The following is a 56,045-nucleotide window of genomic DNA, read 5'->3' as shown; positions in this document are numbered from 1 at the left end:
GGTGCCGGAGCTGCGGGCGATCACCGGGGCGACCACCCTCGCCTTCGTCGGCATCGGCGCGCTGACCACCACCTCGGTGCTGCTGGCGACCCGGCTCGGCAGCCCGGGCGGCGGCGGGGTGCTGATGACGGCCTTCGCCGTCGGCGCCCTCACCGGCTCCCTCGGCGTCGCCCGGCTGAGCGCGGTCCGGGCTCCGCTGGATCCCGGCCGACTGGCCCGCTGGTCGCTGGCGGGGACGGGAGCGGCACTGGTCGGGGCGGCGTTCGCATCCTCGCTGCCGGTGGCGGCCGCGGCGTTCGCGGTGGCCGGGGTGTGCGACGGGCCGCTGCTGACGGCCACCCTGCGGATCCGGGCCGGGTACGCGCCCGAGGCGGTACGCACCCAGGTGTTCACCCTGGGCGCGGGCCTGAAGCTGACGGCGGCCTCGGCCGGCGCGGCCCTCGTGGGGCTCACCGCGGGCGCGCCGCCGCAGGTGCTGCTGCTCGGGATCGCGGCGCTGCAATTGGCCGCGGCCGCGCTGCACGTCTCGGTCCGCGCCACCACCCCCGGGACCGGATCGGCGGCTGCTACAGGCCCGTCGGCAGGTTCCGCCACAGCTCCGGCCGGTCGGCGGACTCCTGGAGCGCCGTGAGCACGGCCGGGTGCGGGACGGCGTACAGCACGGGGTGGTCGATCTCGCCGAGCTCCGGGCGGACCGGGAAGGCGAGCTGCTCCCGGTCGAGGCTGAACCGGGCGTCCACGCCGGGCTTGTTCCCACGCGGGTCCTGCCGCGCCCAGCGGTCCTCGCCGGGCATCCGGACGGCGATCAGGCCGTGGACGACCAGCCCGCTGCCGTCGTCCTCACCGAGCAGCTGGTAGCAGAGGGCGGTGGGGATGCCCCGGGCCCGGAGCAGGGCGGCGACGGCGTGGGCCTTCGCGTAGCAGATGCCGGTGCGCAGGCGCAGTACGTCGGAGGCGCGCCAGGTGACGCGGAGGTCGCCCGCGTCGTTCGAGTGCGGGACGGTGTCGCGGACGAATTCGAAGGCCACCTTGGCGTATGAGTATGCGTCGCCGGTGGCGGTCCAGAGGGCGTCCGCGGTCTCCTGGACCAGCGGGTGGTCGTGGTCTATGGCTTCGTCCGCGGCGAGGTATGCGGACAGGTTGGAATGCTCCTGGATCAGTTCCATGATCCAGGAGCATACCTATGCATCAGACTGCATGCCTATGGATTATCGGGCCAGCTCTTCCTTCAGCGCCTGAAGGAAGCCGTCCACGTCCTCGACCTGCGTGTCGAAGCCGCACATCCAGCGGACGTGCCCCGCCGCCTCGTCCCAGAAGTAGAACCGGTACCGCTGCTGCAGCCGCCGGGACACCTCGTGCGGCAGCTTGGCGAACACCGCGTTCGCCTGGACCGGGTAGAGGATCTCCACCCCGTCCACCTCCCGCACACCGGCCGCCAGCCGCTGCGCCATCTCGTTGGCGTGCCGGGCGTTGCGCAGCCACAGGTCCTTGGCCAGCAGGGCCTCCAGCTGCACGGAGACGAAGCGCATCTTGGACGCCAGCTGCATGGACATCTTGCGGACGTGCTTCATCTGCCGGACCGCGTCCGGGTTGAGCACCACCACGGCCTCGCCGAAGAGCATGCCGTTCTTGGTGCCGCCGTACGACAGCACGTCGACGCCCACCGCGTTGGTGAAGGTCCGCATCGGCACGTCCAGGGAGGCCGCGGCGTTGGCTATCCGGGCACCGTCGAGGTGGACCTTCATGCCGAGCGCGTGCGCGTGCTCGCAGATGGCCCGGATCTCGTCCGGGGTGTAAACCGTGCCCAGTTCGGTGTTCTGGGTGATCGAGACGACCTGCGGCATGGCCCGGTGCTCGTCCTCGAAGCCCCAGGCCTCCTGGTCGATCAGCTCGGGGGTGAGCTTGCCGTCCGGGGTCGGGACGGCAAGCAGCTTGATGCCGGCCATCCGTTCCGGGGCGCCACCCTCGTCCACGTTGATGTGGGCGGTCTTGGCGCAGATCACCGCACCCCAGCGGTCGGTCATCGCCTGGAGGGCGGTGACGTTCGCGCCGGTGCCGTTGAAGACCGGGAAGGCCTCCGCGTACGGGCCGAAGTGGCTGCGGATGACCTTCTGCAGGTGCTCGGTGTAGTCGTCCTCGCCGTAGGCGACCTGGTGGCCGCCGTTGGCGAGGGCGATGGCTTCGAGGATCTCCGGGTGGGCTCCCGCATAGTTGTCGCTCGCGAAACCGCGCACCGCCGGATCGTGGTGCCGGCGGGCGTCGGTCTTCAGGGTTGCGGGGTGAGCCACAGACGCTGTCCGTTCACTTCCGGGGCGGACCGGTCCCAGACGCCGGCAATGGCCTCGGCCAGTTCCTTGACGTCGGTGAAGCCCGCGAACTTCGCATTCGGGCGCTCGGCGCGCATGGCGTCGTGCACCAGTGCCTTGATGACCAGGATCGCAGCCGCCGCGCGCGGACCGTCCTCGCCCCCGGCCTTGCGGAAGGAATCCGCCATGGCCAGGGTCCAGGCCTCGGCCGCGGCCTTGCCCGCGTTGTAGGCGGCGTTGTTGGCGACCGGCTTGTGCGCACCGGACTGGCTGACCAGGACGAAGCGGCCGCGGTCGCTGCGCAGCAGCCCGTCGTGGAAGGCGATCGAGGTGTGCTGGACGGTGCGGATCAGGAGCTTCTCCAGGAAGTCCCAGTCCCCGAGGTCGGTCTCGGTGAAGGAGGCGCTGCCGCGCCAGCCGCCGACCAGGTGGACCAGGCCGTCGATCCGGCCGAACTCCTTCTCGGTGCGGGCCGCCCAGTCCTTGGTCGCGTCGAGGTCGAGCAGGTCGACCGTGTCACCGGTGACGGTGGCGCCGCCGTGGGCATAGCGGGCCGCGTCCACGGCTTCCGCCAGGCGGGCCGGGTCGGCGTCGGAGGCGACGACCGTGGCACCCGCCTCGGCGAGCCGGAGCAGGGCGGCGCGGCCGGCCGGGCCACCGGCTCCGGCCACCGCCACCACCGCACCGCTGAGCTTTCCGTTCCCGTTCCCGTCGCCGTTCGCGGAACCGTTCATGCTGGAAGCCTCCTGTGGGCGAGGGCTCACGCGGCGGTCCGCGCGACTTCGTCGTCGGCGTTGTGCGCGGTGATGCCCTTCGTGGAGGCGATCACTCCCTTGAGCTTCTTGGCGAGCGCCTCAAAGAACATGCTGAGCGGAAACTCGTCGGGAAGCACGTCGTCCACGAGCTTCCGCGGCGGCTGCGTCAGGTCGAGGGCGTCGGGACCCTTGGCCCACTTGGAGCCGGGGTGCGGGGCGAGGTAGGTGGAGACCAGCTCGTACGCCTTGAACCAGTGGACCAGCTTCGGGCGGTCGATGCCGTCGCGGTAGAGCTTCTCGATCTCGCCGCACAGCTGGTTGGTGATCTGCGGGGCGCGCTGCCAGTCGATCTTCAGCTTGTTGTCGGTCCAGCGGACCACGTCGTGCTTGTGCAGGTAGGCGAAGAGCAGCTGGCCGCCGAGGCCGTCGTAGTTCCGGTTGCGGTCGCCGGACAGCGGGAAGCGGAACATCCGGTCGAACAGGACGGCGTACTGCACGTCACGGCCGTGCTCGTTGCCCTCTTCTTGCAGCTTCACGGCCTCCTTGAAGGCGGTGAGGTCGCAGCGCAGCTCCTCCAGGCCGTACATCCAGAACGGCTGGCGCTGCTTGATCATGAAGGGGTCGAACGGCAGGTCGCCGTGGCTGTGGGTGCGGTCGTGGACCATGTCCCACAGGACGAACGCCTTCTCGCAGCGCTCCTGGTCGGTGATCATCGCGGCGATGTCCTCGGGCAGCTCGATGCCCAGGGTGTCGACGGCGGCCGCGGTCACCTTGCGGAAGCGGGCGGCCTCGCGGTCGCAGAAGATCCCGCCCCAGGTGAAGCGCTCGGGGGCCTCGCGGACGGCGATGGTCTCCGGGAAGAGCACGGCGGAGTTGGTGTCGTAGCCCGCGGTGAAGTCCTCGAAGGTGATGCCGAGGAACAGCGGGTTGTCGTACCGGGTGCGCTCCAGCTCGGCGAGCCACTCGGGCCACACCATCTTGAGCGCGACGGCCTCGAAGTTGCGGTCCGGGTTGCCGTTCTGCGTGTACATGGGGAACACGACGAGGTGCTGCAGGCCGTCGGCGCGCTCGGCGGCCGGCTGGAAGGCCAGCAGGGAGTCCAGGAAGTCCGGCACCACGAAGCCGCCCTCGGCCCACTTGCGCAGGTCTGAGACGAGCGCCCGGTGGTACTCCGTGGCGTGCGGCAGCAGCGGCGAGAGCTCCTCCACCGCGGCGATCATGCGCGCCACGGCGTCGTGGACGAGGGCCGGGGCGGGAGCGCCCTCCGCCTCGAAGTCGATCGAGCCGTCCTTGGACTGCCAAGGGCGGATGTCTTCCACGGCGGCCTTGAGCGCGGGCCACGCAGGGTGGTCTACCACCCGCGCACCGGCGGTTATCACGGCCCCGCCGACACCCGGCACAAGAGTTTCCGTCATGTCACTTCCTCCACAGGAGAACCTCACGTAAAGACAGCGTATGCGTGCGAGGCTCTCCTGCTCAAGGGGGGACTCCGAAAATTATCCTGCCGACCCCCCAGATCCACCGGAAGTCTTCCCGTCTTTCACGGTGGAAGCGATGGCTCCGCCCAGGCGTTCCAGGGCCTGGCGGGCCTGCGGGAGGGCCCGCGGGAGCGCGAGGAAACCGTGGAACATCCCGGGGTGGGCGTCAAGGGTCGAAGGAACTCCGGCGGCGAGCAGCAGGTGGTGCCAGGCCTGCCCGTCGTCGTGCAGCGGATCGCAGCCGGTCACCACCACGTGGGCGGGCGGCAGCCGTACGAGGTCCTCGGACCCGGCGTTCAGCGGCGAGGCCAGCGGATCCCGGCCGTCCCCGGCCGGGCCCAGGTACTGCCGCCAGAACCAGCGCAGCTGCGCGGTGGTGAGGTAGTAGCCCTCGGCGTTGCGGGTGTACGAGCCGAAGGCCATGGCGGCGGCCAGCGCCGGATAGATCAGCACCTGCAGCGCGACCGGCGGCCCGCCCCGCTCGGCGGCGAGCAGCAGCGCGGCCACCGCGAGGTTGCCGCCCGCGCTGTCGCCCGCGACGACGAGGGCGTCCGGGTCGCCGCCGAGCTCCCCGATGTGCGCCCCGGCCCAGCACAGGGCGGCGTGGACGTCCTCGGCGGGGGCGGGGAAGGGGTGCTCGGGCGCCCGCCGGTAGTCCACCGAGACCACGGCCGCGCCGGCCGCCCGGCTGATGTTGCGGGCGGTGGAGTCGTGGGTGTCGAGGTCGCACAGGACGAAGCCGCCGCCGTGGGCGAAGACCACGGTGGGCCGCGGGCCGGGCCACTCCTCGGGGTCGGGGAGGTAGATCCGCACCGGGACCGGCGGGGCGCCGGGCGGGCCGGGCACGGTCCGGTCCTCCACCGCGCCCACCCGGGGCGGGTCGCCGGGCAGCCGCGGTGCGGCGGCGAGGATGCGGCGGGCCTCGGCGGCGTCGGTGACGGTGCCGCCGACATCGGGGAAGACGGCGGTGAGGGCGTCGACGAAGGGACGGGCCCGCGGATCGAGCCGGTCGACCGCACCGGCTGGTGCACCGGCCGGGGCCCCGACTCGGGCCGAGGCTCCGGCGCCGACACCGACACCGGCTCCGGCTCCGGCTCCGGCTCCGGCTCCGGCCGGGTCTGTGCCCGGAGAGCCGTTCACGCGGCGGCGCCGCGGAAATGCGGGATGACCTTCTCGCCCCACTGGCGGATGGTCTCCATACAGGCCTCCTGCGGCACGGTGCCCATCTGGATCAGGCACATGATCTCGTCGGCGCCGGCGTCCCGGAGCCGTTCCACGTAGGCGATGGCATCGTCGGCACTGCCGTAGGCGTGGTCGGCGTTGAAGGTGGCCGTGGAGGTGGGCCGGACCGGAATGTCCTGCTCGTTCAGCCGGGCGACCACCTGTTCGGCGGCCCGGCGCATGGCGGCGGCCTCGTCGGCGCCGTCGACCACGGCCTCGTCGGGGATGCCCGCTCCCCCGTACCAGTGGCCGATGGACTGGGCGAAGAACCGCTGGCCGCGGATGCCGATCCGACGGGCCAGGGCCGGGTCGTCCAGGACGATGGTGGGGCAGAGCACCGAGAAGTGGTCGTTGACCACGGTGGAGACCCGGCGGCTGCCGTCCCGGCCGGCGATCGCCCCGTCGTACACGGCGCGCATCCCGGCGATCGACTCGGGCCCGGCGAACCCCATGACCAGGGCGCCGATGCCCAGCTCGGCGGCCTGCACCAGGGTTTCGGCGCGGCTGCAGGCCAGGAAGAGCGGCGGGTGCGGGGTCTGGGCCGGCCGGGGCAGGATCGGGTGCGGGTCGATGTCGATCAGCTCGCCGTGGTACTCGAGCTCCTCCTCCTGCCAGGCCTTGCCGATGATCCGCAGGGCCTCCTCCACCTCCTGGGCGGTGCGCTCGCGGTCGACCCCGCACAGCGAGGTCTCCTGTTCGGTCCCGCCCCGGCCGGCCCCGAGGTCGAGACGGCCGCCGGAGAGCAGGTCCAGCATGGCGGCCCGCTCGGCCACCCGGGCCGGGTGGTTGAAGTTGAAGGGCATGCACACCACCCCGTGGCCGATCCGTATGGTGTGCGTCCTGGCCGCGACGAAGCTGAGGAAGATCTCCGGGGCGCTCATGTGTGCGTACCACTTCAGCGAGTGGTGCTCGACGGCCCAGATGCGGTCGAAGCCCATGCGTTCGGCGAGTACGGCCTGCTCGACGCAGTCGCGGATGACCTGGTGCTCACGCTCTACGGTGGGGTCGGCCAGTTGTGCCTCGAAGATCACGGAGAATTTCAACGGTGCCTCCAGGGTTGCGTCCCGCGTCCGGCTTCACTTCAATTCGAAATATGACTAGTAGTCAGAAGCCAAAGAAGCAAGACCTTCCACCGACCGCGTGGGCCGTGCTCGGTCTGCTCTCCTTCCCGGGCGAGCGGACCGGCTACGAGCTGAAGAAGTGGGCCGACTCCTCGCTCCGGTTCTTCTACTGGTCGCCGGCCATCAGCCAGATCTACGCCGAGCTGCGGCGCCTGGAAGAGCTCGGGTACGCCTCCTCCGAGCGCTCCGGCCCGGAGGAGGCCCGGGCCAAGCGCCGGTACGCCATCACCGGCGCGGGCCGTGCGGCGCTGGCCGGCTGGGCCGCGGACACCGCCGAGGCCGGCCCGCCGGTCCTCAAACACGGGCTGCTGCTGCGGATCTGGCTGGGACACCTGGCCGAACCGGAGCGGCTGCGGGCCATGGTGACGGAGCACCAGGAGCACACCCGGGCGGAGCTGGCGGCCGTACGGGAGGCCATGGCGCACGCGGCCGAGGTGCCGGACTGGGCGTTCCCGGCGCTCGCGCTGCGCTGGAGCGAGCGGCAGCACCTGGCGGAGCTGGAGCTGGCGGAGGCGCTGCTGTCCGACATCGCCGTGCTGGAGGCCTCCGGGACTCACCCTGGACCTGAGGTCGAGGGTACCGGTCAAGGCGGCGGGGACGCGCCCACGGCCGGGTGACGCGGCCGGGCCGCCGGGGCCGCTCCGGTGCCGGGACGGCCCTGGCGGGAACCGGCCGGACGGCCCTGCCGGGCCGCTGCACGCACGGTCCCATCGCGCGCCGGGCGGACTAGCATGCCTCCTCCATGGGGAGGCGCGGTCGGGACACCGGGCCTCCCAGGGGGAGCCGCCGTCGACGGAAGCGAGAGAACCTTGACTTTCCTCACCATCGGTCACCGCGGGGTCATGGGTGTCGAGCCGGAGAACACCCTGCGGTCCTTCGTCCGCGCGGAACGTTCCGGCATGGACGTCATCGCCCTGGATGTGCAGCTCAGCAAGGACGGCGCCCTGGTCGTCCTGCACGATCCCGAAGTGGACCGCACCACGGACGGTTCGGGTGCCGTCGCCGATCTCACCCTCGCAGAGCTGCGCGGACTCGATGCCGGGCTCGGCGAACGGGTGCCGCTGCTCGAGGAGGTGCTGGACGCGGTGCGCGCCCCGCTGCAGGTCGGGATCGCGGACCGGACCGTCGCCCACGCCCTGGCCGCGCTGATGCTGCGGCGGGACCTGACCACCCGGGTCGAGGTCGCCTCCGTGCAGGACGCGGCGCTCGCCGAGATCGCCCGCCTGGTGCCGGGCGTACGGACCACCCTCACCGCGAGCCGCTACGGCGAGGACATCGTGGACCGGGCCCTGGCGGCCGGCGCGGAAACGGTCGCTCTGAACATCCGCCGGCTGACCCTGGAGACGGTGGAGTCCGCGCACACGGCGGGACTGCGGGTGACCGGGTGGACGGTGAACACGCAGGAGCAGCTGCGGCTGGTGCGGGCCCTCGAACTGGACGGCGCGGCCACCGACTTCCCGGAGATCCGGCTGACCGGCCGCTTCACGGCCTGAACTACAGCGACTTCACCAGCAGTTCGAAGGCGAGGTCATCGCGGCGCGGGCGGCCGAACCGCTCGTTGCCGTACGGGAAGGGGCTCAGCTCGCCGGTGCGGCGGTACCCGCGCCGCTCGTAGTAGGCGATGAGCTCGTCCCGGACGTTGATGACGGTCATCCGCATCTCCTTGGCGCCCCAATCCTCGCTCGCCCGGCGCTCGGCCTCGGCCAGGATCTCCTTGCCGAGGCCACCGCCCTGGAGTCCGGGCCGGACGGCGAACATGCCGAAGTAGACGTGGTCGCCGCGGTGTTCGAGCTGGCAGCAGGCGACCAGGGCGCCTCCGCTCTCGACCACCAGCAGCAGCGAGTCCGGCTTCTCGATGACCTCGCGGACGCCCTGCTCGTCGGTGCGCTGCCCGTCCAGGTAGTCCGCCTCGGTGGTCCAGCCGCCCCGGCTGGCCTCGCCCCGGTACGCCGACTCGACCAGCTCGACCAGGGCCGGCACGTCCGTGTCGACGGCGCTGCGGTAGGTGAGGGCGGCGGGGGTCGGCATCGGGCGCTCCGTTTCGTGTGCTGGGCTCACCGCAGCCTATCCCGCGGCGCCGTAGGGACGGCCTCGGGGCCGGCGGCGTGCGGCCGGTGCCCGGCGGGCATCTCTTCCGGTGTCACCGTCGAACCGGGAGGTTCCGCCGTGCACCATTCCGTCGCCCCCGTGCTGTCCTGGCTGCTGGTGCTGCTGTGCGCGGCGAGCGGCGGGTACTGCCTGCTGCGGGGGCGCAGAGCCGGGGGCCGGGCGGATGCCGTGATGGGGTTCGGGATGGCGGCCATGGCCCTGCCGCTCGGCGGTGCCGGGCGGGCGGTCCACCTGGCGCTGGGGGCGGTGTTCTGTGCGGCCTCCGTGCAGGCGGTGTGGCAGTTGCGGGGCGGCGGGCGACACCATGCGCACCACCTGGTGGGGTCGCTGGCCATGGTGTACATGACGCTGTGGCCGGGGGTGCCGCCGCTGACCGGGGCGCTGCTCCTCTACTACTCGGGGTACGTGCTGCTGGGCGGTTCGCGGTTGGCGGGCGGGCCGGCCGGGCTGACCCGGGCCTGCCGACTGGCCATGGGGATCGGAATGTTCGCGATGCTGCTGACGCTGTGAGGCGGGCCGCGCCGGGAGAGCTCGGGGGCGCGGGCCGGCAAACGTGTCCTGCGTCACCAATGCCGCGTGACCGTACCGGCAGGTAGTGGCCCGCTCGTAGGCTGGCGGCCATGATGGTCCCCGCCGTTCTCCTGTTGCTCGGCATCCTGACCGCTGTACTGGCTCCGCGGCTGCTGGCCCGGGCCGAGTGGCCGGAGCGAGAACCCGTGGTGGCGTTGTGGGTCTGGCAGTGCGCGGTGGCCGCGGTGCTGCTGTGTCTGGGGCTGTCCATGGTGCTGAGTGCGGCCGCGGCCTGGCAGGCGGTGCGCCGACAGCTGTTCGCCACCGCTCCGAGCGGGGTGGTCGAGGCGTACGCGCTGGGCCCCGGTGGCCCTTGGGCGGCCGGGACGGCGCTGCTGCTGGCGGGCGGGGCCCTGTGGACGGGGGCGGTGCTGACCGGCGAGGTGCTGCGGGCCCGGGCCCGGCGGCGGGCCCGGCGGACCGAGGTCGTGCTGCGGGCCCCGCTGCTGCCCGGGGAGGATCCGGGCGGGGTGCGGCTGGTGCTGCTGGAGGGTGAGCGGCCGGATGCCTGGTGGCTGCCGGGTGCGGCGCCGCAGCTGGTGGTGACCACGGCCGCGCTGCGCCGGCTCAAGGGCCGGCAGCTGGATGCCGTACTGGCCCACGAGCAGGGGCACGCAGCCGCCCGGCACGACTGGCTGCTGCACTGCTCGCGGGCACTGTCCGGAGCGTTTCCGCAGGTGCCGGTGTTCGCGGCGTTCCGGGACGGGGTGCACCACCTCGTGGAGCTGGCGGCCGACGACGTGGCCTCGCGGCGGTTCGGGCGGCTGACGGTCGCGCTGGCCCTGGTCGGACTGAACGAGGACCGCGGGGTGTTCGGGCCCTCCGCCACCCCGCAGGCCCATGTCCCGCAGCGGGTGAGCCGGTTGCTGGCTGCGGCCCCCCGGCTGCCGGCGGGCCGTCGGCTGGGCCTGACCGCGACGGCCGCCCTGGTGCCTGCGGTTCCGCTGCTGGTGGCTTTCGTCCCCGGGCTCACGGCGCTGACGTAGGGGTGCGGACGGCTGCCGATGCGATGATCCGCCCCATGGAACGGCCGACTGTGCTGCGGGGCGGAGGTCTGCGATGGGCCGGGGCGGGCTGCGCGCTGACGGCCGTCGTCCTGACGGTGCTGGTGGTGCTGGAGTGGCGCCCGTTGGTCCGGTACGACATACGGGTCGCCCGGACCCTGCACGCAGAGGCGCTCGCTCACCCGGCGCTGGCCCAGGCCAACCGGATCCTGACCGACTGGATCTGGGATCCGTGGACGATGCGGGCGCTGCTGGTCCTGGCCTGCTGGTGGCTGTGGTGGCGCGGGGAACGGGCCCTGGCGGTGCGGTTCGCGCTGGCCGGGGTCCTGGCCACGCTGTTGCAGCAGGGGCTGAAGGCAGTGGTGGGGCGGGAGCGTCCGGTGTGGCCGGACCCGGTGGACTCGGCGGACTACGCGGCCTATCCCTCCGGGCACGCCCTGACCGCGGCGGTGGTGTGCGGGTTGCTGCTGTGGCTGTTCCCGTCCTCCACGGGGGCCCGGGCGGCGGCCGTGGTGTCGGTGCTCGGGGTCGGGTTCACCCGGATCCTGCTCGGAGTTCACTGGCTGTCCGATGTGGTGGGCGGCTGGCTGCTGGGCGTCGTGGTGGTGGCTCTGGCAGTGGAGGGGACACACCGGCCGCGCCCCCTTCTCGGGCGGACGGGCAGCGAGGATCCTGACAGCGGTTCGTGAGACCGCATCCGACACCGTCCGTCTGCCGGGAGGCCGTCATGCCCATGCTGGTGATCGAGGGAAGCTACCGGGTGCTGGGCGCCCGGCCGGACGGTGACTCGGTGCGGTTCCTGCCCGCCGACCCCGCGCACTGGGATCTCGTACCGGGACCGCACCGGGTGCGCAGCAACCGTTCGGGCGCGGCCCAGGTGCGGCTGGACGGCATCGACGCCCTGGAGACGCACTACATACCGGCACACGGCAGCGAGCTGCAGCAGCCGGCCCCCTTCGGTGAGGACGCGGCGGACGAGCTGACGGCCTGGCTCGGCTTCGCCGCGGTGCTGCGTGACGGGCACGGCACGGTGACCTCCTCGGAGCCGGCGACGGTGCCCGGGTTCGTGCTGACCCGGGGTGCCGACGTCAACGGGCGGTGTGTGGCGCTGGCCGGGCGCGGTACCGCGCCGGCGCCGGGCGGCACGCAGCTGCACGTGGATGCGGCGCTGTTGCGGCAGACCGCCAACCTGCACCAGCTGCGGACCGGGCTCGCCTATCCGACCTTCTACCGGAAGCTGTTCGTGGAGCTGCGGGAGGCGATGACCGGTGCGGTGCTGCTCGCCCGGTCGGAGGGCCGGGGGCTGTGGCCGGCAGACCGGACCCTGTCCGGGGCGAAGATCGACGGGCTGGCCTCGCTGAGCGAGAGCGAGGTGCTGTTGCCGAAGCTGTTCCGGCGGCTGGCCGACTATCTGACGCTCGGCGCGGGCGACCCGTCGCTCGCCGGTTTCCGCGCGTATCTGGACCAGCGGGAGGACCGGGTGCTGGTGCTCTCGCGCAGCCAGTTCACCGGGCTGTCGACGGTGGTGGAGACGGAGGGGCAGAGCATCCGGCTGACCGTGCCGCCGGAGGACCTGGTCTTCGAGGAGCGCTGACCGCGCCGCGGCAGGCCGGAGCGGCACGCACCGGTGCTCGGCGATCCCCCGCGTCGCCGAGCACCGGTGGCCCGGTGCGCTGAGTATATTGGCTGGGAGCCAGTCAACGCAGGAGTAAGCATGTCCCCGCGCAGCGCATCGGTCAATGAAGAATTGCGGAGACGCTCACGGGAGCGGCTGCTCCAGGCCACGGTCGACCTCGTGGCCGAACGCGGGTACGAGGCGACCACCCTCGGGGACATCGCCGACCGGGCGGGCGCCGCGCGCGGCCTGGTCTCGTACTACTTTCCCGGCAAGCGGCAGCTGCTCCAGTCGGCGGTGCACCGCCTGATGCACCTCACGCTCCAGGAGGCGCTGGAGCGGGAACCCCGGACGGAGGACGGGCAGGAGCGGATGGCCCGGGCGATCGACGCGATCCTGGGGCTGGCGCGGGACAAGCCGGTGCTGATGCGCACGCACATGGCGGGCATCCTGCAGGCCGAGGGTTTCGTGCAGTGCCCGGAGCAGCAGCGGCTGGCGGAGCTGCTGCGGGAGACCGTGGCCCGGCACGGCTCGCCGGACGCGGACCGGGACTACCCGATGCTGCGGGCGCTGCTGATGGGTGCGGTGTTCGCGGTCCTGCTGCCGGGGGCGGCGATGGAGGCGGCCCGGCTGCGGGCCGAGCTGTTCCAGCGGTACGGGCTGGAGTGGGAGATGGGGGTCCCGCCGGACGGGTGCGACCCGCCCGGCGGAACGTTGCCTCAGACTCGGGAGCAGGTCTGACGGGCTACCAGCGGTAGTCGGGCTGGGTCTGGACGTTGAGCCGGTCCATCCACACCCACTTGGCGCTCTCGGTGCGCCAGTCGTCGATCCTCAGGACGTCGAGGCCCTTGACGATGTCGTTCGAGTAGATGTGCCCGTTGTAGTAGTACGCCGACCAGGACCCGCCGAGGGCCAGCGCGTTCGGGTCGACCGGGCCCCGCTCGAAGAAGGCGATCTCCTTCGGCTTGGCGGAGTCGGTGAAGTCCCACACCGACAGGCCGCCCTGGTACCAGGCCTGGACCATGATGTCGCGGCCCCCGCCGACCGGGATCAGCGAGCCGTTGTGGGCCACGCAGTTCTCGGTGTTGGCCTGGTGCCGCGGGATCTTGAAGTAGCTGCGGAAGGCGAGCTTGCGCGCGTCTCCGCGGCCGGTGATGTCGTAGATGCCGTCCGCACCCCGGTTGGGCCCGGTGGCCTCGTTGCAGGTGGCGCCGACACCGCCGCCGAGCTCGTCGGTGAACACCACCTTGTTGGCCCGCTCGTTGAAGGTGGCCGAGTGCCAGAACGCGAAGTTCACGTTGTCCTGCACCCGGTCGATGACCCGGGGCTGCTCCGGCTTGCTGATGTCGAAGAGGATGCCGTCGCCCATGCACGCGCCGGCGGCGAGGTTCTTCGAGGGCAGCACGGTGATGTCGTGGCAGCCGGTGGTCCTGGAGACGCCCGGGTTGGTGGGCGCGCCCGGGTTGCCGCCGTCCGGGAAGAGGACGGGGAAGCCGACCACGGCGGCCTGGGTCGGGGCCTTCTTCGGAACCTTGATCACGGAGATGCCGTCGTGCGGCGGCTTGCAGTCCGGGAAGGCGTCGTTGGGCGAGTACGAGGAGACGTAGACGTAGATGTCGCGGCCGCCCGGCACCAGGGTGTGGGTGTGGGAACCGCAGGCCGTCTCCACGGACTTGATGTACTTGGGGTTCTTCTTGTCGCTGATGTCGAAGATCTTGATGCCCTCCCACGAGGACTTCTCCGTGGCGGGCTGCGAGACGCTGCTGCAGGAGTCGTCGCTGCGCGAGGAGTCGGTGGAGAGGAAGAGCAGGTCGCCGGAGACCGAGATGTCGTTCTGGCCGCCCGGGCAGAGCACCTGGGTGACCGTCTTCGGGGCCTTCGGGTTGCCGATGTCGTAGATGCTGAAACCGTCGTAGCTGCCCGCGTAGGCGTACTTGCCCTGGAAGGCGATGTCGGTCTCGATGCCGTCGGGGTTGGTGCTCGGTATGTTCGCGAGGTGCTTGATGTTGGCGCTGTGGACGATCTCGTCCTGGCCGGGTGTCTCGCCTGCGGCGAGCCGCGCAGCCGGGGACCGCTGCGCATCGCCGGGATCCGGCGTGGCGGCCGCCGTTCCGGCTGCCAGGAGCGTGGCGAGGAGACCGGCCGCCGCGGCGACCGCTCCCAGCCTCCTGCGCCGCACACGGGTGTGGTGCGTCGAGGTCACTGTGCCCTCCCTTGGAGTCCCTTCAATCCGTTCCTCTTGGGAACGGAACGTGGACCACGGCAGTATCTTCCCCTTCATGGACATGGCAAAGGGGTTTCTCCGGGGTTTCGCAGGTGCGGCCGTGGCCGCGGTGTTCGTGCTCGGGCTCACCGCATGCCAGGACGAGGACCGCAAGGACGCCTCCGGGCCTGCGGTCATCGCCCCGGGCAAGCCCGGCGAGAAGTCCCGCACGCTCGCCCCCGAACAGGCTGCCGAGGAGCGTCCCGACGACAGCCCCAACGCCGCCGATTTCACCTACGTGCAACGCATGATCGAACACCACCGGCAGGCCCTGACCATGAGCGCACTCGCCCCCGAACGGGCCTCGGCGGACCCCGTCAAACGGCTCGCGGAACGGATCGCGGCCGCCCAGCAGCCCGAAATCGGAGCCATGGAAGGCTGGTTGCAGAAACACCCGGCCCCCGGCGGCGGCACCGGCGGCCATGACCACGCGGGCATGCCGGGCATGGCGACCGAGGCCCAGCTGGCCGAACTGCGAGCGGCCAAGGGCGGGGCCTTCGACCGGCTCTTCCTCACCCTGATGATCGCGCACCACGAGGGGGCGCTGAAGATGGCGGGCGAGGCGCTCTCCGGCGGCAACAACGCGGCGGTGGAGGAGATGGCCAACGACGTGGTCGCGCAGCAGAGCGCCGAGATCCACCGGATGCAGTCGATGGGCTGAGCGGCACGACGCCTCCCGAAGGCTCGGCCCGAGACTCGGCCCGAGGACTCGCGCGCACAGGGCTGACGCGCCCGCGCCGCGGTGTCATGCTGGAAGGCACCTGCGGAAAGGAGCTCCGCCGTGCTTCGTGTCGCCGTCGTCGGTTCCGGCCCGAGCGGGGTCTATGCCGCGCAGACGCTGGTCCAGCAGCGCGAGGTGCCGGGCGTGCGGGTCGACGTACTCGACCGCCTGCCGGCTCCGTACGGCCTCGTCCGGTACGGGGTGGCCCCCGACCACGAAAAGATCAAGTCGCTGCAGGGCAACCTGCGGGGCGTCCTGGAGGACGAGCGGATCCGGTTCCTCGGCAATGTCGAGGTCGGCGGGGAGCAGCTGCCCACCGCACGGCTGCTGGAGCTGTACCACGCGGTGGTGTACTGCGTGGGCGCGGCCCGGGACCGGCTGCTCGGCATCCCCGGCGAGGAGCTGGGCGGGGTGCATTCGGCGACCTCGTTCGTCAACTGGTACAGCGCCCACCCCGACGCCGAGACGGCGGACTTCCGGCTGGCCGGGGTGCGGTCGGCGGTGGTGGTCGGTGCGGGCAACGTGGCGGTGGACGTGACCCGCATCCTGGCCCGCGGCGAGGCGGAACTGCTGCCCACCGACATGCCGCAGCCGGCGCTCGGCGCGCTGGCCGGCAGCAGGGTGCGCGAGGTGCGGATGGTGGCCCGGCGCGGGCCCTCCCAGGGCAAGTTCACCACCAAGGAGCTCCGGGAACTGGGCTCCCTGCCGGGGGTCGCGGTCGCCGTGGACCCGGCCGAGCTGGCCCTCGATCCGGCGTACGCGGGGCAGGGCGCCGCCCTGCCGGCCGTGAACCGGCGCAATGTGGAGGTGCTGCGGGGCTGGGCGGAGGACCCGCCCGGCGGAGCGGACCGGCGCATCGAGCTGAGGTTCTTCCTGCGCCCGGTTGAGCTGCTCGACGACGGTGCCGGACACGTCCGCGCGGTGCGGTTCGAGCGGACCCTGCCGGACGGGCGGGGCGGGGTGACGGGCAGCGGCACCTTCGAGGAGATCGAGGCGCAGCTGGTGCTGCGCTCGGTGGGCTACAAGGGGGTCGCTCTGGCGGGCCTGCCGTTCGACCCGGCCAAGGGGACCGTGCCGCACGCGGCGGGTCGGGTCCTGCGGGACGGCCGGGCCTCGGTCGGCGAGTACGTGGCGGGCTGGATCAAGCGCGGCCCGACCGGGGTGATCGGCACGAACCGCCCGTGCGCGAAGGAGACGGCCTCCTCGCTGCTCCAGGACGCGGCCGCGCTGGCGGCTCGCGACCTGCCGGACGACCCGCTTCCGGCCTTGCGCGCGGCCGGGCTGCGGCCGGTGGAGTGGCCGGGGTGGATGGCGATCGAGCGGGCGGAGGTGGAGCTGGGCAGCTCACTGGGCCGCCGCTCGGTCAAGATCCCGGACTGGCCGGGCCTCCTGCAGGCGGCGGAGGTCTCGCCTCCGGCGTGATCGGCGGGGCGGTTCCTCGCGTCGGCGCCAAGACCCGAGACCCGAGGCGCGAGGCGCGAGGCGCGAGGCGCGAGGCCATTGCGGACAGTATCTGACCTATATAGCCGCTAGCGTCGCGCCATGACCATTCTGGTGACGGGTGCGACGGGAACTCTGGGACGGCAAGTGGTCGGGCAGCTGGCCCGGGAGGGGCGGCGGGTCCGGGCGCTGACGCGTGAGCCGGCCGGCGCGGCGGGGCTGCCTGGAGGTGTCGACGTGGTGGGCGGCGACCTGACGAGACCGGACACGTTGGCAGCGGCCCTCGAGGGGGTCACGGCGGTGCACCTGCTCGGCGCCACCGGAGCCGGCCACGTCCCGCTGCCGTCGGGGCCGGAGATCGTGGCGATGGCCCGTGCCGCGGGCGTGCGGCGGATCACGGTCCTGTCGCCCGGCGCCGAGGGCGCCCTTGAACGGGCCGTGCGGGCGAGCGGGCTGGAATGGACGTTCGTCTGGCCCATCGACCTCATGTCCAACGCGCTGGGCTGGGCCGATGCCGTCCGCGACAGGGCCGAGGTCCGCGAACCGTACGGGCGGCGCCGGACCGCTTCGGCCGACGAGCGGGACGTGGCCGATGTCATCGCGACCGTGCTCACCTCGGGCGGCCACGGGGGGCAGTGCTACACGGTGACGGGCCCCGAGGCGCTCACCCCGGCCGACAAGGTGGCCGCCATCGCGGCGGCGACCGGCCGCGACATCCGGTTCACCGAGCTCACCGAGGAGCAGGCGCGCCGGCAGTGGCGGGCCGAAGGCTGGCCCGGGGAGGGCATCGAATTCATGCTGACGATGTGGGCGACGGTCCCCGAGACGGTGGCCGAGGTGACCCAGGCGGTCGAGCAGGTGACCGGCCGCCCACCCCGCTCCTTCACCCGCTGGGCCACCGCGCACGCCGGCTTCTTCCGCCCCTGACCTGCGCCGGCCGGCTCGGGAGTCGGCGGGCCCTGAAGTCGGCCGGCCCTGGAGTCGGCCGGCCCTGGAGTCCGCGCGCTCTGGAGTCGGCGGGCCCTATTGCCGGCGGGCCGCCTCCGCCGCGGCCGCCGTCAGGACGCTGTCCAGCAGGCCCGGGAACAGCTCGTCGAGGTCGGCCCTCCGCAGGGCGTTGAGTTTGGTGGTGCCGTGGTACGTCTGCCGGACCACCCCGCTCTCCCGCAGTACGCGGAAGTGGTGCGTGGTGGTCGATTTGGTGACGGGCAGCGGGAAGTGCGAGCAGGCCAGCCCCGTCTCGGCGCCCGCCAGCTCGCGGACGATCGACAGCCGGACCGGGTCGGACAGGGCGTGCAGCACCCCTTCCAGCCGGATCCCGGCCGGCTCCGGATGGGCCAGGGTGCGGCTCGACTCACGGTCGGTCATGGCCGTTTCTCCGTTCGCTCGTCGCCGCTACCCGCCCATCGTACGAGGGTCAGGAGCGGTGGTAGGGAGCCGGGACCCGGATCTCCGCGTCCAGCTCGCGGGCCGCGCGCCGGGCCCAGTAGGGGTCGCGGAGCAGCTCGCGGCCGAGCAGGACGGCGTCCGCCTGCCCGTTGGCGAGGATCTTCTCCGCCTGCGCCGGTTCGGTGATCAGCCCCACCGCGGCCACCGGAAGCTCCGTCTCCGCCTTGACCCGGGCCGCGAACGGCACCTGGTAGCCGGGCCCGACGGGGATCCGGGCCGACGCCGCGTTGCCTCCGGTGGAGACGTCCAGCAGGTCCACGCCGTGGGCGCGGAGCAGCCCGGCCAGCCGGACCGTGTCGTCGGCCGTCCAGCCGTCCGGCTCCAGCCAGTCGGTGGCGGAGATCCGGAAGAACAGCGGGAGTTCCTCGGGCCACACCGCCCGTACCGCGTCGACGACTTCGAGGGCGAACCGGGTGCGGTTCTCGAAGGAGCCGCCGTACGCGTCGGTCCGCCGGTTGCTGTGCGGGGAGAGGAACTCCCCGATCAGGTAGCCGTGTGCGCCGTGGAGCTCGACGACCTGGTAGCCGGCGGCCAGGGCCCGCCCGGCGGCGGCCGCGAACTGCCCGGCGATCTCGCGGATCTCATCGGTGGTCAGTTCGTGCGGGACCGGGTGGCCCTCGGCGAAGGCCAGCGCGCTGGGGGCGCTGGGCAGCCAGCCGTGCCCTTCGGGCCCGACCGGCTTCCCGCCCCGCCAGGGCCGGTCGGTGGAGGCCTTGCGGCCGGCATGGCCGAGCTGGATGCCGGGGACGGTGCCCTGCTCCTTGAGGAACCCGGTGATCCGGCGCAGCGCCTCGGTCTGGGTGTCGTTCCAGAGGCCGAGGTCGTAGGGGGAGATCCGGCCTTCCGGGGAGACGGCCGTGGCCTCCTGGAGGATGAGGCCGGTGCCGCCGGCCGCGCGGGCCGCGTAGTGCGCGAAGTGCCAGTCGTGGGCCACGCCCGCGTTGGGCCCGAAGGCCTCGGCGCTGTACTGGCACATCGGGGCCATCCACACGCGGTTGGGCACGGTGATCGAACGCAGGGCGTAGGGCTCGAACAGGGCAGCGCTCACGAAGGCTCTCCAGACATCAGGTCCGAGGACGGATCCAAGTTCGAGAGTCACCGTACTACGAGACCCCTCGTAGTACGAGACTTCTCGTATAACTGCCCGTTGCTGAAGGATGCCCTTCTGGGACAAGGACGTCCGGAGGTGTACCGGCCATGACCGAGGTACTGCTGCTCGCGGGGACCCGCAAAGGACTCTTCATCGGGCGCCGCAGAGGCGGCGGCCCCTGGGAGTTCGACGGCCCCCACTTCAACGCCCAGGCCGTGTACGCGGTCGCCGTGGACCGGCGCGGCCCCGCGCCCCGGCTGCTGGTCGGCGGGGACAGCTCGCACTGGGGCCCGTCCGTGTTCACCTCCGACGACCTCGGCGCGACCTGGCAGGAGCCCGCGGTCCCGGCCGTGAAGTTCCCGCAGGACACCGGCGCCTCCCTGGAGCGGGTCTGGCAGCTGCATCCGGCCGGGCCGGAGGCACCCGACGTGGTGTACGCGGGAACGGAGCCGGCCGCACTGTTCCGCTCGGCCGACCGCGGCGAGTCCTTCGAGCTGGTGCGTCCGCTGTGGGAGCACCCCAGCCGGAAGGACTGGCAGCCGGGCGGCGGCGGCGAGGGCCTGCACACGGTGATCACCCACCCCGCCGATGCGGACACGGTCACCGTCGCCGTCTCCGCCGCCGGCGTGTTCCGCACCACCGACGGCGGGGCCAGCTGGGCCCCCTCCAACAGCGGGGTCTCCGCCGTCTTCCTGCCCGACCCGAACCCCGAGTTCGGCCAGTGCGTACACAAGATCGCCCAGGACGCCGGGGACACCCGCAGGCTCTACCTGCAGAACCACTGGGGCGTCTACCGCAGCGACGACGGCGGCCGGAAGTGGACCGACATCGGCAGCGGCCTGCCCTCGGACTTCGGTTTCGCCGTCGTCGCCCACCCGCACCGCCCCGACACGGCGTACGTCTTCCCGTTGAACGCGGACTCCGACCGGGTGCCGGCCGAGCACCGCTGCCGGGTGTTCCGCACCCGGGACGCCGGCGCCAACTGGGAGCCGCTGGCCGCCGGACTGCCCTCCGGCGACCACTACGGCACGGTGCTGCGGGACGCCCTGTGCACGGACGACGCCGACCCGGCCGGCATCTACTTCGGCAACCGCAACGGCGAGCTGTACGCCAGCGCGGACGACGGGGACAGCTGGCAGCTGCTGGCCTCGCACCTGCCCGATGTCCTGTGTGTACGGGCCGCGGTGATCGGCCAGTAGAGTGACCGTTCGTGGCAGCACGACCTCTGAACGAAATCGTCGAAGCGGGCTGGGCGAAGGCCCTTGAGCCGGTGGCAGGACAGATCGCCGCGATGGGCGACTTCCTGCGCACCGAGATCGCGGCGGGACGGACGTACGTACCGGCCGGCGCCAACGTCCTGCGCGCCTTCCAGCAGCCCTTCGAGGAGGTGAAGGTGCTGATCGTGGGGCAGGACCCCTACCCCACCCCCGGGCATGCCGTCGGGCTGTCCTTCTCGGTGGCCCCCGAGGTCAGCCCGGTGCCGCCGAGCCTGGACAACATCTTCCTGGAACTGCACCGGGACCTCGGTACGGGCCGGCCCGCGAACGGGGATCTGACCCCGTGGACCCGGCAGGGGGTGCTGCTGCTGAACCGCTCGCTGACCACCGCCCCGCGCCGGTCCAACGCGCACCAGGGCAAGGGCTGGGAGGCCGTCACGGACCAGGCCATCCGCGCCCTCGCCGCCCGCGGCAAGCCGCTGGTGTCCATTCTCTGGGGGCGGGCGGCCCGCAATCTGCGGCCCCTGCTCGGCGAACTGCCGGTCGTCGAGTCCTCGCATCCCTCCCCCAAGTCCGCGGACTACGGTTTCTTCGGCTCCCGGCCGTTCAGCAGGACGAACGACCTGCTCACCCGCCAGGGCGCTCAGCCGGTGGACTGGCGCCTGCCGTCCGTCGGTTGACCGTATCTGATATTCACCGGATAAATACGGACAGATGCCGCTCGTCTGAACCCTGCCCGAACAGCCGGTACGGGAAAGCCAGTAGCATGCGGCGCCATGAGCACCCCCACTGGGCCCGCGAACGGCCTGCCCGTACGAATGCCGCGACCCCGCCCGAGCGGACGGCACCGCCGTCCTGAGCCCGCGGTGGCGCCCGAGAACGCGCCCGCGCTGGTGCTCGCCGTGCCCGGTGCCCCGTCGGCCGCCTCGCGGGGCCTCGCCGAGGAGATCCTCAGCATCGGCCGCTCGGAGCTGCCCGGGCTGGACGCCCGCATCGGCTACGTCGACGGCGGTCTGCCGGACGAGAACGGAACCCCGGAGTTCCCGGCGCTGTCGGCCGTGTTGACCGCGATCGCCGACGAGCGCGCCGCTCGCGCCGAGTTCGCCCGCGCCACCGGCCAGGACGTGCCCGCCGCCACCGGCCCCGACGCCGTGGTGGTGCCCCTGCTGGCCGGCCCGGACGGCGACCTGCTGCGCCGGATCCGCCAGGCGCTCATGGACTCCCGGGCCGCCGCCGAGCTGGCCGACGTGCTCGGCCCGCATCCGCTGCTGGCCGAGGGCCTGCACGTCCGGCTGTCCGAGGCGGGCCTGGCCCGTGCCGACCGGGCCCGGCTGTTCACGGTCGCGACCGCCGCCGACGGCATCATCCTGGCCACCACCGGCGGCGAGGAGGCCGTGCAGGCCGCCGGGATCACCGGCATGCTGCTGGCCGCCCGCCTCGCGGTGCCGGTCATCGCGGCCGCGCTGGACCAGGAGGGCTCGGTGGCCGCGGTCGCCGACCAGCTGCGCGGCTCCGGCTCGGCGCAGCTGGCCCTGGCCCCGTACCTGATCGGCCCGGAAGCGGCCGAGGGCCTGCTGGACACGGCCTGCAAGGAGGCCGACTGCGCGGCCGCCGAGGTGCTGGGCGCCTACCCGGCGCTCGGCAAGCTGGCGGTGGCCCAGTACTCCGCCGCGCTCGGCATTCCGCAGGGCGCCCCGGCGCACTGACCCGCACCTCGTCCGTACGTGGGCCCGCTCCCGGATTCCGGGGGCGGGCCCACGTGCGTGCGGGGGATTCCGTTTCGGGATCAGGCGAAGAGCACGCAGCCGGCGGCGGGCACCGGCACCGAGCCGGCCCGGTCGGGCCGTCCGGTCAGCGGGTCGACCTCGAACCAGGTGACGTCCCCGGAGTGCTCGTTCGCCGCGTAGAGGCGGCGCCCGGCCGGGTCCAGGGCGAGATCGCGCGGCCACCGCCCGCCGCACCCCACGGTGGCGGTGAGCTGCGGGTTCGCCGGATCGTCCGCGGTCGCCAGCACGGCGATCGTGTCGCTGCCGCGGACGGCCGCCCAGAGGAACCGCCCGTCGGGCGAGGCGACGAGTGCCGAGGGATAGGCCCGTGGAGCCCCTGGAGCGGCCTCTGGAGCGACCGGAACCTCCCGGACCGGTTCCAGGGACCCGGCGGCCGCGTCCCAGCGGCAGACGGTCAGCAGCGGCCGCAGCTCGTTGAGGACGTAGACCAGCTCCCCCGCCGGATGGAAGGCGAGGTGACGGGGACCATTCCCCGGCGGCAGCTGCGCCTGCGCGTGCACGCCGAGGGCGCCGGTCGCCTCGTCCAGGGCGCAGATCCGCACGGAGTCGGTGCCGAGGTCCACGCTGAGCACCCATCGGCCGGTGGGGTCGGTCAGCACCTGGTGCGCGTGCGGCTCGCGCTGGCGCTCGGGGTCGGGGCCGGAGCCCCGGTGGGCGAGCACCGAGGCGGGTGCGCCGAGGGTTCCGTCGGGCCGGACGGGGAGGGTGCTGACGCTCCCGGAGGTGTAGTTCGCGGTCAGCAGCCAGGCCCCGGCCAGGCCGAGGTGGGTGGGGCCCGAAGCGCCGACGGGCACCGGCGGGCCGGCGGGGTGCGGCAGGCCGTCCTCGTCGAGGGCGAAGGACCGTACGGCGCCCTGCTCAGCCTCGCTGACCGCGTAGAGGCGGGCCGGGCGCTGCGTCGCGTGCGCCAGGGCCAGGTAGGAGGGGTTGGCCACCGTGTCGGTGCTGCCGAGGACGGTGAGCGCCCCGGTGCGGCCGTCCACGGCCGCGGTGGTGATCCCGCGGCCGCCTGCCGATGTGAACGAGCCGATGTAGGCCCGGCCTTCGCGCTCCGCCACCGTGCACCCCTCTCCAGTGATGAGTCCGGAGCCGACGGTAACAGAAGGTCTAGACCAAATCTCGTCCCAGGGCCCGGTCCTCCGCACCGGGATGGTGGACGTAGGCCGGGGTCTGCTGCCGGTCCTCGTAGGTACGGTGGAAGACGGGGGTGGCGGAGCCGGAGATCGGCGGCACGATCCAGGACCAGTCGGCCCCGACGTCGCGGCCCTTGCGCTCCTCGCGTTCCAGGTGGGTGAGGAAGCGCCGGGACTCGGTGTGGTGGTCGGCGATGGTGACCCCCGCACGGTCGAAGGAGTGCAGCACGGCCCGGTTGAGCTCGACCAGCGCCCGGTCCTTCCACAGCGAGCGGTCGCTGGAGGTGTCCAGGCCCATCCGGCGGGCCACCCCGGGCAGCAGGTTGTAGCGGTCGGCGTCGCCGAGGTTGCGGGCGCCGATCTCGGTGCCCATGTACCAGCCGTTGAAGGGGGCCGCGGGGTAGTGGATGCCGCCGATCTCCAGGCACATGTTGGAGATCGCGGGGACCGCGTGCCAGCGCAGCCCCCAGTCCGTCCAGTGGTCGTCGTCCGGATGCTCGATGGGCACCTCCAGCACGGCGTCGGCGGGGAGTTCGAACCACCGGGGCTTGTCGTCGCAGCCCTGGACCACCAGCGGGAGCAGGTCGAAGGGGGTGCCGGGGCCGCCGGGCCAGCCGCGTTCGCGCAGGGCCTCGGTGAGTTCCCGGTTGCGGGGATCCCCGACGGTGACGGAAGGATGGTCGCCGTAGCCGGCGTACCGGATGAGCTGCTCGTTCCAGATGAGCGGGCCCGGGCGGTCCGGGGTGTCCGGGGCGAAGACCGTGATCGTGGGGCGGACCCGGCCGCCGTTGGTGGCGTCGCGCAGGTGCTCGACGCACTCGGCGGCTATCTCGTCGCCGCCGGTGAGTTCCCGGCGGTCGCGCACCCGCAGGGAGTTCCAGTACAGCCGGCCTATGCAGCGGTTGCTGTTGCGCCAGGCGACCCGGGCGCCGTGCACGAGCTCCTCGTGGGTGTGCCGGTAGGTGCCGGTCTCCGCAAGTTCCTCCCGTACGGCGGCGAGCCGGTCCCGCGGATCGCCTGTGCCGGGGTTCTCGCGGTGGAAGAGCCGGATGAACTCCTCGGCCTCTGCCCACACCTGAGCGGTCGTCGAGAGCTGTTGCAGTATTTCCATTCCGGGCGGTTACCCCCTGTCCGGCCAGATCCACCCTGTACATGCCGGATGAATGTGCGGTTCGCCATCACCGGTTGTACATGCCGCAGGTCAGCGACGTCCGGCAGATGCGCGCCGCGACACTCGTCCGAGTGATGATCAGCTCAACGGCCGGACCATGTAGAGGGCTTGCTCGCCGGCGGCCGGGGTGCCGTCGTAGAGGGTGGTGTCGAGACCGCAGAAGGCGAATCCCATCCGCCGGTAGGCGTGGACGGCGGGGGCGTTGACGCTGGAGACCTCCAGCCAGAGGTGGCGGGCGCCGCGCTCGCGGGCGAAGGCGGCGGCGTGTTCCATCAGGGTGCGGCCGATGCCCAGGCCCCGGTGGGCGGGGGCGATTTCGATGTCCTCGACGGTCAGCCGGCGGTTCCAGGCGCTGTAGCAGACGGCCGCGAACCCGCAGAGCCGGCCGCCGTCGGCGGTGTCGGCCGCGCCGGTTTCGTCGGCCGTGTCGGCTGCGTCGGCCGTCTCGGTCGTGTCGGCCGTCTCGGTCGTGTCGGCCGTCTCGGTCGTGTCGGCCGTCTCGGTCGTGTCGAGGGCGACGAAGGTGCGGCGGTCGGCGGCGGTGTCCTCGCCGATCTCCTGCTCGTCGTGCTCCTCGGGCGGGAAGACCTTGTGCAGCGGCGGGTCGACGGGGACCTCGCGGAGGACGAACCCGGTGTCGGTGGCGGTGGCCTCGAAGACTGTACGGGTGGTGAAGGAGCCGTCGAGGGCCTCGATGGCGGCCGCGTCCTCGGGGCGGGCGAGCCGGTAGCTGATGCGCGGTGCGGTGGTCACCCGACGACCGTACGCGTCACAGGGCCGCGTCGAGGAACTTCGCGAGACCGGCGTGGTCCAGGGCGCCGGCGTGCACGGCGACCGGCTCGCCGTCCTTGAGCAGCACCACGGTGGGCGCGGAGGCCACCGCGTACCGGCGGGTGGCCTCGGGGCAGCGGGTCATGTCGGCGCGGACCGCGGTCAGCCGGCCGTCGTAGGCGCGGGCGGTGTCACGGACCACGACGTCCATCGCGCGGCAGGCCTCCACGGCCTTGGGCCAGCTGCCGCGGAAGAGGACCAGGACCGGTGTGCCGTGCGCCATCGCGAGGACGAAGTCGAATTCGGCGTCCTCCATCGGCTGGTGGACATGGCTCGCCATCGGCATACTCCCGGGTCCCGCGGCACAAAAATACCCCGACCGATATTGACGGCCAGGGCGATCATCTGCGTATATTTGATGTTTCACACCCAGTCTTTTTATCTGGGCGTGAAGAAGCTTACGAGGACACTGTATCGCGGCGGGAGTGGAATTGTCAACCGAGGAATTCCGGAATGAACAACGATTCATCACGGAGCTCTACGCACGCCTCGACGACCTGCGTGACCAGGCCGAACGGGCGATGCACGAGGCGCTGCGGGCCGAGGGCGAAGGTCTCCAGGCGCGCCTGGAACGCGATGTGCTGGTGGCCGAGCAATCCGGTCTGATTTCCGCTCTGAATGCGGGCGAGAACGGACTCTGTTTCGGCCGTCTCACCTTCTCCGACGGACGCGACCACCACATCGGCCGTATCGGAATCAGGCAGGACGACCCGGACCGCACCCCACTGGTGGTGGACTGGCGGGCGGATGTCGCGCGCCCGTTCTATCTCGCGACCGGGTACTACCCGATGGGGCTGCGCCGGCGCCGCCACCTGACCACCCGCGGCCGCGAGGTGACGGCCCTGCACGACGAGATCCTCGACCTCACCGACGCCGAACGCACCGGCCACGAGGGGGCCGACGCGGACGACGTGCTGCTCGCCGCGCTCGACGCCGCCCGCACCGGCCGCATGCACGACATCGTGCGGACCATCCAGGCCGAGCAGGACCACATCATCCGCTCCCCGCACCGCGGGGTGCTCGTGGTGGAGGGCGGCCCAGGCACCGGCAAGACCGCCGTGGCCCTGCACCGCGCCGCCTACCTGCTCTACGCGCACCGCGACCTGCTCGCCCGGCGCGGAGTGCTGATCGTCGGCCCCAACCCGGCCTTCCTCGGCTACATCGGCGAGGTGCTGCCGGCCCTCGGGGAGACGGGGGTGCTGCTGGCCACCCTGGGCGAGCTGTTCCCCGGCGTCCGGGCCACCGGCACCGACCGGCCCGGCGCGGCCGGCGTCAAGGGACGGGCGGAGATGGCCGAGGTGTTGGCCGCGGTGGTGCGCGACCGGCAGACCCTGCCGGAGACGGTGCCGGCCGGGGCGGGCGAGGACAGCGAGATGCTGCCGGAGCCGGCCCTGGAGATCGACCACGACGACTACGGCACCCTGCTGCTGGACCGCACGATGGCGTACGAGGCCCGGGACCGGGCCCGGTCCACCGGCCTGCCGCACAACCTGGCCCGCCCCTACTTCGCCTTCCGGATCATCGACGCGCTCACCGAGCAGCTCACCGACCGGCTCGGCGCGGACCCCTACGGCGGGCCCAACCTGCTCGGCGCCGACGACATCGCCCAGCTGGGCAAGGAGATCGCGACGAGCGCCACCGTGCACGCCGCCATCGACGCGCTGTGGCCGGCGCTGACCCCGCAGGAGCTCGTCGCCGGCTTCCTCGCGGACCCCACCCACGTCTCGGAGGCGGACGCCGATCTGATCCGGCGCACCGCGGGCGGCTGGACGCCGGCCGACATCCCGCTGCTGGACGAGGCCGCCGAACTGCTCGGGCACGACGACAGTGCGGAGCGGGCCGCGGCCGAGCGGGACCGGCAGGAGCGCATCTCGTACGCGCAGGGCGTGCTGGAGCTGTCCCAGGGCTCGGAGAGCTATGAGTTCGAGGACGAGGAGAAGGAGTACCTCGCCGCGCACGACGTCATCGACGCCGAGCGGATGGCCGAGCGGCACGAGGAGGCCGACCACCGGAGCACCGCCGAGCGGGCCGCCGCCGACCGCACCTGGGCCTTCGGCCACCTGATCGTGGACGAGGCGCAGGAGCTGTCCGCGATGGCGTGGCGGCTGCTGATGCGGCGCTGCCCCACCCGGTCGATGACCCTGGTCGGCGATCCGGCGCAGACCGGTGACGAGGCCGGGCTGGGCTCGTGGGAGCGGATCCTCGAGCCCTATGTCGGGGACCGCTGGGAGCTGGTGCGGCTGGGCGTCAACTACCGCACCCCCGCCGAGATCATGGAGCTGGCGGCGGGTGTGCTGCGGGCCCGGCAGCCCGGGTTCGAGCCGCCGAGCTCGGTGCGGTCCACCGGCGTTCGGCCGTGGGTGCGGGCCACCGGGGACCTGGCCGGGGCGGTGGCGGAGGCCGTCGCGGAGGGGACTCCGGCGGAGGGGCGGCTCGCGGTGATCGCGCCGCGCGCGCTGCACGGCGTACTGGCCGAGGTGCTGCCGGGGGTGCGGGCGGGTGCGGAGCCGGACCTGAAGCGGAGCGTGGTCCTCCTGGATCCGCGCCAGTCCAAGGGCCTGGAGTTCGACACCGTGATCGTGGTGGAGCCGGCCGACCAGCAGCCCAGCGATCTGTACGTCGCCCTGACCCGGGCGACCCAGCGGCTGGGCGTGCTGCACACCGGGCGGCTGCCGGCCGGCCTGGACTGACCCCGGTCAGGCGCCGGCGTTGGGCCGGGCCGGCCTCCGGCCCGAGCCGATCGCCCGTCAGGCGCCGACGAGCGGGGACCTCGGGTCGGTGCGCAGCGGGTCGGCGAGGGCGGCGAGGGCGTGCTCCAGGCCGTGCAGGTGGGCCAGGGCGGGAGCGTCCGCGGTGGGCCGCGACTGCGGGGCGGCGGGGGTGCCGTCGCCGGTCAGGGCTTCCACGGCGGCCTCGACCCGCCAGCAGGCGGCGGCCAGGCGGGCGTCGTGCGAGGCCTGCGGGTCGGCGGCGACGGCCGCCAGCCCGCGCACCTCGCGGGCGCAGTCGTCGAGCAGGGCGAGCACCTGCCGCGCCCGTGCCTTGCGGGCGCGCAGCGGACTCAGCGGGTGGACCAGGGGGGCCAGGGCCATCCGGACCCGGCCGAGGAGCAGTTCCAGCTCGGCGGCGTGCGGGGCCGGGTCCGCCTCGTCGTCGCCGGCGAGGCGCTGCAGGGAGGCCGCGGTGGCCGCCCGTACGCAGTGCAGGGCGCGCTGGATCCAGGCGTCGTTGGCGGCGTGGGTGGTGACGGGGAGGACCAGGGTCACGGCGAGGGCGGCGCCGAGCGCGCCGAGCGCGGTCTCCTCGAAGCGGAGGAGCAGCAGGCCGGGGTGGAGCACGCCGAGCAGTCCGTACAGCAGGCCCGCCATCACGGTGACGAAGAACATCATCCAGGAGTAGGAGGGGGCGGCCGTGTAGAAGATGCCGAAGACGCAGACGGCGACGAGGGCGGCGGTGGGGGCGGCGGCGCCGTGGAGCGGGACGGCGATGAGCAGTCCGGCGGCGATGCCGGTGACGGTGCCGACGACCCGGCGGAAGCCGCGGACCAGGGTCTCGCCACGGGAGGCCGTGTTGACGAAGATCCACCAGGCGGTGCCGACGGCCCAGTACCAGCGGTCCTCGGAGAGGAGCTGGCCGACGGTCAGGGCGAAGGCGCAGGCGGCGGTGGCCTGGAAGGCCTGCCGGGTGGTGGGGCGGGCCAGGCCGGTGCCGGGCAGCGGCGGCGGGGCCGGGGCGGGCGGGGTGCGCCGCTCGATGGGCCAGAGCAGGAAGCGCACGGCGGCGGAGGCGGCGAGGGCGATGCCGATGGCGGTGTAGAGCTCGGGCAGCTGGGCGGGGGCGGCGTGCAGGAACTGCGTCACGAAGAACTGCATGAACGCGAAGATCCCGAGCGCGTGGCCGCGCGGGCCCCAGCGGCGGGCGTAGACCCCGCAGAAGACGACGGCGAGGAAGGCGGCGTCGCGCAGGAGGGGGGCGCCGTGCAGGGAGGTGGCCAGGGCCAGGACCGGGAATCCGACGGCGGGCAGCAGGGCGGTGGTGGCCGCCTGGCGGCGCACGGTGGCGTCGGTGACGGTGAAGAGGGCGAGCAGGGCCGCCAGTCCCCCGGTGATGGAGGCGGTCAGGGACAGTCCGGCCAGTTCGGCGACGGCGACGGCGAGGCCGGTGCCGATGACGGCACGGGACGAGTTCCTCAGCCTGAACAGCCCCGGATCCGGAGCCACGAACATCCTCTTCACGGCGGTGTGCCGCCCCCCTTGCAGTGGTGCGCCGCCGGGCCGTGGACCGCCCGGGGTGGTGGGCGGCCGGCAGGCACGACGAAGGCACCGCGGTCCGTCCCGGCCTCGTCGCCGGTCCGGCGCTGCGCGGCGCCGTAAGTACATGGATAGTGCACAGATAAGCATCCCGGGGGCCCCTGGCTCAACACAGGACGCCGGAGGTGGGCCATTGGCCCAGCTGCCGACCGCATTCATGGGCCACCGGATGCCAACGGCCCAGGCTCGCGACAGCCCGGTGCCCGCCTCCGGACCGGCGCCCTTCCGGGCGGGGCGGGGCTCGGGCAGTATGACCGCGTGGCGGGGGACGAGCAGACGAGACGTGACGAGCTGTACCGCGACCCGTACCCGCTCTACGCCCGCGCCCGCCGGGCCGAGGGGCTGACGTACCTGCCCGAGTGCGATGCGTGGCTGGTGGCGCGCGACCGGGACGTGCGGGAGGTGCTGCTGCGCGCCGAGGACTTCTCCTCCGCGAACTCCCTGCTGCCGGACATCCCGCTCTCGGAGGCGGCGCTCGGCGTCCTGCCCCGCGGGTTCGGGCCCCGGCCCACCGTCGTCTCCACGGACGGCGCCGCCCACCGGCGTCACCGGGCACCGCTGAACCGCGGACTGTCCGCCAGCCGGGTGGCGGCGCTGCTGCCGTACGCCCGCGCCTGCGCGGAGGCACTGGTGGACCGCTTGGCGGCGGACGGGTCCGCGGAGCTGGTGGAGGCGTACGCCCGGCCGCTGCCCGGGCAGGTGGTGGGGCAGCTGATCGGGCTGGACCCGGCGGACGTGCCCGCGGCCGTGCACGGCGGCTACCGGGCCGAGGAGCTGCTGTTCCGGCCGCTGTCTCCGGAGGGGCAGGTGGCTGCCGCCGAGGACGTGGTCGCGCTGCAGCACCTGCTGGACCGGTACGTCCGGGACCGGCAAGCCCGTCCCCGGGACGATCTGTGCTCGGCCCTGGTGGCCGCCCTCGCGCCCGGTGACACCGAGCTCACCCTCGAACAGCGCCACGAACTGGTGGCGAGCCTGCAGAACCTGCTGATCGCCGGCTTCCTCACCACCAGCGCACTCATCGGCACCACCCTGCTGCACCTGCTCCACGACCGGCGGCAGTGGCGGATGCTGTGCGCCGATCCGGGACTGATCCCGGCCGCGGTGGAAGAGGCCGCCCGCCACGACACGGCCGTCCAGGCCTTGCGGCGGACCACCACCCGTCCGGTGACGATCGCCGGGACCAGGCTGCCCGCCGGGGCCACCGTGCTGGTGGCGTACGGTTCGGCCAACCGGGACGAGGAGCGGTACGAACGGGCCGGGGTGTTCGACATCGGGCGGCCCGAGGACCGGCGGCATCTCGCCTTCGGGCACGGGCCCCACGGCTGCCCCGGATCGCAGCTGGCGCGCGAGCAACTGCGCCTGACACTCGACCTGTTCATCCGCCGGCTGCCGGACCTGCGACTGGACCGGGACGCTCCGCCGCCGGCGATGCGGCCCACTCTGATCCACCGCTCGCCGCAAGCCCTGCACGTGACCTGGTGAGCGCGCGGCAACCGGCGCCGGGCGCCCGGTGCCCGGCCGGTGGGCGCGGTTGTTGCCGCAGCACGTCAACCTCGTGGCAGGAACGCCGGCTCGCGGACAAGCGGTCCCGCGGTCCCTATCATCCCCGGCCATGAGCGTACCCACCGCCCTCAGCCCCGGCGAGGCATCCGCCCGCCTCCCCGAGTTGACCGTCGTCGACGTCCGCACTCCCGCCGAGTTCGCGTCCGGCCATCTGCCGGACGCCGTCAACGTCCCCCTGGACCGGCTCGCGCGGAGCCTGCCGGAGCTGCGGCAGGCCGCAGAGCGCCGGCCCCTGCTCCTGGTGTGCGCCTCCGGCACCCGTTCGGAGAACGCCGTCAAGTCCCTCGCCTCCCACGGCATTTCCGCGTCCAGCCTCACCGGCGGCACCCGGGCCTGGGCGGCCGGCGGCCACAGCCTCCGCTACCCGGCCGGCGGGGCGCGGGCCACCTGGGGGATGGAACGCCAGGTCCGCTTCACCGCGGGCACCCTCGTACTGCTCGGACTGGTCCTCGGGCTGCTCGTCCACCCGGCCTTCCAGCTGCTGTCCGCTGCCATCGGTGCCGGCCTGGTCTTCTCCGCGCTCACCGACACCTGCGCGATGGCGGTCGTGCTCGGCAGGCTCCCGTTCAACCGCCGGGGCGAGAAGGCCGCCTCCGTCGAGTGAATTCATGCCCGGCGGAGGCGCTTTCCGCCGTCGCTGACGCCGGGGGTCAGGGCCGGGGCGCTCCGGCAGGGGCATCCGCCGGGGGCCTGCGCATGTGCGGGACGGTGGCCTGTGCGGCGAGGTGGTCCTGGAGCAGGGCGTGCCGGAACTGGTAGACCGGGCCGACCCGGCGCAGGATGCCGAGCCGGTGGGCCTCCTCCAGGAAGGCCATCGTCCGGAGCGGCAGCCGTCCGCGGTGGGCGAGCCACAGGCGGGCCACGGCGAAGTGCCCCCAACTGGTGGCGGACAGGGCCAGCAGGGCTCCGATGACCACTGCGGCAAGGAGTTTGGGACCGGCCGCCGACACCCCCTCGGTGAGGTTGTCGAGGGTTCCGACGTACTGCCACGGGGCACTGCGCATGGCGGCGTGCAGAACGAAGGCGAGGGCGCAGAGCAGGGCCACGGCGAGCCCGTACCGGCGGTCGGCACGCAGGGAGGAGGCGGGCGTGGCGCCGCCGTCGGTGACCAGCGGTGCCCGGCCGAAGCGCAGCAGGGCCAGGCCGGTTCCGAAGAAGGCCCCCAGCACCAGCGGTGGCGTGTTCTCCGTGATCTTCCCGAGGAGTTCGAGGGGATCCGGGTCGGAGGCGAACACGAAGGGCAGTACGTTGCACAGCAGCGCGAAGCCGAGGACGGTCAGCGGGACCGAAGCCAGTTCGGCCGCCAGCCGCCGCCCCCGGCCGCGCAGGCCGAACCGGCCCCAGGTGGGCAGGGCGGGCGGATGCGGCGGGCCGGCCGCCAGCACGGTGAGGGTGTACGGGATCACCGCCATGGCCATCTGCGAGACGGTCCCCCACACGCTGGTGTACGCGGTCGTGAGGAAGTGGTGCCGGCCCAGGACGAACAGCCCGCCGTGCAGGATGCCCGCCGTGCCGCCGAGCAGCAGGGCCGCGCAGGTCGCCGTGCCCCGGCTCATCGGGGCGAACCGGCGGAGCAGCGGGGCCACCGCGGTGAGGAACAGCACCCCCAGTCCGAAGCCCAGGGACCGGGCGACGCGCATCGGCTCGGTGACGACCGCGAGGGTGAAGTCCTCTGGCCACTTCAGCCAGTAGTGGACCAGCTCTGCCGCCGTATGGCAGAGGAACGCGGCGAGGCCGAGGCACAGCCCCCGCCGCCAGGTGCCGGCCAGGGCCGGGACCGCCTGGTGGAGCTGCCACCACTGGAAGTCGTACGTGCCCCGGCCCTGCAGGTGGGCGGCGAGCTGCGCCAGCCGGCGGGGCGCCTGCCCGGGGTCGAGGGCGGGCCGGCTGCCGGGGGTTGCGGCGGCGAGCCGGGAGTCCCGGTCGCAGAGCGCGGGCACCACTCCCGCCAGCAGCCGCTTGGTGATCGCCGCGGCGTCGGGGAAGCGGTCGCTGTCGGCGAGTTCCTCCGGGCCGCCGGACCCGGACCCGATCCCGGCTCCCGCCCCGGCCCCGGCCGGGCCCGAGTAGACCAGCCGGACCATGGAGGCGTTGAGGGGATTGAGCAGGGCGGTCGCGGCCGGGCCGTCCGGGGCGGCCCGTAGCCGCTCGGTCAGCCTCCGCCAGCGGGGGTCGAGCTCTCCGGGGGCGGCGCCCAGCGTCAAGTACTCGATCAGCGCGTCCAGGCTCACCGGCTGCGGCTCGACCACCGCGGTTGCGGTCAGCACGTCCCGGCAGCGGGTCACGGCCTGTTCGTAGGCGGCCGTCCGGCAGGTGAGGACCAGGGGGCCGCCCTCCGCCAGGTGGTCGTTGATCATCGTGAACACCCGGGCCTGGTGCGGGGCGGGGATCTCGTCGAGGCCGTCCAGGACGGGCAACAGGCGCCGGGAGGCCAGGAGTTCGGCGGCCACCCCGACGCCGTGCATGCGCCGCCCGTCGCCCAGGGCCGGGTACTCCGCCGTGAGCCGGGCGCTCAGCCAGGACCGCAGGTGGGGGTGGTCGAGCACCTCGGAGGAGAGCGAGAGGATCACCGGGACGGGATCGCCGGGGCGTCGGGTGCGCAGCAGGGCGAGCGTGAGCAGCAGGGCCAGGGTGGTTTTGCCGGAGCCGGCCGGGCCCAGGATGGCCAGCCGCCGCCAGGGCAGCGCACGGAACGCTTCGGCGAGGCGGGTGCCGTCGTCCGCACGGCAGTGCAGGGACGCTCCGATCACGGCGGCATGGTCGGCGAGCGCGCGGGAGCTGTCCGTCCAGCGGACGTCCAGCGGGCGCGGGTCGGCGAGTCGGCGCAGCGCCGCCTCCCGGGTCCATGCTTGTTCGACCAGGCGGGCCAGCCGTTCCTCGGCGGCGTCCAGTTGGTCCGCCGTGGGCGGCTGGGGGCCGGCCGTGTTCTGGCGGGCCCAGAGGACCAGTGCGGCCACGGCCGTCCAGGCGCCCAGCACCGAGGCGGTGTCCCCGGCGGACTCGACGTTCCCGCCTGCCCACGCGAGGACGAGTACGACGGTGATGAGCGCGGACAACCCGGCTGCCACACCCCAGCGCCACCGCATCACGATGTGCCTCCCTGCACCGCGCTCCCCCCGCCCCGGGGCCTGCCCCGACCAACGAGAGGTGACGGGCGAAGGCAACGGGAATCACCCGTTCCGGGCGGTACGCCGCCCGTGCCATCGCCCCGGTGACCCGTGCGCCGGCTGCCATCATGACCGGCATGACGGTGGACGAACTCGACACCCGCATCCTGCGGCTGCTGATCGAGCAGCCGCGCACCAGCGTGCGCGAGTACGCCCGGCTGCTCGGCATCGCGCGCGGCACGCTGCAGGCCCGGCTGGACCGGCTGGAGCGGACGGGGGTGATCACCGGGACCGGGCCGGTGCTGTCCCCCGCCGCGCTGGGTCATCCGGTGCTGGCCTTCGTGCACATCGAGGTGACCCAGGGCCACCTGGACGAGGTCGGGGACGCGCTGGCCGCCGTACCGGAGATCATCGAAGCCTTCTCGATCACCGGCGGCGGGGATCTGCTGACCCGGGTGGCGGCGCGGGACAACGCGCATCTCGAGGACGTCATCCAGCGCCTGATCCGGCTGCCCGGGGTGGTCCGCACGCGCACCGAGGTGGCGCTGCGGGAGCGTGTGCCGCACCGGCTGCTGCCGCTGGTCGAGGCGGTGGGACGGGCTGCCCGCAAATCCTGACAGGATGGACGGGACAGCCACACGACCGGCAGAACGGGCGCAGCGGATGATCTCCGTCATATTCGATCTCGACGGCACTCTCGTGGACAGCGAGCCGAACTACTACGCATCCGGCCGGCGCACCCTGGAGCGGCACGGCGTCCCCGGCTTCACCTGGGAGCAGCACGCCGCCTTCATCGGCATCGGGACGCGGGAGACGCTGGAGATCCTGCGCGAGCGGTACGGGATCCAGGCCCCGGTGGAGCAGCTGCTGGCCGAGCAGAACGCGGCCTATCTGGAGCTGGCCCGGACCGAGACCCAGGTCTACCCGGAGATGCGGAAGCTTGTGGAGCGGCTGTACGCGGAGGGCGTGCCGATGGCCGTGGCCTCCGGTTCCTCCCGGGAGGCGATCGACGCGGTGCTGGCCGGCACCGGGCTGGACGCCCTGCTGACGACGGTGGTCTCGGCGGAGGAGGTGCCGCACGGCAAGCCGGCCCCGGACGTGTTCCTGGAGGCGGCCCGGCGGCTGGGCGCCGCGCCGACCGAGTGCGTGGTGGTGGAGGACGCCGCCCCGGGGGCCCGGGCGGCGCTGGCGGCCGGGATGGACTGCGTGGCAGTCCCGTACGTCGAGGCCACGGCCGACGATCCGGCGTTCGCGACGGCCGGGCTGCTGTTCCGGACCGGACAGCGGGATTTCACCGCGGATGCGGCGTACGAGTACCTGGCCGGGCGGCGTTCCGCCTAGCGGGGCGAGCCGGGAAGATCCGTCCGACCGCGCGGGTTAGTAGAACCGTGAACGATTTCGTGCGGGATGTGGATGTGGTCGTCATCGGGGCCGGCCAGGCCGGCCTGTCGAGCGCGTACCACCTGAAGCGGGCGGGGCTGGGTTTCGTGGTGCTGGACCACGCGCCGCGGCCGGGCGGGGCCTGGCAGTTCCGGTGGCCCACGCTGACCTACGGCCGGGTGCACGGCATGCACGCGTTGCCCGGGATGGAGCTGACCGGGGCGGATCCGCTGCGCCCGTCCGCCGAGGTGATCGGGGAGTACTTCGACCGGTACGAGCGGACCTTCGGGCTGGGTGTGCAGCGGCCGGTGGAGGTGACGGGGGTGCGCGAGGGCGAGGGGGGCCGGCTGGTGGTCGAGTCCTCGGCCGGCGCCTGGTCGGCGCGGGCGCTGATCAACGCGACGGGGACGTGGGACCGGCCGTTCTGGCCGCGCTACCGGGGCCAGGAGACCTTCCGTGGACGCCAGGTGCACACGGCGGGCTATCCGGGGCCCGGGGCGTTCGCGGGTGCGCGGGTGGTCGTGGTGGGCGGCGGCACCTCGGCGGTGCAGCATCTGCTGGAGATCGCCGGGGTGGCGGCGGAGACCACCTGGGTGACGCGGCGGCCGCCGGTGTTCCGGGACGGCTCCTTCGGCGAGGCCGAGGGCCGGGCGGCGGTGGCGCTGGTGGAGGACCGGGTCCGGCAGGGGCTGCCTCCGCAGAGCGTGGTGAGCGTGACCGGGCTGCCGCTGAACGAGGCGGTCCGGGCGGGTCTGGAGTCCGGGGTGCTGGACCGCCGGCCCATGTTCGACCGGATCACCCCGGAGGGGGTGGCGTGGGCGGACGGGTCCGAGGTGGCGGCCGATGTGATCCTGTGGGCCACCGGGTTCCGGGCGGCGATCGACCACCTGGCGCCGCTCCGGCTGCGCGAGCCGGGCGGCGGGATCCGGCTGGAGGGCACCCGGGCGGTGCGGGATCGGCGGGTGCACCTGGTGGGGTACGGGCCTTCGGCGAGCACCATCGGCGCGAACCGGGCGGGCGGCGCCGCGGTCCGCGACATCCGCCGCCTGCTGAGCAGGGAACCGGCGGCGGTCCCGGCCTAGCGCGGACCGGGGAGGCTAGGTCTGGCGGGCGGTCGCGCGGGCCCGGTTGAACTCGGCGACGTGGCGCTGGTGTTCCTCGTAGGTCGCCGAGAAGCGGGTGTCCCCCGGTTTGACGGTGACGAAGAACAGCCAGTCCCCCGGGGCGGGTGCGACTGCGGCGGCCATGGCGTGCAGGCCGGGGCTGTCGATGGGGGTGGGCGGCAGGCCCTGGCGCGCGTAGGTGTTGAAGGGGCTGTCGATGCGGGTGTCGGCCAGGGTGGTGTCCACGGTGTTGCGGTTCAGCGCGTAGTTGAGGGTGGAGTCCATCTGCAGCGGCATCGACCGGGCCAGCCGGTTGTGCACCACACGGGAGACCTTGCCCATGTCGGCGGGGGTTTCGGCCTCCGCCTGGATGATGCTGGCGAGGGTGGCCGTCTGGTAGGGGGTCATGCCGTGGGCCTTGGCCCCGTCGGCGACGGCCCGGGTGGCCAGCTTCTCGCCGGCCGTCCGCACCATGTAGCCGAGCAGGTCGGCCGGGGTGGTCTTCGAGGTGACGGGGTAGGTGGCGGGGAAGAGGTACCCCTCGGGGTTGCCCTTGGCCTCCGGCGGGAGGGCCGGGCCGATCGTTCGCGCGGCCGTCTTGGTGGTGCCGGGCGGCACTTTGAGTTCGCGGTCGATCGCGGCGTACACCTGGGAGGCCCGCCAGCCTTCGGGGATCAGCAGTCGGCGCGGCTGCTCGGGCTTCTTGTCGGGGAACAGCAGCGGGACCAGGAGGGCGGCGCCGGTCGCGAGCAGCAGACCGAGGAAGATCGCCAGCCGGCCGCGGCGGGTGAGGCGGGTCCGGCCCTTCTTCGGCCGGTACTCATCAGACATACAGGCACGCTAACCCGCGATATGTGACATTCCCGGCACCCAGACCGCGTGCCAGTCATACGGTCACACGTTCATGGGGGTGACCGGGGTCAGCCGGGCGTCCCGCCGGAGCAGGGCCGCGTACCGGCCGTCGGCCTCGAGCAGTTCCTCGTGGGTACCGCGCTCCGCGATCCGGCCGGCGTCCAGGACGATGATCTGGTCGGCGTCGCGGACGGTGGAGAGGCGGTGCGCGATGGTGATGGTGGTGCGGCCCGCACTCAGTGCGTCGATGGCCTGCTGGACGGCGTGTTCGGTGCGGGTGTCCAGGGCGCTGGTGGCTTCGTCGAGGATCAGCACCGGCGGGTCGCGGAGGATGGTCCGGGCGATGGCCAGACGCTGCTTCTCACCGCCGGAGAAGCGGTAGCCGCGCTCGCCGACCAGGGTGTCGTAGCCGTCGGGCAGTGAGGCGATGTGGTCGTGGATCTGGGCGGCCCTGGCCGCCTCGGCGATCTCCTCGTCGGTGGCGTCGGGTTTGGCGAACCTCAGGTTGTCGGCGACGGAGGCGTGGAAGAGGTACGTCTCCTGGGAGACCACGCCTATGGAGCGGGCGAGGGAGTCGAAGTCCAGGTCGCGGACGTCCACCCCGTCGAGGGTGACCCGTCCGTCGGTGACGTCGTAGAGCCGGGGCACCAGGTAGCTGAGGGTGCTCTTGCCGGAGCCGGTCGGGCCGACCACGGCGAGGGAGGTACCGGCCGGGACGGTGATGTCGATGCCGGTGAGGGTCTTGCGCGCGTCCGCCTGCCCGGCTTCGTACGCGAAGTCGACTCCTTCGAGCCGGATCTCGCCCTTGGCCCGGTCGAGCCGGACCGGGTCCTCGCGCTCGGTGATCTCCACCGGCAGGTCCAGGTACTCGAAGATGCGGGCGAAGAGCGCGAGCGAGGTCTGTATCTGCACACCGGTGGAGAGCAGGCTCACGGCGGGCCGGAACAGGCCCTGCTGGAGGGTCACGAACGCGACGAGGGTACCGACGGAGAGGGAGGGGGCGCCGGATTGCAGGGCGAGGCCGGCCGCCCAGTAGATGAGGGCGGGCATGGCGGCCATGACGATGCCGATGGTCGACATCCGCCAGCGCCCGGCCATGCTGGAGCGCACTTCGAGGCCGACGAGCTTCTCGGACTCCTCGGCGAAGGACTTGGTCAGGGAGTCGGCCCGGCCCATGGTGCGGCCGAGCAGGATGCCGCTGACCGAGAGGGACTCGGTGACCGTGGCCGCCATCGCGGCCATCTGCTTCTGCCGCTGCGTGGTGATCTTCTTGCGTTCGCGTCCGACCCGGCGGCTGATCCAGACGAAGACGGGCAGCAGGAGCAGGGAGACCAGGGTGAGCCGCCAGTCCAGGGCGAGCATCGCGACGACGGAGGCGACGACCGCGGTCAGGTTGGAGACCAGCGAGGTCGCGGTGGAGGTGACGGTGGCCTGCATTCCGCCGATGTCGTTGGCTATCCGGGACTGCACCTCGCCGGTGCGGGTCCGGGTGAAGAAGGCCAGCGGCATGCGCTGGAGCTGAGCGTAGACGGCGGTGCGCAGGTCGTGCATGACGCGCTGGCCCACGGTGGTGGAGATCAGGGTCTGCAGCACGCCGAACACGCTGGTGACCACCGCGGTGAGGATCATGCCGAGGGCGAGCAGGCTGAGCAGCCCGGTGCGGCCTTCGGGGATCGCGGTGTCGAGGATCTCCTTCAGCAGGAACGGCGAGGCGACGCCGACCAGGGAGGAGGCGCCGACGAGCACGCCGACGACGGCGAGCCGGCCCCGGTAGGGGCGGAAGAGGCGCACGATGCGCCGCAGCTCGCGCGGCTGCTCGGCCGGGACGGGCCGGGTGGGGTCGAGAGGACGTTTGGACGGGGTCCAGGTCGGTTCTTCTGGGCGCATGGGCTCCCTCTGGCCGTTCTGCCGTTGTGTCCATTGGAGCATAGCTCATTGTTACCTATGCTCACAATGAACAGGGTCCTGATATGGTTCCCGGTATGAGCAGCACCGCCCCCGAAGCCGCCCCCGAAGCCGATCCCGCAGCCGCTTCCGACGCCGACCGCCTCCTCGCCGAACAGTTGCTCCGCCTGACCCGCCGGCTCCACCGCATCCAGAAGCGCCACATGATGCCGATCGGCATCACGCCCGCCCAGAGCCGCCTGCTGCGCGTCGTCGCCCACTACGACCGGGAGCGGCCGCCGAGGATGGCCGATCTCGCGGCACGCCTGGAAGTCGTACCGCGGGCGGTGACCACCCTGGTCGACGGCCTGGAGGCGGCCGACTGCGTGCGCCGGGTCCCCGACCCCGCCAACCGGCGGGTCACCCGGATCGAGCTCACCGACACCGGCCGCGCCACGCTGCGGCGGCTGCGCAACGCGCGAACCGACGCGGCAGAGGAGATCCTGGCTCCATTGACCGCCGATCAGCGCGAGGTGCTCGGCGGCCTGCTGAGCGCTCTGTCGGACGTCCCGCCGGAGCCCAGCTGCTGAGCGGAACCGCCGAGCCGAGGGGGCACGCATGCCGCTGCTGGAGCCGAAGCGGGGCGCCCTGCGCCCCCGCACCCCCGACGGCCCGGCACCCGACCGGGTGCCCGAGCACCGGGCAGCCGGCACCCCCGCGGCGCTGCGCGCCGAACTGACCGGGCTCCTCGGCGCCGAGAAGGTGCTGTGGAAGGTCTCCGACCTGGTCCGCTACGCCTCGGACGCCTCCCCGTACCGCTTCGTGCCCCAGGTCGTGGTGATCGCCGAAGACATCGACGACATCTCCGCGGTCCTCTCCTACGCCCACGGCAGACAGCGCGAGGTGGTCTTCCGCGCGGCCGGCACCTCCCTCAACGGGCAGGCCCAGGGCGAGGACATCCTCGTCGACGTACGCCGCCACTGGGCCGGCATCGAGGTCTTGGAGGACGGCCGCCGGGCCAGGATCCGGCCCGGCACCACCGTCGCACGGGCCAATGCCGCGCTCGCCCGGCACGGCCGGGTGCTCGGGCCCGACCCGGCCAGCGCCATCGCCTGCACCCTGGGCGGGGTGGTCGCCAACAACTCCTCCGGGATGACCGCGGGAACCACCCGGAACTCCTACCGCACCCTGTCCTCGCTCACCTTCGTACTGCCCGGCGGCACCGTCGTGGACACCGCCGACCCGCTCGCCGACGAAGAACTGGCGCGCGCCGAACCGGCCCTGTGCCACGGGCTGCTCGCGGTGAAGGCGGAGATCGATTCCGAACCGGAGCTGGTGGCCCGGATCCGCGCCAAGTACGAGATCAAGAACACCAACGGCTACCGGCTCGACGCCTATCTGGACGGGAACACCCCGGTCGAGATCCTGCGCGGCCTGATGGTGGGCTCGGAAGGCACCTTCGGTTTCATCGCCGAGGTCGTCTTCGACACCCTGCCGCTGGACCGCGAGGTCTGCTCCGCGCTGCTGTTCTTCCCCTCCCTGCCCCTCGCGGCGGCCGCCGTCCCGCAGTTCAACCAGGCCGGGGCGATCGCCGTGGAGCTGATGGACGGCAACACGCTGCGCGCCTCCACGGCCGTGGAGGGCGTCCCGGCCGACTGGGCCGGCCTCCCCAAGGACACCACCGCCCTGCTGGTGGAGTTCCGAGCCCCCGACGAGGCCGCCGCCCAGGCGTACGAGCGGGCCGCCGGCGAGCTGGCGGCCGGCCTTCCGCTGGTCGCGCCGGTCCCCTCGATCACCAACACCTTCACCCGGGACCCGCACACCATCGCCGGCTACTGGAAGGCCCGCAAAGCCTTCGTCGCCGCCGTGGGCGGCGCCCGCGCCGCCGGCACCACGCTGATCACCGAGGACTTCGCGGTGCCGCCCGCCCGGCTGGCGGAAGCCTGCGAGGCCCTCCTCGCCCTGCAGGCCGAGCACGGGTTCGACGCCGCGGTCGCCGGCCACGCCGCCCACGGCAACCTGCACTTCCTGCTCGCCTTCGACGCCGCCCGGCCGGCCGACGTCGAGCGGTACGCGGCGTTCATGGACGCCTTCTGCCGGCTCACCGTCGAACGCTTCGACGGCTCCCTGAAGGCCGAACACGCCACCGGCCGCAACATCGCCCCCTTCCTGGAACTGGAATGGGGGCCGCGGGCCACCGAACTGATGTGGCGCACCAAGCAGATCATCGATCCGGACGGGGTGCTCGCCCCGCGGATCGTGCTCGACCGCGATCCGCAGGCACATCTGCGGGGCCTGAAGACCATTCCGCGGGTCGAGGCGATCGGCGACCCCTGCATCGAGTGCGGGTTCTGCGAACCGACCTGCCCCAGCAAGGACCTGACGACCACTCCGCGCCAACGGATCGTCCTGCGCCGCGAGATGATGCGGCAGCAGCCCGGCTCCCCGGTACTCGACGGGCTGCTGTCCGCCTACGGCTACGACGCGGTGGACACCTGCGCCGCCGACTCCACCTGCAAACTGGCCTGCCCCGTCGGCATCGACACCGGCGCGCTGATGAAGGAGTTCCGGCACCGCCGGCACAGCCCGCGCGAGGAGAAGGCCGCGGAGCTCGCCGCCCGGCACTTCGCGGCCGTCGAGAAGGCGGCGCGGCTCACCGTCGCCGCCGCGGACCGGATCACGAACCGGATCGGCAACGCCCCGCTGCGGGCCGCAACCGGGGCCGTCCGCAGGGCCGTACGCCCCGACCTGGTGCCCGAGTGGCTGCCGCAGATCCCGGGGGCCGCCCGCGGGCTGCCCGCGACCCGGCGTTCGGGCGCGGCGGCCGTCTACTACCCGGCCTGCGTCAACCGGATCTTCGGCGGTCCGGGCGGGCAGGCCGGGCTCTCACTGCCGGAGGCGGTGGTCGCCGTGTCGGCGCGCGCCGGAAAGCCGGTGTGGATCCCCCGGGACGTGGTCGGTACCTGCTGCGCGACGATCTGGCACTCCAAGGGCTACGCGGCCGGCAACCGGCTGATGGCGAACCGGATCGTGGAGGCCGCCTGGGGATGGACGGCCGGCGGGCGGCTGCCCCTGGTCGTCGACGCCTCCTCCTGCACCCTCGGCATCGCCCACGAGGTGGTCCCGTACCTGACCGACGACAACCGTGCCCTGCACGCGGAACTGACCGTCGTCGACTCCGTCGTCTGGGCCGCCGACGAGTTGCTGCCCGATCTGGACATTCTTCGCACAGTGGGTTCGGCGGTGCTGCACCCCACCTGTTCCATGCGCCACCTGGGTGACCAGGACCGGCTCCTGGCCGTCGCCGAGGCCTGTGCCGACGAGGTGGTGGTACCGGACGACGCGGGCTGCTGCGCCTTCGCGGGCGACCGCGGCATGCTCCATCCGGAACTGGCCGCCTCGGCCACGGCGCGGGAGGCCGCCGAGGTCACGGCCAGGGAGTACGACGCCCACCTGTCGGCCAACCGGATGTGCGAGGTCGGCATGGACCGGGCCACCGGCCGCAGTTACCACTCGGTGCTGCTGGAGCTGGAGCTGGCCACCCGCCCCTGAACCACGGAAAATTCGGCCGGTAAGCCCCTTGACCCGCGGAAAATCGATTGCCCGGGCCCGCCCCGGAAGGCGAACCTTGCACGGTTTGAACCACTCACCGAGTCATGGGGCGTCATGCAGATCAGCGATCTTCCGCATCCGGACCCGGGGGTACCGGATGCTCGTTCAGGCCCCCGCTTCCTCCTCTGGCTCGGCCGCACCCAGCTCGGCGGACAGTTCAAGAGCCTGTGCTGGGGCCTGGTCCACTTCAGCGGCATCGCCGGGCTGCCGTTCACGGTCGGTCTGGGTGTCGAGGCGGTCGTCGACCGCGACGGCACCCGGCTGCTCCTCGTCGGCGCCCTGCTCTTCCTGACCGGGACCGCCATCGCGGTCGGCGACACCATGCTGCACCGGACGGCCGTCACCAACTGGATCACCGCCGCGGCCCGGGTGCAGCAGTTGCTCGCCCGCAAGACCGCCGAACTGGGCGCCGCCCTCACCCGGCGGGTCGCGGCCGGTGAAGTGGTGGCCGTGTCCACGGGGGACGTCGAGAAGATCGGCTGGTTCGTGGAGGCGGTGTCCCGCTTCCTCGCGGCCGCCTTCGCCGTCCTGGCGATCTGCGTGGGGCTGCTCCTGTACGCGCCCGCCCTGGGCGTGATCGTGGCCATCGGGGTACCGGTGCTGGCCCTGGCGGTCCTGCCGCTGCTGCCGCCGGCCACCAAACGTGCCGACATCCAGCGCGAGAAGGCCGGCAAGGCCACCGAACTGGCCTCTGACACGGTGGCCGGACTGCGGGTGCTGCGCGGGATCGGCGGCGAGGAGCTGTTCCTCGGCCGCTACCGGGAGGCCTCCCAGGAGGTCCGCCGGGCCTCCGTGCGCAGCGCCCGCATGTGGGCGCTGATCTCGGCGATCCAGGTGCTGCTGCCCGGCATCCTGCTCATCACGGTGGTCTGGTACGGCGCCACGCTGGTGCTGGACGGGCGGATCGCGGTGGGTGAACTGGTCGCGGTGTTCAGCGCGGTGGCCACGATGATGTACCCGCTGCGGCACTTCGAAGAGATCGCGATGGCGTACTCCTTCTCCCGGCCGTCCGCGAAGCGGGCCGCCCGGGTGCTGTCGCTGGCCCGGACGGAGACCGTCCCGGCCGGCTCCGCCAAGTCGGCCGGGGCTGCGGGGGCGGGCGGTGCGGGCGAGCCGGCCGTGGCTCCCGGCGCCGGCGCCGGCGGGGACCTGTACGACCCGGAGACCGGACTGCTGGCCCCGGCCGGCCTGTTCACCGCGGTGGTGTGCGGTGACCCGGACCTGGCGGGCCGGCTCGCCGAACGGCTCGGCGGACACCCCGCCGAGGAAGCCGAGGACCGCCCGTCGGTGCTGCTGGGCGGGGTTGCCCTGGACGAACTCGCGCTGGACACCGCGCGCACCCTGGTGCTCGTACAGGACAAGGACCCGGTGCTGCTGTCGGGGACGCTGCGCGAGCTGCTCGACGTACCGGCGTCGCAGGGCGTCGAGGCCGGGGCTGCGCTGGCCGCGGCCCAGTGCGCGGACGTGCTGGACGCGCTGTTGCAGTCCGCGCCGGACGGGGTCACCGACCCGATGGACGCCCGGATCACCGAGCGCGGCCGTTCGCTGTCCGGCGGGCAGCGGCAGCGGCTGGCGCTGGCGCGTTCGCTGGTCACGGACCCGGAGGTGCTGGTGCTGGACGAGCCGACCTCGGCGGTCGACTCGCACACGGAGGCCCGGATCGCGGAGGGCATCACGGCACTGCGCGCCGGCCGGACCACCGTGGTGCTGGCCTCCTCCCCGCTGCTGCTGGACCGCGCCGACCGGGTGGTACTGGTCCACGACGGGGCGGTCGCAGCGGTCGGCACCCACCGGGAGCTGCTGGGCGAGGACCCGCGGTACCGGGCCGTCGTCACCCGGGAAACCGACGAGGAACAGCGGCTGGCCCAACTCGAAGTAGAACTCGAAGAAGAACTCGAAGAGATCGAGGAGTCGGCATGATCGGCGTGGCAGCGCCGGACTACGATCCGGCGGCACCGGAGACGACCGCCACCCTCCCGGTGGGGACGGCGGCGACCGTACGGGGCTACGTGGGCGAGCTGCTGCGCCGGCACCGGCGGGCCTTCGTGGTGCTGGTGGCGGTCAACGCGACCGCGGTGGTGGCCTCCATGGTCGGCCCGTACCTGCTGGGCCGGGTGGTGGACGATCTCGCGGCGGGGGTCCGCGACCTCCATCTGGGCCGGATGGGGCTGGTGTTCGCGCTGGCGCTCGTCGTGCAGACGCTGTTCGTCCGGATGGTCCGGCTGCGCGGGGCGATGCTCGGCGAGCAGATGCTGGCCGACCTGCGCGAGGACTTCCTGGTGCGGTCGGTGGGACTTCCGCCGGGCGTGCTGGAGCGGGCCGGCACCGGAGATCTGCTGTCGCGGATCACCACCGACATCGACCGGCTGGCCAACGCGATGCGCGAGGCCGTGCCGCAGCTGGCGATCGGTGTGGTGTGGGCGGGGCTGCTCTTCGGGGCGCTCGCGGTGACCGCGCCTCCGCTGGCGCTGGCCGCGCTGGTGGCGCTGCCGATCCTGGTGTTCGGCTGCCGCTGGTACTTCAAGCGGGCGCCCTCGGCGTACCGTTCGGAGGCGGCCGGGTACGCGGCGGTCGCGGCCGCGCTCACCGAGACGGTGGACGCGGGCCGGACGGTGGAGGCGCACCGGCTGGGCCGGCGCCGGATCGAACTGTCCGAGCAGCGGATCAAGGAGTGGACGGCGTGGGAGCGGTACACGCTGTTCCTGCGGTCGGTGCTGTTCCCGGTCATCAACGCCACCTATGTGACGATCCTCGGGTCGGTGCTGCTGATCGGCGGCTGGTGCGTGCTGCAGGGCTGGATGTCGGTGGGGCAGTTGACCACGGGTGCGCTGCTGGCACAGATGATGGTGGACCCGCTCGGGCTCATCCTGCGCTGGTACGACGAGCTGCAGATCGCGCAGGTCTCGCTGGCCCGGCTGGTGGGCGTGCGGGAGATCGAGCCGGACGCGGGTGACCCCGGGGTGTCCCCGGCCGGCCGGGACGTCCGGGTGGACGAGGTCCGGTTCGGCTACCGGGAGGGTGTGGACGTCCTGCACGAGGTGTCGATGTCGGTGCCGCCGGGGACCCGGGTGGCGCTGGTCGGGCCGTCGGGTGCGGGCAAGTCCACGCTGGGGCGGCTGCTGGCGGGCATCTATGCGCCGAGGGCGGGCGAGATCACCCTGGGCGGGGCACGGCTGTCGCAGATGCCGGCGGAGCGGGTCCGTGAGCACGTGGCTCTGGTCAACCAGGAACACCACGTGTTCGTGGGCACGCTGCGGGACAATCTGCGGCTGGCCCGGACGGGCGCCGAGGATGCGGAGCTGTGGGCGGCGCTGGGTGCGGTGGACGCAGACGGCTGGGCGCGGGCGCTGGAGGACGGTCTGGACACCGAGGTGGGTTCGGGGAGTGCGTCCCTGACGCCGGCGCAGGCGCAGCAGATCGCGCTGGCCCGGCTGGTGCTGGCCGATCCGCACACGCTGGTCCTGGACGAGGCCACCTCGCTGCTGGACCCGCGGGCGGCGCGCCATCTGGAGCGTTCGCTGGCCCGGGTGCTGGACGGGCGGACGGTCATCGCGATCGCGCACCGGCTGCACACCGCGCACGATGCGGATGTGATCGCGGTGGTCGAGAGCGGCCGGATCACTGAACTGGGCAGCCACGACGAGCTGGTGGCGGCGGACGGCGCGTACGCGGCGCTGTGGCGGTCCTGGCACGGCTGAGCCGTCCGGCCCCGGCCCCGGCCTAGGTGGGCCCGCACCCCGGCAGGGGTGCGGGCCCTTCGCGTCCTACGGTGCGGGCAGGTAGGCCTGCTGGCCCGCGCAGGTCCAGATGACGGGTCGGCGGACACCGGCCGCGTCCACGGCCATCCCGCCGACCTGGTCCTGGTCGGTGACGGTGAAGGCTGCGGAGGCACCGTCCGGGGCGAGCCTGGGCAGGGCCTTCATCGGGCCGCTGCCCGGCCAGTACTGGGCCTGCTCGGGTATTTCCTCCGGGGGCATCTCGTACGGCGAGTCGTAGGCCCGGCCGACGACCGCGCCGGTGCTCGGGCTGATGTCCTCGAAGCTGCCGCCGGTACGGCCGGCCAGCAGCGGGGTGGTGGTCCAGTCCGTGTAGGGGGCGACCCAGGTGACGAGCTGGTTGAGGCCCTCGTGGCCCGAGCCGATCTCGCCGATGATGCGGCCGGATTCGTCGATCGCCTTGGGTTCGGACACCTCGTACGCGTTGCCCGGCGGGGACATCAGGACGGGCGGTGCGGCGATGTCCTCGCTCCAGACCAGGCCCGGGGCGGTGCCCCACGAGTCGTCCGGGTCGGCCGGGGCGCCCCAGCCGTGGCCGATGATCCGGCCGTCGTTGTTGATCCCGCTGATCGCGCGCAGGTCGAACCCGGCGGGTTCGGCGAGTTCGCGGCGGATCGTGGCACCGGCCCATTCGACGCCGACGGTGTCCTGGCTCGCGCGCTCGTAGCGGTAGCCGACGATCCGGCCGTGGTCGTTGACGCCGGTGGCGTACTCGCCGCCGGGCAGCAGGGTCACCGCCCGGGCCCAGGGCAGATGGCTGAAGGCCCGCCACCCGTCCGGGCCGTACATGGTGCCGACCATCAGGCCCCAGCGGTTGACCGCGGCCACCCGGCCGCTGGTGTAGCCGGCCGGCAGCGGTACGGGGTACGCGCGGCCGCCGAACCAGAAGGCGGGGCGGTTGCGGGAGGCGCCGACCGCGAGCCCGGCCGGGCCGATGCCGCTGACCTGGGTGTCCCGGCGCCAGGGGGCCGGGTCGGTGCCGGGCAGGTCCTCCAGCACCTTGACGGTCGGCGTGCACTCCCCGGCGGCTGCTTCTGCCGGAGCGGCCTGAGCGGCGGGCGCCGCCTGGGCGGGTGTGGCAAGGGTGAGCGAGCCCAGGATCGCGGCGACCGCCGCGACGGTGCCCGCAGGCCCGATCAGCCGGCGCGTCCGGACGGCTGCCCTCATGCCGCGCTCCCGGGCGTGTGGGCCTGCTTGCTCGCGCAGGTCCAGATGACCGGGCGTTCGATGCCCTTGGCGTCCACCGCGACTCCGCCGACCTGGTCGCGGTCGGTCACCGCGTAGGCGGCGGAGAACCCGCCGGGTGCCAGGCGCGGCAGGGCCTTCATGGGGCCGCTTCCCGGCCAGTACTGGGCCTGTACGGGCGGGGGCTCGTCCGGCGGGTACTCGTAGAGCGAGTCGGAGGCGATGCCGACGGAGATGTTCTTGGTGGGGCTGATGTCCTCGAAGCCGCCGCTGGTCCGGCCCGCGAGGTGCGGGACCCGGGTGACGCCGGTGTAGGGAGCCGCCCACTGCACCGAGGTGTCGATCATTCCCCGGGAGTTCCAGTACAGGCCGACGACACGGCCGGCCGAGTCCACCGCCTTCGGGCGGTAGATCTCGTAGTTCCCGCCGGGCGGCTGAAGCTGGACGGGTGCGGCGGCGGGGTCGGCCGGCCAGAGCAGGCCCGGGTTGGGGCCGTACGGGTCGTCCGGGGTGCCGTCGCCCCAGCCGTGGCCGACGATCTGGCCGGCGTTGTTGATGCCGGTCACGGCGTCGAGGTGGAACCCGGCGGGGACCGTCAGCTCGCGGCGGAGGGTGGTACCGGCCCATTCGAGGCCGACCGCGCCGGAGCCGGTGTACCGGAAGCCGACGATCCGGCCGTGGTCGTTGACGTCGTTGGCGTACTGGCCGCCGGGCAGCAGGGTCACGGCGGGTGTCCAGGGCCGGTAGCTGAAGGCGCGCCACCCGTCCGGGCCGTGGATGGTGCCGACCATCAGGCCCCACCGGTTCACGGCCTCCACCCGGCCCCGGGTGTAGCCGGCCGGCAGCGGTACGGCGTGCACGGAGGTGCCGAGCCAGTAGGCGGGTTTGTCGTGCGAGACCCCGACGGCGAGGCCCAGCGGGCCGATGCCGTTGACCTGGGTGTCCTCGATCCACGGGCTCGGTTCGGCCGGGTCCGGGCCCGGCAGCGCCTTCAGTACTTTGACGGCCGGTTTGCAGGCGGTTCCCCCGGTGGCCGCCTGGGCCGGTACGGCGAGCGCCAGCGAGGCGATGAGCGCCCCTGCGGTGGCGGCGAGCACGCGTGTTCTTCTGCCCATGTGTCCCCCCGGATCATGGTGCGAGCCGACGGAACTGACGGCTCGTCGGAGCACATGATGTCCGGCCGGGCCGGGACTGAACAGAAGGCGTGGGCGGCCGGTTCCTAGATGAATCCGAGGGCGGAGGCCCCGCCGACGCCGCCGAGCAGCATGAACACCGGCATGAGGACCTTCAGCTCGACCCAGCTGCCGGCCCGGAAGCGCATCAGCTTCGGCGGGCCGATGGGGTACCAGCGCTTGCCGGCGATCGGGATGGGCCACAGGATCGGGCAGCCGGAGACCGTCAGGGCGTCCCCGATGTCGTGGACCAGGGCGCCGAGCAGGATCGGCAGTCCCAGCCAGAGGTACTCCTGGCCCGCGCCGGTGAACAGCCAGTCCGAGCCGTTGCCCGGCTGGTCGAGGACGCCGGCGAGTATCCAGGCGCTGGTGGCGCCGAGCAGCCAGACCAGGACGTCGCTGGACATCCGGGCGGCCCGCCACAGCAGGCCCTCGACGGCCAGCACCAGGTGGACGAAGAGCAGGGCCAGGACACCCCAGCGGTCCGCGGTGACGGCCAGTACCGAACCGCCGCCGCCGATCAGGACGGCCCACAGCCAGGTGTGGGTCAGGGTGCGGTGGCCGCCGGAGCGACGGGCGTCCCTGGGCGAGCGGGTCGCCTTGTAGACGGCGTACGAGATCTTGTCGACGACCTCGCAGAGTCCGCGGGAGAGCGGTCCGAAGGCGCGCGAGATCGTCGCGGACTTGTGGTCGAGGTCGGGTGCGAGGGCAGCGCCGGCGCAGATCAGCGCGCCGACGACGAGCACCGGCCACGGCATGGGGTGTCCCGCGGCCGCGGTCGCCGCCCCCACCCCCAGCCAGGCTGCCGCCCCTGACAGTGAGTGCGCCGGACCCATCATGCTCGTTCCCGCCCCAGTCTGTGGTGTTCCTCGGCGATCCGTATGGTGATCGTCGACGGCACAGCGTACCGTCGACGATCTTCATTCGACCGCCGGTTCCCTCATCGGGGCGGAAGCCAGGCAAGATGGGGGCGTGACCCTCATTGATCAGCTGCCGCCGAACGCCGACCCCGATGCCCTCTTCGAGGCTTTCTCCTCGTGGGCGGAGGGCCAGGGCATCGCCCTGTACCCGGCTCAGGAGGAGGCGCTGATCGAGGTGGTCTCCGGGGCGAATGTGATCCTTTCCACTCCGACCGGCTCCGGGAAGAGCCTGGTCGCGGCGGGCGCGCACTTCACCGCCCTGGCCCAGGACAAGGTCACCTTCTACACGGCCCCGATCAAGGCGCTGGTGTCGGAGAAGTTCTTCGACCTCTGCAAGCTCTTCGGCACCGAGAACGTCGGCATGCTGACGGGTGACGCCTCGGTCAACGCGGACGCCCCGGTGATCTGCTGCACCGCCGAGGTGCTGGCCTCCATCGCGCTGCGCGACGGCAAGGACGCCGACATCGGCCAGGTCGTGATGGACGAGTTCCACTTCTATGCGGAACCGGACCGGGGCTGGGCCTGGCAGATCCCGCTGCTGGAGCTGCCGCAGGCACAGTTCATCCTGATGTCGGCGACCCTCGGCGACATGTCGCGGTTCGAGGAGGACCTGACCCGGCGCACCGGCCGGCCCACCTCGGTGGTCCGGTCCGCGACCCGGCCCGTCCCGCTGTCCTACGAGTACGTCACCACGCCGATCACCGACACCCTGACCGAGCTGCTGCAGACGCGGCAGGCACCCGTCTACATCGTCCACTTCACCCAGGCTCAGGCCGTGGAGCGGGCCCAGTCGCTGATGAGCATCAACATGTGCTCGCGCGAGGAGAAGGACCGGATCGCCGAGCTGATCGGCAACTTCCGCTTCACCACCAAGTTCGGCAAGAACCTCTCCCGCTACGTCCGGCACGGCATCGGCGTGCACCATGCCGGCATGCTGCCCAAGTACCGGCGGCTGGTGGAGAAGCTGGCCCAGGCCGGTCTGCTGAAGGTGATCTGCGGCACGGACACCCTCGGTGTCGGTGTCAACGTCCCGATCCGCACGGTGCTGTTCACCGCGCTCACCAAGTACGACGGCAACCGGGTCCGCACGCTGCGCGCCCGCGAGTTCCACCAGATCGCCGGCCGGGCCGGCCGCGCCGGGTTCGACACGGCGGGCTTCGTGGTGGCACAGGCGCCGGAGCACGTGATCGAGAACGAGAAGGCGCTGGCGAAGGCGGGCGACGACCCGAAGAAGCGCCGCAAGGTGGTCCGCAAGAAGGCCCCGGAGGGCTTCGTCGCCTGGTCCGACACCACGTTCGAAAAGCTCATCGCCGCCGACCCGGAGCCGCTGACCTCCCGGTTCAAGGTCACCAACATCATGCTCCTGTCGGTGATCGCCCGGCCCGGGAACGCCTTCGAGGCCATGCGCCGGCTGCTGGAGGACAACCACGAGCCGCGCAAGAACCAGCTGCGGCACATCCGCCGGGCCATCGCCATCTACCGTTCGCTGCTGGACGGCGGCGTGGTGGAGCAGCTGGACACCCCGGACGCGGAGGGCCGCACCATCCGGCTCACCGTCGACCTCCAGCAGGACTTCGCGCTCAACCAGCCGCTGTCCACCTTCGCGCTGGCCTCCTTCGACCTGCTGGACCCCGAGTCCCCCTCCTACGCGCTGGACATGGTCTCGGTCGTCGAGTCCACCCTCGACGACCCGCGCCAGATCCTGGCGGCCCAGCAGAACAAGGCGCGCGGCGAGGCCGTCGGCGCGATGAAGGCGGACGGGGTCGAGTACGAGGAGCGGATGGAGCGGCTGCAGGACATCAGCTACCCCAAGCCGCTCGAGGAGCTCCTGCTGCACGCCTACGACGTGTACCGCAAGAGCCACCCGTGGGTCGGGGACCACCCGGTCTCGCCGAAGTCGATCGTCCGCGACATGTACGAACGGGCGCTGTCCTTCACCGAGTTCACCTCCTTCTACGAGCTGGCCCGGACCGAGGGCATCGTGCTGCGCTATCTCGCCGGCGCCTACAAGGCGCTGGACCACACCATCCCGGACGACCTCAAGTCCGAGGACCTGGTGGACCTGATCGAGTGGCTGGGCGAGATGGTCCGCCAGGTCGACTCCAGCCTGCTGGACGAGTGGGAGCAGCTGGCCAACCCGGAGATCGAGACGGCGGAGCAGGCCCAGGAGAAGGCCGACCAGGTCAAGCCGGTCACCGCGAACGCGCGCGCCTTCCGGGTACTGGTCCGCAATGCCATGTTCCGGCGGGTGGAGCTGGCGGCTCTGGACCACGTCGAGGAGCTGGGCGAGATGGACGGCGAGTCCGGCTGGGACGCCGACGCCTGGGGCGAGGCCATGGACGCCTACTGGGACGAGTACGAGGACCTGGGCACCGGACCGGACGCCCGCGGCCCGAAGCTGCTGATGATCGAGGAGGACCCGGCGCACGGTCTCTGGCGGGTTCGCCAGACCTTCGCCGACCCGAACGGCGATCATGACTGGGGCATCAGCGCCGAGGTCGATCTCGCGGCCTCCGACGAGGAGGGCCGGGCGATCGTCCGGGTCACCTCGGTCGGCCAGCTCTGAGCGCCCCGGGACCACCGCCGCAACCGACCGCCGTGGAGAGGCTCTGATGACGAACCCCGCCGAGAGACTCGTCGATCTGCTCGACCTGGAGCAGATCGAGGTCAACATCTTCCGTGGCCGCAGCCCGCAGGAATCGCTCCAGCGGGTCTTCGGCGGCCAGGTGGCCGGCCAGGCCCTGGTGGCCGCCGGGCGCACCACCGAAAGCGACCGGCCGGTCCACTCGCTGCACGCGTACTTCCTGCGCCCGGGCATCCCCGGGGTGCCGATCGTGTACCAGGTGGAGCGGGTCCGGGACGGGCGTTCCTTCACCACGCGCCGGGTCACCGCGGTCCAGCAGGGCCGTACGATCTTCAATCTCACCGCTTCCTTCCATCATCCGGAGGAGGGCAGCATCGAGCACCAGCTGCCTCCTCGCCTTGAGTTCCCCCACCCGGACACGCTGCCCAAGGTCGCGGACGAGATCCGCGAGCACCTGGGCTCGCTGCCCGAGGCGCTGGAGCGGATGGCGCGCCGCCAGCCCTTCGACATCCGGTACGTGGACCGGCTGCGCTGGACGCCCGAGGAGCTGAAGGACGCCGATTCGCGCAGCGCGGTGTGGATGCGCGCGGTCGGCCCGCTGGGCGACGACCCGCTGGTGCACACCTGCGCCCTCACCTACGCCAGTGACATGACCCTCCTCGATGCCGTGCGCATCCCCGTGGAACCGCTGTGGGGGGTGCGCGGGTTCGACATGGCCAGCCTCGACCACGCCATGTGGTTCCACCGGCCCTTCCGGGCGGACGAGTGGTTCCTGTACGACCAGGAGTCGCCCATCGCCCACGGCGGCCGCGGTCTGGCCCGCGGCCGGATCTACGACCTCGAGGGCCGGCTGCTGGTTTCCGTGGTCCAGGAAGGCCTGTTCCGTCCGTACGCCTCCCTGAAGGGCTGATCCGTTCCGTGCCCACGCCACTCCCCTGCCCCTGCGGGCTGCCCGCCGCCTACCCCGACTGCTGCGGCCGCTTCCATTCGGGGGCGCAGCAGGCACCGACGGCTGAGCTGCTGATGCGTTCCCGGTTCAGCGCCTTCGCCGTCGGGGACACCGCCTATCTGCTGCGCTCCTGGCATCCCTCGACCCGCCCGGCCGGGCTGGACCTGGACCCGGGGCAGCGCTGGGAGCGGCTGGAGATCCTCGGCACCGAGCGCGGCGGGATGTTCGACACGGAGGGTGCGGTGGAGTTCCGGGCGCACTACCGGGAGGGCCGGCATGCCGGCTCGCTCCACGAGCACAGCAGCTTCGCCCGGGAGGGCGGCGCCTGGGTCTATGTCGGCCCCCTCTCCCCCGTCGTCTTCGACTGACCGCGCGCCCCGGTGAGGGCGAAGTCGAGGCTGGTCCGGTACCAGAGGATCTCCTCCTCGGATTCCGCGTGCAGCAGCCGGGCGGCCACGGCGGCCGCGGCCGGGTGCTGTGGATGGCCGTACGGCGGTGGCGGGGCCAGGCCGGCGAGCCGGGTCCGCTCCTCCGGGTCGGGCACGGCTTCGTCCAGCTCCGCCCCGGGCAGTACGGAGGCGAGCACCGCGGCCCGCTCCCACGGGTCGGCCGTTCGTCTCAGCAACAGCCCGACCTGCCGGCCGCGCCACCGGCGCGGCCGCTGGTCCTCTCGGGCGGCGATCCGCTCCCGGTCCTCGCCTGGCGGACCTCCCCGTAGGAGGTCCGGGCGGCGCGAGGCGAACTCCTCGAGCTCTTCGGCGAGGTAGAGCCACACCACGGCCCGGTACCGGTTGATCCGGTAGCCGACCGGGGTGAGGTGTCCGCAGCGGGCGAGCCGGGTGAACCGGCCTGGGCTGATCGCGAGCAGTTCGGCCGCTCCGGCGGCCGTGAGGGTTTTCACCCGGTCCCGCAGGGCGTCCGGGAATCCCCGGCCCGTCCTGATCCGGTCGAGCTCCGCCCGGCTGAACCGGGTGGCACCGCCCCGCCCGGCCGGCCCGGCCCGGACGATCCCGAGCTGCACGGCCCGGGCCAACTCGCCCCTGCCCAACCCGAGTTCCCCGGCCGCCCGAGCGCCGCCCACCATCGTGTCCTCGGTCATCCGCATGACGTCCTTCCCTGTACACACCATCACGTCGATCACTCTGCGTAATGAACGTAACCCGCTGCGACGACACCGCGCGAGGGCTGTGGACAACTCGACGGGGCTGCCTATCCTGGCGGCCATGACGACCGCACTCCCCACCTTCGAGGACGTCGCCTCCGCGGCCGCACGGATCGCCGGCCGGGCGCACCGCACACCGGTGCTGCGCTCCCGTCTCATCGACGAACAGCTGGGCCTGAAGGTGCTGTTCAAGTGCGAGAACCTTCAGCGGATGGGCGCGTTCAAGTTCCGCGGCGCCTACAACGCGCTGTCACGGTTCACTCCCGCGCAGCGCCGTGCCGGGGTCGTCGCCTACTCTTCCGGCAACCACGCGCAGGCGGTCGCGCTGTGCGCCCGCATCCTGGACGTTCCGGCGACGATCGTGATGCCGCGGGACGCCCCGGCGGTGAAGGTGGCCGCCACCCTGGGCTACGGCGGCCAGGTCGTCACGTACGACCGCTACGGCGAGGACCGGGAGGCGATCGGGCAGGCCCTGGTGGAGCGCTACGGCCTCACGCTGGTGCCGCCGTACGACCATCCGCACATCGTGGCCGGGCAGGGGACCGCGGCGATGGAGCTCTTCGAGGACACCGCGGAAGAAGGCGGTCTGGACGCGCTGTTCGTGCCGCTGGGCGGTGGCGGCCTGCTGTCCGGCACGGCACTGGCGGCGGGCGCCCTGGCGCCGGACTGCCGGCTGTTCGGTGTGGAGCCGGAGGCGGGCAACGACGCGCAGCGGTCGCTGCGCGAGGGCCGGATCGTGCACATCGACACGCCGCAGACCATCGCGGACGGCGCCCAGGTCACGCACATCGGCGAGCTGAACTTCCGGATCCTGCGGGCCGCGGCTCCGGAGGTGGTGACGGCGAGCGATGCCGGACTGGTCGACGCCATGCGGCTGTTCGCCACGTATATGAAGCTGGTCGTGGAGCCGACCGGCTGCCTGGGGCTGGCCGCGCTGCGCACGCACGCGGAGGCGCTGCACGGCCGGCGGGTCGGCGTCCTGGTCAGCGGCGGCAACATCGATCCGGCCCGGTTCGCCGAACTGCTCGCGAACACGGGGAGCACCGCCGGCTAGGACTCGTCCCGGAGCCGAGCCCACTGGGCATCCGTCAAATAACCCCACCCGATGCCCACATCAACGCCCCGGGCACGGAGTGGTTCACCTGCTCGCCGGATCAACTCCGTGAGCCAGGCTACGGACGTACCAGTCACATTGGTTGCCATCC

At 72.8% G+C, this 56,045-nt stretch carries 51 protein-coding genes (2 of these 51 running past the window's edge); 28 read left to right on the top strand and 23 right to left on the bottom strand.

From position 1 onward, the window contains the following. A protein-coding gene (locus AB0447_RS07025; protein WP_366475480.1) for an MFS transporter crosses the window boundary here: on the top strand, positions 1 to 631 show its final stretch. 713 nt of this gene lie to the left of the window's left edge; 631 of the gene's 1,344 nt are visible here — the last part of the coding sequence; the start codon falls outside the window, past its left edge; its stop codon occupies positions 629 to 631. Here AB0447_RS07025 and AB0447_RS07020 read toward each other — a convergent pair. From AB0447_RS07020 to AB0447_RS06995, 6 genes are all read right to left on the bottom strand, one after another. Next, positions 567 to 1,166 (bottom strand): transglutaminase family protein, encoded by a 600-nt coding sequence (locus AB0447_RS07020; RefSeq protein ID WP_366475479.1) that lies wholly within the window; start codon positions 1,164 to 1,166, stop codon positions 567 to 569. The two genes, AB0447_RS07025 and AB0447_RS07020, sit on opposite strands and share 65 nt — an antisense overlap. Before the next feature lie 42 nt (positions 1,167 to 1,208). Further along, positions 1,209 to 2,270: a low specificity L-threonine aldolase gene (locus AB0447_RS07015; protein WP_366475571.1), complete on the bottom strand. Its 1,062-nt coding sequence runs from the start codon at positions 2,268 to 2,270 to the stop codon at positions 1,209 to 1,211. Next, positions 2,267 to 3,040: an SDR family oxidoreductase gene (locus AB0447_RS07010; RefSeq protein ID WP_366475478.1), complete on the bottom strand. Its 774-nt coding sequence runs from the start codon at positions 3,038 to 3,040 to the stop codon at positions 2,267 to 2,269. The genes AB0447_RS07015 and AB0447_RS07010 overlap by 4 nt, the downstream gene beginning before the upstream one ends. 26 nt (positions 3,041 to 3,066) lie before the next feature. Then, complete coding sequence (locus AB0447_RS07005; RefSeq protein WP_366475477.1) at positions 3,067 to 4,476, bottom strand: DUF6421 family protein; 1,410 nt, start codon at positions 4,474 to 4,476, stop codon at positions 3,067 to 3,069. 81 nt (positions 4,477 to 4,557) lie between these two features. Next, positions 4,558 to 5,679: an alpha/beta hydrolase gene (locus AB0447_RS07000; protein WP_366475476.1), complete on the bottom strand. Its 1,122-nt coding sequence runs from the start codon at positions 5,677 to 5,679 to the stop codon at positions 4,558 to 4,560. Next, positions 5,676 to 6,803, bottom strand: coding sequence for an LLM class flavin-dependent oxidoreductase (locus AB0447_RS06995; protein ID WP_366475475.1), 1,128 nt, complete (start codon positions 6,801 to 6,803; stop codon positions 5,676 to 5,678). The genes AB0447_RS07000 and AB0447_RS06995 overlap by 4 nt, the downstream gene beginning before the upstream one ends. 50 nt (positions 6,804 to 6,853) lie before the next feature. Between AB0447_RS06995 and AB0447_RS06990 the strand changes: the two genes are divergently transcribed. Together AB0447_RS06990 and AB0447_RS06985 are read left to right on the top strand one after the other, a co-directional pair. Further along, on the top strand, positions 6,854 to 7,498 hold the full coding sequence (locus AB0447_RS06990) for a PadR family transcriptional regulator (RefSeq protein ID WP_366475474.1): 645 nt from the start codon (positions 6,854 to 6,856) through the stop codon (positions 7,496 to 7,498). A 192-nt stretch (positions 7,499 to 7,690) separates the two neighbouring features. Further along, positions 7,691 to 8,374, top strand: coding sequence for a glycerophosphodiester phosphodiesterase family protein (locus AB0447_RS06985; protein WP_366475473.1), 684 nt, complete (start codon positions 7,691 to 7,693; stop codon positions 8,372 to 8,374). 1 nt (position 8,375) lies between these two features. Here the strand turns inward: AB0447_RS06985 and AB0447_RS06980 are convergent, their stop codons facing one another. Further along, positions 8,376 to 8,909: a GNAT family N-acetyltransferase gene (locus AB0447_RS06980; protein ID WP_366475472.1), complete on the bottom strand. Its 534-nt coding sequence runs from the start codon at positions 8,907 to 8,909 to the stop codon at positions 8,376 to 8,378. Between the two features lie 138 nt (positions 8,910 to 9,047). Between AB0447_RS06980 and AB0447_RS06975 the strand changes: the two genes are divergently transcribed. The 5 genes from AB0447_RS06975 to AB0447_RS06955 all read left to right on the top strand — a co-directional run bounded on the left by AB0447_RS06975 (position 9,048) and on the right by AB0447_RS06955 (position 12,920). Then, positions 9,048 to 9,500, top strand: a complete 453-nt coding sequence (locus AB0447_RS06975) for a DUF5134 domain-containing protein (RefSeq protein WP_366475471.1) — start codon at positions 9,048 to 9,050, stop codon at positions 9,498 to 9,500. A gap of 110 nt (positions 9,501 to 9,610) precedes the next feature. After that, complete coding sequence (locus tag AB0447_RS06970; RefSeq protein ID WP_366475470.1) at positions 9,611 to 10,546, top strand: M56 family metallopeptidase; 936 nt, start codon at positions 9,611 to 9,613, stop codon at positions 10,544 to 10,546. Positions 10,547 to 10,581: 35 nt separating this feature from the next. Further along, a complete protein-coding gene (locus AB0447_RS06965) occupies positions 10,582 to 11,253 on the top strand; it encodes a phosphatase PAP2 family protein (RefSeq protein ID WP_366475469.1) in 672 nt (223 codons plus the stop codon). Positions 11,254 to 11,291: 38 nt separating this feature from the next. Further along, positions 11,292 to 12,158 carry a nuclease gene (locus AB0447_RS06960; protein WP_366475468.1) on the top strand — a complete coding sequence of 289 codons (867 nt, stop codon included), beginning with the start codon at positions 11,292 to 11,294 and terminating at the stop codon, positions 12,156 to 12,158. 120 nt (positions 12,159 to 12,278) lie between these two features. After that, positions 12,279 to 12,920 (top strand): helix-turn-helix domain-containing protein, encoded by a 642-nt coding sequence (locus AB0447_RS06955; RefSeq protein ID WP_366475467.1) that lies wholly within the window; start codon positions 12,279 to 12,281, stop codon positions 12,918 to 12,920. 4 nt (positions 12,921 to 12,924) lie between these two features. On the opposite strand, the gene AB0447_RS06950 is transcribed toward AB0447_RS06955, so the two are convergent. Next, a complete protein-coding gene (locus AB0447_RS06950) occupies positions 12,925 to 14,382 on the bottom strand; it encodes a hypothetical protein (protein WP_366475466.1) in 1,458 nt (485 codons plus the stop codon). Between the two features lie 76 nt (positions 14,383 to 14,458). Between AB0447_RS06950 and AB0447_RS06945 the strand changes: the two genes are divergently transcribed. The 3 genes from AB0447_RS06945 (at position 14,459) to AB0447_RS06935 (ending at position 17,530) form a co-directional block, all read left to right on the top strand. Continuing rightward, complete coding sequence (locus AB0447_RS06945) at positions 14,459 to 15,103, top strand: DUF305 domain-containing protein (protein WP_366475465.1); 645 nt, start codon at positions 14,459 to 14,461, stop codon at positions 15,101 to 15,103. Between the two features lie 120 nt (positions 15,104 to 15,223). Next, positions 15,224 to 16,585 (top strand): FAD-dependent oxidoreductase, encoded by a 1,362-nt coding sequence (locus tag AB0447_RS06940; protein ID WP_366475464.1) that lies wholly within the window; start codon positions 15,224 to 15,226, stop codon positions 16,583 to 16,585. A 120-nt stretch (positions 16,586 to 16,705) separates the two neighbouring features. Further along, complete coding sequence (locus AB0447_RS06935; RefSeq protein WP_366475463.1) at positions 16,706 to 17,530, top strand: NAD(P)H-binding protein; 825 nt, start codon at positions 16,706 to 16,708, stop codon at positions 17,528 to 17,530. A 96-nt stretch (positions 17,531 to 17,626) separates the two neighbouring features. On the opposite strand, the gene AB0447_RS06930 is transcribed toward AB0447_RS06935, so the two are convergent. Further along, positions 17,627 to 17,971 (bottom strand): helix-turn-helix domain-containing protein, encoded by a 345-nt coding sequence (locus AB0447_RS06930; RefSeq protein ID WP_366475462.1) that lies wholly within the window; start codon positions 17,969 to 17,971, stop codon positions 17,627 to 17,629. A 49-nt stretch (positions 17,972 to 18,020) separates the two neighbouring features. Continuing rightward, positions 18,021 to 19,100: an NADH:flavin oxidoreductase/NADH oxidase gene (locus tag AB0447_RS06925; RefSeq protein WP_366475461.1), complete on the bottom strand. Its 1,080-nt coding sequence runs from the start codon at positions 19,098 to 19,100 to the stop codon at positions 18,021 to 18,023. 149 nt (positions 19,101 to 19,249) lie between these two features. On the opposite strand from AB0447_RS06925, the gene AB0447_RS06920 reads away from it, so the two are divergent. The 3 genes from AB0447_RS06920 (at position 19,250) to AB0447_RS06910 (ending at position 22,065) form a co-directional block, all read left to right on the top strand. Beyond that, complete coding sequence (locus tag AB0447_RS06920; protein ID WP_366475460.1) at positions 19,250 to 20,341, top strand: exo-alpha-sialidase; 1,092 nt, start codon at positions 19,250 to 19,252, stop codon at positions 20,339 to 20,341. 11 nt (positions 20,342 to 20,352) lie between these two features. Then, complete coding sequence (locus tag AB0447_RS06915) at positions 20,353 to 21,039, top strand: uracil-DNA glycosylase (protein WP_366475459.1); 687 nt, start codon at positions 20,353 to 20,355, stop codon at positions 21,037 to 21,039. Positions 21,040 to 21,135: 96 nt separating this feature from the next. After that, on the top strand, positions 21,136 to 22,065 hold the full coding sequence (locus tag AB0447_RS06910; RefSeq protein WP_366475458.1) for a hypothetical protein: 930 nt from the start codon (positions 21,136 to 21,138) through the stop codon (positions 22,063 to 22,065). Positions 22,066 to 22,145: 80 nt separating this feature from the next. On the opposite strand, the gene AB0447_RS06905 is transcribed toward AB0447_RS06910, so the two are convergent. From AB0447_RS06905 to AB0447_RS06890, 4 genes are all read right to left on the bottom strand, one after another. Beyond that, a complete protein-coding gene (locus AB0447_RS06905) occupies positions 22,146 to 23,204 on the bottom strand; it encodes a lactonase family protein (RefSeq protein ID WP_366475457.1) in 1,059 nt (352 codons plus the stop codon). A 49-nt stretch (positions 23,205 to 23,253) separates the two neighbouring features. After that, positions 23,254 to 24,390 (bottom strand): nitric oxide synthase oxygenase, encoded by a 1,137-nt coding sequence (locus AB0447_RS06900; protein WP_366475456.1) that lies wholly within the window; start codon positions 24,388 to 24,390, stop codon positions 23,254 to 23,256. Between the two features lie 138 nt (positions 24,391 to 24,528). Beyond that, the gene (locus tag AB0447_RS06895; protein ID WP_366475455.1) at positions 24,529 to 25,203 is read right to left on the bottom strand and encodes a GNAT family N-acetyltransferase; all 675 of its coding nucleotides are present in this window, start codon (positions 25,201 to 25,203) and stop codon (positions 24,529 to 24,531) included. A 16-nt stretch (positions 25,204 to 25,219) separates the two neighbouring features. Continuing rightward, positions 25,220 to 25,561: a thioredoxin domain-containing protein gene (locus AB0447_RS06890; protein ID WP_366475454.1), complete on the bottom strand. Its 342-nt coding sequence runs from the start codon at positions 25,559 to 25,561 to the stop codon at positions 25,220 to 25,222. Between the two features lie 151 nt (positions 25,562 to 25,712). Between AB0447_RS06890 and AB0447_RS06885 the strand changes: the two genes are divergently transcribed. Continuing rightward, entirely contained in the window at positions 25,713 to 27,971 is a 2,259-nt protein-coding gene (locus tag AB0447_RS06885; RefSeq protein ID WP_366475569.1) for an ATP-binding domain-containing protein, read from the top strand. Between the two features lie 57 nt (positions 27,972 to 28,028). On the opposite strand, the gene AB0447_RS06880 is transcribed toward AB0447_RS06885, so the two are convergent. Then, positions 28,029 to 29,507 (bottom strand): FUSC family protein, encoded by a 1,479-nt coding sequence (locus AB0447_RS06880; protein ID WP_366475568.1) that lies wholly within the window; start codon positions 29,505 to 29,507, stop codon positions 28,029 to 28,031. 342 nt (positions 29,508 to 29,849) lie between these two features. Here AB0447_RS06880 and AB0447_RS06875 point away from each other — a divergent pair, with 342 nt between their 5' ends. After that, positions 29,850 to 31,073 carry a cytochrome P450 gene (locus tag AB0447_RS06875; RefSeq protein ID WP_366475453.1) on the top strand — a complete coding sequence of 408 codons (1,224 nt, stop codon included), beginning with the start codon at positions 29,850 to 29,852 and terminating at the stop codon, positions 31,071 to 31,073. A 130-nt stretch (positions 31,074 to 31,203) separates the two neighbouring features. After that, positions 31,204 to 31,758, top strand: a complete 555-nt coding sequence (locus tag AB0447_RS06870; RefSeq protein WP_366475452.1) for a rhodanese-like domain-containing protein — start codon at positions 31,204 to 31,206, stop codon at positions 31,756 to 31,758. Between the two features lie 46 nt (positions 31,759 to 31,804). On the opposite strand, the gene AB0447_RS06865 is transcribed toward AB0447_RS06870, so the two are convergent. Then, positions 31,805 to 34,240 (bottom strand): NACHT domain-containing protein, encoded by a 2,436-nt coding sequence (locus AB0447_RS06865; RefSeq protein WP_366475567.1) that lies wholly within the window; start codon positions 34,238 to 34,240, stop codon positions 31,805 to 31,807. A gap of 158 nt (positions 34,241 to 34,398) precedes the next feature. On the opposite strand from AB0447_RS06865, the gene AB0447_RS06860 reads away from it, so the two are divergent. The 3 genes from AB0447_RS06860 to AB0447_RS06850 are packed head-to-tail and all read left to right on the top strand — an operon-like array spanning position 34,399 to position 36,723. Next, positions 34,399 to 34,878: an Lrp/AsnC family transcriptional regulator gene (locus AB0447_RS06860; protein WP_366475566.1), complete on the top strand. Its 480-nt coding sequence runs from the start codon at positions 34,399 to 34,401 to the stop codon at positions 34,876 to 34,878. 46 nt (positions 34,879 to 34,924) lie between these two features. Next, positions 34,925 to 35,602, top strand: coding sequence for an HAD family phosphatase (locus tag AB0447_RS06855; protein ID WP_366475451.1), 678 nt, complete (start codon positions 34,925 to 34,927; stop codon positions 35,600 to 35,602). 47 nt (positions 35,603 to 35,649) lie between these two features. After that, positions 35,650 to 36,723 carry an FAD-dependent oxidoreductase gene (locus AB0447_RS06850; RefSeq protein WP_366475450.1) on the top strand — a complete coding sequence of 358 codons (1,074 nt, stop codon included), beginning with the start codon at positions 35,650 to 35,652 and terminating at the stop codon, positions 36,721 to 36,723. A 15-nt stretch (positions 36,724 to 36,738) separates the two neighbouring features. On the opposite strand, the gene mltG is transcribed toward AB0447_RS06850, so the two are convergent. Further along, positions 36,739 to 37,575 (bottom strand): endolytic transglycosylase MltG, encoded by an 837-nt coding sequence (gene mltG, locus AB0447_RS06845; protein WP_366475449.1) that lies wholly within the window; start codon positions 37,573 to 37,575, stop codon positions 36,739 to 36,741. 63 nt (positions 37,576 to 37,638) lie between these two features. After that, the gene (locus tag AB0447_RS06840) at positions 37,639 to 39,483 is read right to left on the bottom strand and encodes an ABC transporter ATP-binding protein (protein ID WP_366475448.1); all 1,845 of its coding nucleotides are present in this window, start codon (positions 39,481 to 39,483) and stop codon (positions 37,639 to 37,641) included. Positions 39,484 to 39,578: 95 nt separating this feature from the next. Between AB0447_RS06840 and AB0447_RS06835 the strand changes: the two genes are divergently transcribed. The 4 genes from AB0447_RS06835 (at position 39,579) to AB0447_RS06820 (ending at position 46,790) form a co-directional block, all read left to right on the top strand. After that, on the top strand, positions 39,579 to 40,070 hold the full coding sequence (locus AB0447_RS06835; RefSeq protein ID WP_366475447.1) for a MarR family transcriptional regulator: 492 nt from the start codon (positions 39,579 to 39,581) through the stop codon (positions 40,068 to 40,070). Between the two features lie 28 nt (positions 40,071 to 40,098). Then, positions 40,099 to 43,032: an FAD-binding and (Fe-S)-binding domain-containing protein gene (locus AB0447_RS06830; RefSeq protein ID WP_366475446.1), complete on the top strand. Its 2,934-nt coding sequence runs from the start codon at positions 40,099 to 40,101 to the stop codon at positions 43,030 to 43,032. A 114-nt stretch (positions 43,033 to 43,146) separates the two neighbouring features. Next, the gene (locus tag AB0447_RS06825; RefSeq protein WP_366475445.1) at positions 43,147 to 45,012 is read left to right on the top strand and encodes an ABC transporter ATP-binding protein; all 1,866 of its coding nucleotides are present in this window, start codon (positions 43,147 to 43,149) and stop codon (positions 45,010 to 45,012) included. Further along, complete coding sequence (locus tag AB0447_RS06820; RefSeq protein WP_366475444.1) at positions 45,009 to 46,790, top strand: ABC transporter ATP-binding protein; 1,782 nt, start codon at positions 45,009 to 45,011, stop codon at positions 46,788 to 46,790. Before AB0447_RS06825 ends, AB0447_RS06820 begins: the two co-directional genes overlap by 4 nt. A 66-nt stretch (positions 46,791 to 46,856) precedes the next feature. Here the strand turns inward: AB0447_RS06820 and AB0447_RS06815 are convergent, their stop codons facing one another. From AB0447_RS06815 to AB0447_RS06805, 3 genes are all read right to left on the bottom strand, one after another. Beyond that, on the bottom strand, positions 46,857 to 48,035 hold the full coding sequence (locus tag AB0447_RS06815; protein ID WP_366475443.1) for a hypothetical protein: 1,179 nt from the start codon (positions 48,033 to 48,035) through the stop codon (positions 46,857 to 46,859). Then, positions 48,032 to 49,168: a hypothetical protein gene (locus tag AB0447_RS06810; protein ID WP_366475442.1), complete on the bottom strand. Its 1,137-nt coding sequence runs from the start codon at positions 49,166 to 49,168 to the stop codon at positions 48,032 to 48,034. The genes AB0447_RS06815 and AB0447_RS06810 overlap by 4 nt, the downstream gene beginning before the upstream one ends. A 104-nt stretch (positions 49,169 to 49,272) precedes the next feature. Next, entirely contained in the window at positions 49,273 to 50,064 is a 792-nt protein-coding gene (locus AB0447_RS06805; RefSeq protein ID WP_366475441.1) for a metal-dependent hydrolase, read from the bottom strand. 133 nt (positions 50,065 to 50,197) lie between these two features. Between AB0447_RS06805 and AB0447_RS06800 the strand changes: the two genes are divergently transcribed. The 3 genes from AB0447_RS06800 to AB0447_RS06790 are packed head-to-tail and all read left to right on the top strand — an operon-like array spanning position 50,198 to position 54,046. Further along, on the top strand, positions 50,198 to 52,711 hold the full coding sequence (locus AB0447_RS06800; protein WP_366475440.1) for a DUF3516 domain-containing protein: 2,514 nt from the start codon (positions 50,198 to 50,200) through the stop codon (positions 52,709 to 52,711). Between the two features lie 46 nt (positions 52,712 to 52,757). Beyond that, on the top strand, positions 52,758 to 53,639 hold the full coding sequence (locus tag AB0447_RS06795) for an acyl-CoA thioesterase II (RefSeq protein WP_366475439.1): 882 nt from the start codon (positions 52,758 to 52,760) through the stop codon (positions 53,637 to 53,639). A gap of 8 nt (positions 53,640 to 53,647) precedes the next feature. Further along, the gene (locus AB0447_RS06790; RefSeq protein WP_366475438.1) at positions 53,648 to 54,046 is read left to right on the top strand and encodes a YchJ family metal-binding protein; all 399 of its coding nucleotides are present in this window, start codon (positions 53,648 to 53,650) and stop codon (positions 54,044 to 54,046) included. Here AB0447_RS06790 and AB0447_RS06785 read toward each other — a convergent pair. Next, on the bottom strand, positions 54,010 to 54,777 hold the full coding sequence (locus AB0447_RS06785) for a DUF6397 family protein (RefSeq protein WP_366475437.1): 768 nt from the start codon (positions 54,775 to 54,777) through the stop codon (positions 54,010 to 54,012). The two genes, AB0447_RS06790 and AB0447_RS06785, sit on opposite strands and share 37 nt — an antisense overlap. Positions 54,778 to 54,901: 124 nt before the next feature. Here AB0447_RS06785 and AB0447_RS06780 point away from each other — a divergent pair, with 124 nt between their 5' ends. Beyond that, positions 54,902 to 55,894 carry a threo-3-hydroxy-L-aspartate ammonia-lyase gene (locus AB0447_RS06780; protein WP_366475436.1) on the top strand — a complete coding sequence of 331 codons (993 nt, stop codon included), beginning with the start codon at positions 54,902 to 54,904 and terminating at the stop codon, positions 55,892 to 55,894. An 84-nt stretch (positions 55,895 to 55,978) separates the two neighbouring features. On the opposite strand, the gene AB0447_RS06775 is transcribed toward AB0447_RS06780, so the two are convergent. Further along, positions 55,979 to 56,045: the 3' portion of a GNAT family N-acetyltransferase gene (locus tag AB0447_RS06775; protein WP_366475435.1), read on the bottom strand. The gene runs 473 nt beyond the window's last position; the window shows 67 of its 540 coding nt (coding positions 474–540); the start codon falls outside the window, past its right edge; it ends in the stop codon at positions 55,979 to 55,981.

It is taken from the genome of Streptomyces sp. NPDC051211, assembly GCF_040689505.1.
Taxonomy (GTDB): domain Bacteria; phylum Actinomycetota; class Actinomycetes; order Streptomycetales; family Streptomycetaceae; genus Streptomyces.
The sequence above is the reverse complement of the archived record's forward strand: the minus strand, read 5'-3'. Positions and strand labels throughout refer to the sequence as shown.

Excerpts from the sequence above, each read along its gene's own strand:
- AB0447_RS07020 (WP_366475479.1), bottom strand. The coding sequence starts at position 1,166 with ATGGAACTGATCCAGGAGCATTCCAACCTGTCCGCATACCTCGCCGCG.
- AB0447_RS07010 (WP_366475478.1), bottom strand. The coding sequence starts at position 3,040 with ATGAACGGTTCCGCGAACGGCGACGGGAACGGGAACGGAAAGCTCAGC.
- AB0447_RS07005 (WP_366475477.1), bottom strand. The coding sequence starts at position 4,476 with ATGACGGAAACTCTTGTGCCGGGTGTCGGCGGGGCCGTGATAACCGCC.
- AB0447_RS06990 (WP_366475474.1), top strand. The coding sequence starts at position 6,854 with ATGACTAGTAGTCAGAAGCCAAAGAAGCAAGACCTTCCACCGACCGCG.
- AB0447_RS06980 (WP_366475472.1), bottom strand. The coding sequence starts at position 8,909 with ATGCCGACCCCCGCCGCCCTCACCTACCGCAGCGCCGTCGACACGGAC.
- AB0447_RS06970 (WP_366475470.1), top strand. The coding sequence starts at position 9,611 with ATGATGGTCCCCGCCGTTCTCCTGTTGCTCGGCATCCTGACCGCTGTA.
- AB0447_RS06965 (WP_366475469.1), top strand. The coding sequence starts at position 10,582 with ATGGAACGGCCGACTGTGCTGCGGGGCGGAGGTCTGCGATGGGCCGGG.
- AB0447_RS06960 (WP_366475468.1), top strand. The coding sequence starts at position 11,292 with ATGCCCATGCTGGTGATCGAGGGAAGCTACCGGGTGCTGGGCGCCCGG.
- AB0447_RS06955 (WP_366475467.1), top strand. The coding sequence starts at position 12,279 with ATGTCCCCGCGCAGCGCATCGGTCAATGAAGAATTGCGGAGACGCTCA.
- AB0447_RS06945 (WP_366475465.1), top strand. The coding sequence starts at position 14,459 with ATGGACATGGCAAAGGGGTTTCTCCGGGGTTTCGCAGGTGCGGCCGTG.
- AB0447_RS06935 (WP_366475463.1), top strand. The coding sequence starts at position 16,706 with ATGACCATTCTGGTGACGGGTGCGACGGGAACTCTGGGACGGCAAGTG.
- AB0447_RS06930 (WP_366475462.1), bottom strand. The coding sequence starts at position 17,971 with ATGACCGACCGTGAGTCGAGCCGCACCCTGGCCCATCCGGAGCCGGCC.
- AB0447_RS06920 (WP_366475460.1), top strand. The coding sequence starts at position 19,250 with ATGACCGAGGTACTGCTGCTCGCGGGGACCCGCAAAGGACTCTTCATC.
- AB0447_RS06910 (WP_366475458.1), top strand. The coding sequence starts at position 21,136 with ATGAGCACCCCCACTGGGCCCGCGAACGGCCTGCCCGTACGAATGCCG.
- AB0447_RS06900 (WP_366475456.1), bottom strand. The coding sequence starts at position 24,390 with ATGGAAATACTGCAACAGCTCTCGACGACCGCTCAGGTGTGGGCAGAG.
- AB0447_RS06890 (WP_366475454.1), bottom strand. The coding sequence starts at position 25,561 with ATGGCGAGCCATGTCCACCAGCCGATGGAGGACGCCGAATTCGACTTC.
- AB0447_RS06880 (WP_366475568.1), bottom strand. The coding sequence starts at position 29,507 with ATGTTCGTGGCTCCGGATCCGGGGCTGTTCAGGCTGAGGAACTCGTCC.
- AB0447_RS06870 (WP_366475452.1), top strand. The coding sequence starts at position 31,204 with ATGAGCGTACCCACCGCCCTCAGCCCCGGCGAGGCATCCGCCCGCCTC.
- AB0447_RS06865 (WP_366475567.1), bottom strand. The coding sequence starts at position 34,240 with ATGCGGTGGCGCTGGGGTGTGGCAGCCGGGTTGTCCGCGCTCATCACC.
- AB0447_RS06860 (WP_366475566.1), top strand. The coding sequence starts at position 34,399 with ATGACGGTGGACGAACTCGACACCCGCATCCTGCGGCTGCTGATCGAG.
- AB0447_RS06855 (WP_366475451.1), top strand. The coding sequence starts at position 34,925 with ATGATCTCCGTCATATTCGATCTCGACGGCACTCTCGTGGACAGCGAG.
- mltG (WP_366475449.1), bottom strand. The coding sequence starts at position 37,575 with ATGTCTGATGAGTACCGGCCGAAGAAGGGCCGGACCCGCCTCACCCGC.
- AB0447_RS06840 (WP_366475448.1), bottom strand. The coding sequence starts at position 39,483 with ATGCGCCCAGAAGAACCGACCTGGACCCCGTCCAAACGTCCTCTCGAC.
- AB0447_RS06835 (WP_366475447.1), top strand. The coding sequence starts at position 39,579 with ATGAGCAGCACCGCCCCCGAAGCCGCCCCCGAAGCCGATCCCGCAGCC.
- AB0447_RS06830 (WP_366475446.1), top strand. The coding sequence starts at position 40,099 with ATGCCGCTGCTGGAGCCGAAGCGGGGCGCCCTGCGCCCCCGCACCCCC.
- AB0447_RS06825 (WP_366475445.1), top strand. The coding sequence starts at position 43,147 with ATGCAGATCAGCGATCTTCCGCATCCGGACCCGGGGGTACCGGATGCT.
- AB0447_RS06820 (WP_366475444.1), top strand. The coding sequence starts at position 45,009 with ATGATCGGCGTGGCAGCGCCGGACTACGATCCGGCGGCACCGGAGACG.
- AB0447_RS06815 (WP_366475443.1), bottom strand. The coding sequence starts at position 48,035 with ATGAGGGCAGCCGTCCGGACGCGCCGGCTGATCGGGCCTGCGGGCACC.
- AB0447_RS06810 (WP_366475442.1), bottom strand. The coding sequence starts at position 49,168 with ATGGGCAGAAGAACACGCGTGCTCGCCGCCACCGCAGGGGCGCTCATC.
- AB0447_RS06805 (WP_366475441.1), bottom strand. The coding sequence starts at position 50,064 with ATGATGGGTCCGGCGCACTCACTGTCAGGGGCGGCAGCCTGGCTGGGG.
- AB0447_RS06795 (WP_366475439.1), top strand. The coding sequence starts at position 52,758 with ATGACGAACCCCGCCGAGAGACTCGTCGATCTGCTCGACCTGGAGCAG.
- AB0447_RS06785 (WP_366475437.1), bottom strand. The coding sequence starts at position 54,777 with ATGACCGAGGACACGATGGTGGGCGGCGCTCGGGCGGCCGGGGAACTC.
- AB0447_RS06780 (WP_366475436.1), top strand. The coding sequence starts at position 54,902 with ATGACGACCGCACTCCCCACCTTCGAGGACGTCGCCTCCGCGGCCGCA.